Source organism: Ruegeria sp. AB7 (assembly GCF_056542625.1).
Window position 1 is genome coordinate 284344 of record NZ_JBQGAC010000003.1, and the last position, 54853, is coordinate 339196.

The 54853-nt window shown below is 56.8% G+C and carries 60 protein-coding genes (2 of these 60 running past the window's edge); 30 read left to right on the forward strand and 30 right to left on the reverse strand.

Going from position 1 to position 54853, the window contains the following annotated elements; all coding sequences use genetic code 11:
* Positions 1 to 469 carry the 5' portion of an IclR family transcriptional regulator gene (locus tag ACR0EN_RS11255; protein WP_170401678.1) on the reverse strand. It extends 353 nt beyond the left edge of the window, so only the first 469 of its 822 coding nucleotides appear in the window; its start codon is at positions 467 to 469; the stop codon falls past the left edge of the window.
* Between the two features lie 202 nt (positions 470 to 671).
* Here ACR0EN_RS11255 and bhcA point away from each other — a divergent pair, with 202 nt between their 5' ends.
* The 4 genes from bhcA to bhcD all read left to right on the forward strand — a co-directional run bounded on the left by bhcA (position 672) and on the right by bhcD (position 5058).
* A complete protein-coding gene (gene bhcA, locus ACR0EN_RS11260; protein WP_480586787.1) occupies positions 672 to 1862 on the forward strand; it encodes an L-aspartate--glyoxylate aminotransferase BhcA in 1191 nt (396 codons plus the stop codon).
* Between the two features lie 11 nt (positions 1863 to 1873).
* Complete coding sequence (bhcB, locus tag ACR0EN_RS11265; RefSeq protein WP_480586790.1) at positions 1874 to 2860, forward strand: beta-hydroxyaspartate dehydratase BhcB; 987 nt, start codon at positions 1874 to 1876, stop codon at positions 2858 to 2860.
* Positions 2857 to 4020: a 3-hydroxy-D-aspartate aldolase BhcC gene (bhcC, locus tag ACR0EN_RS11270; protein ID WP_170818806.1), complete on the forward strand. Its 1164-nt coding sequence runs from the start codon at positions 2857 to 2859 to the stop codon at positions 4018 to 4020. The genes bhcB and bhcC overlap by 4 nt, the downstream gene beginning before the upstream one ends.
* Before the next feature lie 72 nt (positions 4021 to 4092).
* Entirely contained in the window at positions 4093 to 5058 is a 966-nt protein-coding gene (gene bhcD, locus ACR0EN_RS11275; RefSeq protein WP_480586793.1) for an iminosuccinate reductase BhcD, read from the forward strand.
* 59 nt (positions 5059 to 5117) lie between these two features.
* Here the strand turns inward: bhcD and ACR0EN_RS11280 are convergent, their stop codons facing one another.
* On the reverse strand, positions 5118 to 5903 hold the full coding sequence (locus tag ACR0EN_RS11280; protein WP_170392295.1) for an inositol monophosphatase family protein: 786 nt from the start codon (positions 5901 to 5903) through the stop codon (positions 5118 to 5120).
* Between the two features lie 215 nt (positions 5904 to 6118).
* Between ACR0EN_RS11280 and ACR0EN_RS11285 the strand changes: the two genes are divergently transcribed.
* Positions 6119 to 6478, forward strand: a complete 360-nt coding sequence (locus ACR0EN_RS11285) for a hypothetical protein (protein WP_170512468.1) — start codon at positions 6119 to 6121, stop codon at positions 6476 to 6478.
* A gap of 71 nt (positions 6479 to 6549) precedes the next feature.
* On the opposite strand, the gene ACR0EN_RS11290 is transcribed toward ACR0EN_RS11285, so the two are convergent.
* Positions 6550 to 7455 (reverse strand): LysR family transcriptional regulator, encoded by a 906-nt coding sequence (locus ACR0EN_RS11290; protein WP_170420656.1) that lies wholly within the window; start codon positions 7453 to 7455, stop codon positions 6550 to 6552.
* Positions 7456 to 7549: 94 nt separating this feature from the next.
* Between ACR0EN_RS11290 and metF the strand changes: the two genes are divergently transcribed.
* Together metF and ACR0EN_RS11300 are read left to right on the forward strand one after the other, a co-directional pair.
* Complete coding sequence (gene metF / locus ACR0EN_RS11295; RefSeq protein WP_480586798.1) at positions 7550 to 8416, forward strand: methylenetetrahydrofolate reductase [NAD(P)H]; 867 nt, start codon at positions 7550 to 7552, stop codon at positions 8414 to 8416.
* A 203-nt stretch (positions 8417 to 8619) separates the two neighbouring features.
* Positions 8620 to 9282: a J domain-containing protein gene (locus ACR0EN_RS11300; protein ID WP_480586801.1), complete on the forward strand. Its 663-nt coding sequence runs from the start codon at positions 8620 to 8622 to the stop codon at positions 9280 to 9282.
* Between the two features lie 61 nt (positions 9283 to 9343).
* Here ACR0EN_RS11300 and ACR0EN_RS11305 read toward each other — a convergent pair whose 3' ends face one another.
* On the reverse strand, positions 9344 to 9862 hold the full coding sequence (locus ACR0EN_RS11305) for a YHS domain-containing (seleno)protein (protein WP_170392303.1): 519 nt from the start codon (positions 9860 to 9862) through the stop codon (positions 9344 to 9346).
* 242 nt (positions 9863 to 10104) lie between these two features.
* Here ACR0EN_RS11305 and yghU point away from each other — a divergent pair, with 242 nt between their 5' ends.
* Positions 10105 to 10980, forward strand: coding sequence for a glutathione-dependent disulfide-bond oxidoreductase (gene yghU / locus ACR0EN_RS11310; protein WP_170401711.1), 876 nt, complete (start codon positions 10105 to 10107; stop codon positions 10978 to 10980).
* A 9-nt stretch (positions 10981 to 10989) separates the two neighbouring features.
* On the opposite strand, the gene ACR0EN_RS11315 is transcribed toward yghU, so the two are convergent.
* Entirely contained in the window at positions 10990 to 11778 is a 789-nt protein-coding gene (locus ACR0EN_RS11315) for an SseB family protein (RefSeq protein ID WP_480586804.1), read from the reverse strand.
* Positions 11771 to 12358, reverse strand: a complete 588-nt coding sequence (locus ACR0EN_RS11320; protein ID WP_480586807.1) for a uracil-DNA glycosylase family protein — start codon at positions 12356 to 12358, stop codon at positions 11771 to 11773. Before ACR0EN_RS11320 ends, ACR0EN_RS11315 begins: the two co-directional genes overlap by 8 nt.
* Before the next feature lie 208 nt (positions 12359 to 12566).
* Between ACR0EN_RS11320 and ACR0EN_RS11325 the strand changes: the two genes are divergently transcribed.
* Genes ACR0EN_RS11325 through ACR0EN_RS11340 form a run of 4 tightly spaced genes read left to right on the forward strand, consistent with a single transcriptional unit; the run spans position 12567 to position 17141 of the window.
* Positions 12567 to 13226 (forward strand): ABC transporter ATP-binding protein, encoded by a 660-nt coding sequence (locus ACR0EN_RS11325; RefSeq protein ID WP_170392311.1) that lies wholly within the window; start codon positions 12567 to 12569, stop codon positions 13224 to 13226.
* A complete protein-coding gene (locus tag ACR0EN_RS11330) occupies positions 13204 to 14790 on the forward strand; it encodes a KpsE/RkpR family capsule polysaccharide export protein (RefSeq protein ID WP_480586811.1) in 1587 nt (528 codons plus the stop codon). The genes ACR0EN_RS11325 and ACR0EN_RS11330 overlap by 23 nt, the downstream gene beginning before the upstream one ends.
* Before the next feature lie 5 nt (positions 14791 to 14795).
* Positions 14796 to 15629, forward strand: a complete 834-nt coding sequence (gene kdsA, locus ACR0EN_RS11335) for a 3-deoxy-8-phosphooctulonate synthase (protein ID WP_170512445.1) — start codon at positions 14796 to 14798, stop codon at positions 15627 to 15629.
* Positions 15630 to 15644: 15 nt separating this feature from the next.
* A complete protein-coding gene (locus tag ACR0EN_RS11340) occupies positions 15645 to 17141 on the forward strand; it encodes a phosphomannomutase/phosphoglucomutase (RefSeq protein WP_480586813.1) in 1497 nt (498 codons plus the stop codon).
* Between the two features lie 51 nt (positions 17142 to 17192).
* Here the strand turns inward: ACR0EN_RS11340 and ACR0EN_RS11345 are convergent, their stop codons facing one another.
* The gene (locus ACR0EN_RS11345) at positions 17193 to 19121 is read right to left on the reverse strand and encodes an AsmA family protein (protein WP_480586815.1); all 1929 of its coding nucleotides are present in this window, start codon (positions 19119 to 19121) and stop codon (positions 17193 to 17195) included.
* A 93-nt stretch (positions 19122 to 19214) separates the two neighbouring features.
* On the opposite strand from ACR0EN_RS11345, the gene rimO reads away from it, so the two are divergent.
* Complete coding sequence (gene rimO / locus ACR0EN_RS11350; protein WP_170564063.1) at positions 19215 to 20612, forward strand: 30S ribosomal protein S12 methylthiotransferase RimO; 1398 nt, start codon at positions 19215 to 19217, stop codon at positions 20610 to 20612.
* Positions 20613 to 20628: 16 nt separating this feature from the next.
* On the opposite strand, the gene ACR0EN_RS11355 is transcribed toward rimO, so the two are convergent.
* Positions 20629 to 20985 carry a diacylglycerol kinase gene (locus ACR0EN_RS11355; protein WP_170401735.1) on the reverse strand — a complete coding sequence of 119 codons (357 nt, stop codon included), beginning with the start codon at positions 20983 to 20985 and terminating at the stop codon, positions 20629 to 20631.
* A gap of 135 nt (positions 20986 to 21120) precedes the next feature.
* On the reverse strand, positions 21121 to 21309 hold the full coding sequence (locus tag ACR0EN_RS11360) for a hypothetical protein (RefSeq protein ID WP_255611743.1): 189 nt from the start codon (positions 21307 to 21309) through the stop codon (positions 21121 to 21123).
* 215 nt (positions 21310 to 21524) lie between these two features.
* Here ACR0EN_RS11360 and ACR0EN_RS11365 point away from each other — a divergent pair, with 215 nt between their 5' ends.
* On the forward strand, positions 21525 to 21767 hold the full coding sequence (locus ACR0EN_RS11365; protein WP_010441831.1) for a CDGSH iron-sulfur domain-containing protein: 243 nt from the start codon (positions 21525 to 21527) through the stop codon (positions 21765 to 21767).
* Between the two features lie 3 nt (positions 21768 to 21770).
* Here ACR0EN_RS11365 and ACR0EN_RS11370 read toward each other — a convergent pair whose 3' ends face one another.
* The 5 genes from ACR0EN_RS11370 to ACR0EN_RS11390 form a co-directional block, all read right to left on the reverse strand.
* Positions 21771 to 22028, reverse strand: a complete 258-nt coding sequence (locus tag ACR0EN_RS11370; protein WP_480586818.1) for a DUF6455 family protein — start codon at positions 22026 to 22028, stop codon at positions 21771 to 21773.
* A 4-nt stretch (positions 22029 to 22032) separates the two neighbouring features.
* Positions 22033 to 22296, reverse strand: coding sequence for a DUF6455 family protein (locus ACR0EN_RS11375; RefSeq protein WP_480586821.1), 264 nt, complete (start codon positions 22294 to 22296; stop codon positions 22033 to 22035).
* Positions 22297 to 22314: 18 nt separating this feature from the next.
* Complete coding sequence (locus ACR0EN_RS11380; RefSeq protein ID WP_170420623.1) at positions 22315 to 22566, reverse strand: DUF6455 family protein; 252 nt, start codon at positions 22564 to 22566, stop codon at positions 22315 to 22317.
* A 68-nt stretch (positions 22567 to 22634) separates the two neighbouring features.
* Positions 22635 to 23003 (reverse strand): YigZ family protein, encoded by a 369-nt coding sequence (locus tag ACR0EN_RS11385; protein ID WP_170392333.1) that lies wholly within the window; start codon positions 23001 to 23003, stop codon positions 22635 to 22637.
* Entirely contained in the window at positions 23003 to 23704 is a 702-nt protein-coding gene (locus ACR0EN_RS11390; RefSeq protein WP_480586824.1) for a M48 family metallopeptidase, read from the reverse strand. Before ACR0EN_RS11390 ends, ACR0EN_RS11385 begins: the two co-directional genes overlap by 1 nt.
* A gap of 121 nt (positions 23705 to 23825) precedes the next feature.
* On the opposite strand from ACR0EN_RS11390, the gene ACR0EN_RS11395 reads away from it, so the two are divergent.
* From ACR0EN_RS11395 to ACR0EN_RS11405, 3 genes are all read left to right on the forward strand, one after another.
* The gene (locus tag ACR0EN_RS11395) at positions 23826 to 24074 is read left to right on the forward strand and encodes a hypothetical protein (RefSeq protein WP_170392337.1); all 249 of its coding nucleotides are present in this window, start codon (positions 23826 to 23828) and stop codon (positions 24072 to 24074) included.
* A gap of 136 nt (positions 24075 to 24210) precedes the next feature.
* Complete coding sequence (locus ACR0EN_RS11400; RefSeq protein WP_170625211.1) at positions 24211 to 24789, forward strand: nitroreductase family protein; 579 nt, start codon at positions 24211 to 24213, stop codon at positions 24787 to 24789.
* Positions 24786 to 25484, forward strand: a complete 699-nt coding sequence (locus ACR0EN_RS11405; protein WP_170401754.1) for an EI24 domain-containing protein — start codon at positions 24786 to 24788, stop codon at positions 25482 to 25484. The genes ACR0EN_RS11400 and ACR0EN_RS11405 overlap by 4 nt, the downstream gene beginning before the upstream one ends.
* A 1-nt stretch (position 25485) precedes the next feature.
* Here ACR0EN_RS11405 and ACR0EN_RS11410 read toward each other — a convergent pair whose 3' ends face one another.
* Positions 25486 to 25761: a DUF1467 family protein gene (locus tag ACR0EN_RS11410; RefSeq protein WP_170392343.1), complete on the reverse strand. Its 276-nt coding sequence runs from the start codon at positions 25759 to 25761 to the stop codon at positions 25486 to 25488.
* Between the two features lie 5 nt (positions 25762 to 25766).
* Entirely contained in the window at positions 25767 to 26171 is a 405-nt protein-coding gene (mce, locus tag ACR0EN_RS11415; protein WP_010441821.1) for a methylmalonyl-CoA epimerase, read from the reverse strand.
* Positions 26172 to 26305: 134 nt separating this feature from the next.
* Between mce and ACR0EN_RS11420 the strand changes: the two genes are divergently transcribed.
* Positions 26306 to 27022, forward strand: a complete 717-nt coding sequence (locus ACR0EN_RS11420) for a response regulator (RefSeq protein WP_170401760.1) — start codon at positions 26306 to 26308, stop codon at positions 27020 to 27022.
* Positions 27023 to 27254: 232 nt separating this feature from the next.
* Here the strand turns inward: ACR0EN_RS11420 and aspS are convergent, their stop codons facing one another.
* The 4 genes from aspS to ACR0EN_RS11440 form a co-directional block, all read right to left on the reverse strand.
* Positions 27255 to 29030 (reverse strand): aspartate--tRNA ligase, encoded by a 1776-nt coding sequence (aspS, locus tag ACR0EN_RS11425; protein ID WP_170818820.1) that lies wholly within the window; start codon positions 29028 to 29030, stop codon positions 27255 to 27257.
* Between the two features lie 79 nt (positions 29031 to 29109).
* Positions 29110 to 29718 (reverse strand): CPBP family intramembrane glutamic endopeptidase, encoded by a 609-nt coding sequence (locus ACR0EN_RS11430; RefSeq protein WP_480586827.1) that lies wholly within the window; start codon positions 29716 to 29718, stop codon positions 29110 to 29112.
* A 59-nt stretch (positions 29719 to 29777) separates the two neighbouring features.
* Positions 29778 to 30425: an aminotransferase class IV family protein gene (locus ACR0EN_RS11435; RefSeq protein ID WP_170392351.1), complete on the reverse strand. Its 648-nt coding sequence runs from the start codon at positions 30423 to 30425 to the stop codon at positions 29778 to 29780.
* Positions 30380 to 31507, reverse strand: coding sequence for an aminodeoxychorismate synthase component I (locus ACR0EN_RS11440; protein WP_170818852.1), 1128 nt, complete (start codon positions 31505 to 31507; stop codon positions 30380 to 30382). Before ACR0EN_RS11440 ends, ACR0EN_RS11435 begins: the two co-directional genes overlap by 46 nt.
* 177 nt (positions 31508 to 31684) lie before the next feature.
* Between ACR0EN_RS11440 and carB the strand changes: the two genes are divergently transcribed.
* Both carB and ACR0EN_RS11450 read left to right on the forward strand, forming a co-directional pair.
* Positions 31685 to 35029, forward strand: a complete 3345-nt coding sequence (carB, locus tag ACR0EN_RS11445) for a carbamoyl-phosphate synthase large subunit (protein ID WP_480586830.1) — start codon at positions 31685 to 31687, stop codon at positions 35027 to 35029.
* 102 nt (positions 35030 to 35131) lie between these two features.
* Positions 35132 to 35542, forward strand: a complete 411-nt coding sequence (locus ACR0EN_RS11450) for a VOC family protein (RefSeq protein ID WP_170636053.1) — start codon at positions 35132 to 35134, stop codon at positions 35540 to 35542.
* Here the strand turns inward: ACR0EN_RS11450 and ACR0EN_RS11455 are convergent, their stop codons facing one another.
* From ACR0EN_RS11455 to ACR0EN_RS11465, 3 genes are read right to left on the reverse strand one after another with little or no spacing between them, the layout of a single operon-like run.
* Positions 35543 to 38584 carry an efflux RND transporter permease subunit gene (locus ACR0EN_RS11455; RefSeq protein ID WP_170392357.1) on the reverse strand — a complete coding sequence of 1014 codons (3042 nt, stop codon included), beginning with the start codon at positions 38582 to 38584 and terminating at the stop codon, positions 35543 to 35545.
* Between the two features lie 10 nt (positions 38585 to 38594).
* Positions 38595 to 39632 (reverse strand): efflux RND transporter periplasmic adaptor subunit, encoded by a 1038-nt coding sequence (locus ACR0EN_RS11460; RefSeq protein WP_170392359.1) that lies wholly within the window; start codon positions 39630 to 39632, stop codon positions 38595 to 38597.
* Positions 39629 to 40096 (reverse strand): MarR family winged helix-turn-helix transcriptional regulator, encoded by a 468-nt coding sequence (locus ACR0EN_RS11465; RefSeq protein ID WP_170420601.1) that lies wholly within the window; start codon positions 40094 to 40096, stop codon positions 39629 to 39631. The genes ACR0EN_RS11460 and ACR0EN_RS11465 overlap by 4 nt, the downstream gene beginning before the upstream one ends.
* A 154-nt stretch (positions 40097 to 40250) precedes the next feature.
* Between ACR0EN_RS11465 and ACR0EN_RS11470 the strand changes: the two genes are divergently transcribed.
* Together ACR0EN_RS11470 and ACR0EN_RS11475 are read left to right on the forward strand one after the other, a co-directional pair.
* Positions 40251 to 41375, forward strand: coding sequence for a beta-ketoacyl-ACP synthase III (locus tag ACR0EN_RS11470; RefSeq protein WP_480586833.1), 1125 nt, complete (start codon positions 40251 to 40253; stop codon positions 41373 to 41375).
* A gap of 157 nt (positions 41376 to 41532) precedes the next feature.
* The gene (locus tag ACR0EN_RS11475) at positions 41533 to 42177 is read left to right on the forward strand and encodes a hypothetical protein (protein ID WP_170420597.1); all 645 of its coding nucleotides are present in this window, start codon (positions 41533 to 41535) and stop codon (positions 42175 to 42177) included.
* A 121-nt stretch (positions 42178 to 42298) separates the two neighbouring features.
* Here the strand turns inward: ACR0EN_RS11475 and ACR0EN_RS11480 are convergent, their stop codons facing one another.
* Positions 42299 to 42760 (reverse strand): hypothetical protein, encoded by a 462-nt coding sequence (locus ACR0EN_RS11480; protein ID WP_170564099.1) that lies wholly within the window; start codon positions 42758 to 42760, stop codon positions 42299 to 42301.
* A 355-nt stretch (positions 42761 to 43115) separates the two neighbouring features.
* Between ACR0EN_RS11480 and ACR0EN_RS11485 the strand changes: the two genes are divergently transcribed.
* Entirely contained in the window at positions 43116 to 43694 is a 579-nt protein-coding gene (locus tag ACR0EN_RS11485) for a thymidine kinase (RefSeq protein WP_170818825.1), read from the forward strand.
* Here the strand turns inward: ACR0EN_RS11485 and ACR0EN_RS11490 are convergent.
* The 5 genes from ACR0EN_RS11490 to ACR0EN_RS11510 all read right to left on the reverse strand — a co-directional run bounded on the left by ACR0EN_RS11490 (position 43691) and on the right by ACR0EN_RS11510 (position 46884).
* Positions 43691 to 44641, reverse strand: coding sequence for a 2-hydroxyacid dehydrogenase (locus ACR0EN_RS11490; RefSeq protein ID WP_480586837.1), 951 nt, complete (start codon positions 44639 to 44641; stop codon positions 43691 to 43693). The two genes, ACR0EN_RS11485 and ACR0EN_RS11490, sit on opposite strands and share 4 nt — an antisense overlap.
* Positions 44641 to 44979 (reverse strand): tRNA-binding protein, encoded by a 339-nt coding sequence (locus ACR0EN_RS11495; protein WP_170392371.1) that lies wholly within the window; start codon positions 44977 to 44979, stop codon positions 44641 to 44643. Before ACR0EN_RS11495 ends, ACR0EN_RS11490 begins: the two co-directional genes overlap by 1 nt.
* Positions 44972 to 45787, reverse strand: coding sequence for a pyrroline-5-carboxylate reductase (gene proC / locus ACR0EN_RS11500; RefSeq protein ID WP_170818827.1), 816 nt, complete (start codon positions 45785 to 45787; stop codon positions 44972 to 44974). Before proC ends, ACR0EN_RS11495 begins: the two co-directional genes overlap by 8 nt.
* Before the next feature lie 33 nt (positions 45788 to 45820).
* Complete coding sequence (locus tag ACR0EN_RS11505; RefSeq protein ID WP_010441802.1) at positions 45821 to 46321, reverse strand: type III secretion system chaperone family protein; 501 nt, start codon at positions 46319 to 46321, stop codon at positions 45821 to 45823.
* A 314-nt stretch (positions 46322 to 46635) separates the two neighbouring features.
* On the reverse strand, positions 46636 to 46884 hold the full coding sequence (locus tag ACR0EN_RS11510) for an accessory factor UbiK family protein (protein ID WP_170512483.1): 249 nt from the start codon (positions 46882 to 46884) through the stop codon (positions 46636 to 46638).
* 97 nt (positions 46885 to 46981) lie between these two features.
* Between ACR0EN_RS11510 and lgt the strand changes: the two genes are divergently transcribed.
* From lgt to ACR0EN_RS11530, 4 genes are all read left to right on the forward strand, one after another.
* Complete coding sequence (gene lgt, locus ACR0EN_RS11515) at positions 46982 to 47869, forward strand: prolipoprotein diacylglyceryl transferase (protein ID WP_480586840.1); 888 nt, start codon at positions 46982 to 46984, stop codon at positions 47867 to 47869.
* Positions 47866 to 48933, forward strand: a complete 1068-nt coding sequence (locus tag ACR0EN_RS11520; protein WP_170512487.1) for an SAM-dependent methyltransferase — start codon at positions 47866 to 47868, stop codon at positions 48931 to 48933. Before lgt ends, ACR0EN_RS11520 begins: the two co-directional genes overlap by 4 nt.
* On the forward strand, positions 48930 to 49688 hold the full coding sequence (gene pgeF, locus ACR0EN_RS11525) for a peptidoglycan editing factor PgeF (protein WP_480586843.1): 759 nt from the start codon (positions 48930 to 48932) through the stop codon (positions 49686 to 49688). Before ACR0EN_RS11520 ends, pgeF begins: the two co-directional genes overlap by 4 nt.
* A gap of 723 nt (positions 49689 to 50411) precedes the next feature.
* The gene (locus ACR0EN_RS11530) at positions 50412 to 51194 is read left to right on the forward strand and encodes a Hint domain-containing protein (RefSeq protein WP_170392383.1); all 783 of its coding nucleotides are present in this window, start codon (positions 50412 to 50414) and stop codon (positions 51192 to 51194) included.
* Between the two features lie 118 nt (positions 51195 to 51312).
* Here the strand turns inward: ACR0EN_RS11530 and ACR0EN_RS11535 are convergent, their stop codons facing one another.
* Complete coding sequence (locus tag ACR0EN_RS11535) at positions 51313 to 51813, reverse strand: Lrp/AsnC family transcriptional regulator (protein ID WP_170392385.1); 501 nt, start codon at positions 51811 to 51813, stop codon at positions 51313 to 51315.
* 227 nt (positions 51814 to 52040) lie between these two features.
* Between ACR0EN_RS11535 and trxB the strand changes: the two genes are divergently transcribed.
* From trxB to ACR0EN_RS11550, 3 genes are all read left to right on the forward strand, one after another.
* The gene (trxB, locus tag ACR0EN_RS11540; protein WP_480586846.1) at positions 52041 to 52982 is read left to right on the forward strand and encodes a thioredoxin-disulfide reductase; all 942 of its coding nucleotides are present in this window, start codon (positions 52041 to 52043) and stop codon (positions 52980 to 52982) included.
* Between the two features lies 1 nt (position 52983).
* On the forward strand, positions 52984 to 53442 hold the full coding sequence (locus ACR0EN_RS11545) for an RES family NAD+ phosphorylase (RefSeq protein WP_170420582.1): 459 nt from the start codon (positions 52984 to 52986) through the stop codon (positions 53440 to 53442).
* Positions 53443 to 53544: 102 nt separating this feature from the next.
* Positions 53545 to 54853: the 5' portion of an adenylate/guanylate cyclase domain-containing protein gene (locus ACR0EN_RS11550; RefSeq protein WP_480586849.1), read on the forward strand. The gene runs 347 nt beyond the window's last position; only the first 1309 of its 1656 coding nucleotides appear in the window; it begins with the start codon at positions 53545 to 53547; its stop codon lies off the right edge, out of view.

Genomic DNA, 54853 nt, shown 5'->3' on the forward strand with positions numbered 1-54853 from the left:
TACCGGACGCATACATGGGCGTCCGCGCACCGGGTGGAAAGAAGGCCCGGATGGGGTTCTGAGTTTCGACCTGCCCGACAAAGACCACCTCTGCACCATCGGGTACGGCGAGATTTGCGGTCTCACCACTGTCTTGCATCAGACGCCGCAGGATCGGCCTGCCGATTTCCAGAACGCTGTTGCGCCGCAGGAAAGACGCACCGGTCCGATAGGCTTCGATCCCGACCAGCCATTCCTGCCGTTCCTCATCAAAGGATACGAACCCGTGTTTTTGCAGCGTCACAAGAATGCGATGCGTGGTGGCCGTCGGTACATCGACCTCGCGGGCAAGATCGCTCAGCGCGACGCGCTCTAGCCGGGCAACGGTGGTCAGTACGCCCAGCGCCCGATCCAATGATTGCATGGTCCCGGCCGAACTTTCTTTAAACAGCGATTTGGGTCTGCCGCGCGGCCGCTTTTGCGTTTCCATTTCTCACCTGACCTTCGGATTCCCCCCGGAAACTCGAACCATTTTTTTTGGCCCGGAATTCTCCGAGATCATTTTGATAAACTGAATTCCTATCCGTTTCAGCACCTTATCAATTTAACGGGTAAAATGAAAATATTTTTCAAGAAAATTGCAACACACAACCGTTCAAGCGACACTTGGGTCCAAAGCAGAGGATTGAGTTATGTCGCATCAAAACCCGGTCTTTATCCCAGGCCCAACCAACATTCCTGATCGTTTGCGCCTTGCCATGCAGGTTCAGACGCAAGACCACCGCGCCCCGGACTTCGTTGAAACCTTCGCCCCGGTACTGGAGGATACAAAACAGGTCTTTGGCACCACCGAAGGCCAGATCGTCACTTTTCCAGCCAGCGGAACGGGCGGTTGGGAGGCAGCTATTACAAATACGCTCAGCCCCGGTGACAAGGTTCTTGTCGCCCGCTACGGCGTCTTCAGCCATCGCTGGATCGATCTGTGCGAAAGACACGGGTTGGACGTTCAGATTGTTGAATGTCCATGGGGAACAGGCGCGCCTGCAGACAGGTTCGAGGCGATCCTGTCCGCGGATAAAGCGCATGAAATCAAGGCCGTATTGGTGACGCATAACGAAACCGCGACAGGTGTGCGTTCCGATATCAGCGCTGTACGCGGTGCGATCGATGCGGCGCATCACCCGGCCATGATGTATGTGGATTGCGTGAGCTCTTTGGCCTCAATGCCGTTCGAGTTTGACCGGTGGGGCGTGGATATTGCGGTCTCGGGGTCGCAAAAGGGGTTCATGCTGGCCACCGGCATGGCGATCCTGTGCGTCAGCCCCAAGGCTCTGGCAGCAATGGATACCGCCCAACTGCCCCGCACCTTCTTTGATTTCCGTGATATGATGTCGGCAAATGCGTCTGGCGGCTTTCCCTATACTCCGCCTTTGCAGCTGATCTACGGCATGCGCGAAAGCCTGAAGATGCTGTTCGAGGAAGGGTTGGACAATGTCTATGCCCGCCACACCCGTCTGGCCGAAGGTGTGCGCCGCGCGACTGCGGCCTGGGGCCTGAAGTTGGTCGCACAATCTCCTGACCTCTACTCGGATACCGTCAGCGCCATTTTTGTGCCCGAAGGTTTCGACAGCAACGAACTGACTGACCATGCCTTCAACACCTATGAGGTATCCTTCGGCATTGGTCTGGGTGAGTTGAATGGCAAAGCGTTCCGTATTGGCCACTTAGGCAGCCTGACCGATGTTATGGTCCTGTCGGGGCTGGCCACGGTCGAGATGGCCATGGCCGATCTGAACTACCCGGTGAAGCTTGGCAGCGGGGTTGCTGCGGCGCAGGAATTCTATCGCGCCAGCTCAACCAGCCACGCAAAAGCCGCAGCTTAGGGAGGGCAGTCATGTTGGATCAAATCCCCGTCGCCGAACTGACCTATGCTGACGTGCAGGCTGCGCACGAAAGGATCAGGCCGCACATCCGGCGCACACCGGTAATGACCTCGGACTATCTGAATGAACTGACCGGCGCGCAGCTGTTCTTCAAGTGCGAGAACTTTCAAGAAGCAGGTGCATTCAAAGTGCGCGGTGCCAGTAATGCGGTCTTCGGCCTAAGCGATGAAATGGCGACCAAGGGTGTTTGCACCCACTCAAGCGGGAACCACGCCCTGTCGCTGTCATATGCGGCTGGTCGCCGGGGCATTCCATGCAATGTGGTGATGCCGCGCACCGCGCCGCAGGCCAAGAAAGACGCGGTACGACGCTTTGGTGGTACGATCACTGAATGTGAGCCATCCACCTCTTCCCGCGAGGCAACGTTTGCCGAGGTGCAGGCCCGAACAGGCGGAGAGTTCGTGCACCCGTACAACGACCCTCGGGTTATCACTGGTCAGGCCACATGTTCGGCTGAATTGCTTGAGCAGACCGATGGCCTGGATGCAGTGATCGCGCCAATCGGCGGTGGCGGGATGGTCTCAGGCACCTGTCTGACGGTCTCGAACCTTGCACCAGGAACCGCGATCTATGCGGCTGAGCCTGAGCAGGCGGACGATGCGTACCGTTCCTTCAAAGCGGGTCATATCATTGCGGACGATGCCCCCAAAACGGTGGCGGACGGGCTGTTGGTCCCGCTCAAGGAAAACACTTGGCACTTTGTGTCGAACAATGTGACCGACATCTTCACCGCGTCCGAGCAGCAGATCATCGACGCAATGAAACTCACCTGGAAATACTTGCGCGTGGTGATGGAGCCGTCTTCGGCCGTTCCGCTGGCCACCATTCTCAAGAACCCCGACACCTTTCGGGGCAAGCGCGTCGGCGTCATCATCACCGGCGGCAACGTGGATCTGGACAAGCTGCCCTGGCTGAAAGGGCAAGGAGAAACAGGATGAACAAACCGATGAACAGTGATCAATTCGAAGTTGGCTATGACATTCCTGCCGCGATCGGCATGGATGAATCCGAAATCCAGACTCCTTGCCTGATCCTTGATCTGGACGCGCTCGAGCGTAACATCAAGAAGATGGGCGACTATGCCAAGGCACATGGGATGCGGCACCGGGTGCATGGCAAGATGCACAAATCCGTAGACGTCGCGAAGCTGCAGGAACAATTGGGCGGCGCAGTCGGCGTCTGCTGCCAAAAGGTTTCCGAGGCCGAGGTGTTTGCGCGCGGAGGCATCAAAGACATTCTGGTCTCGAATCAAGTGCGGGACCCGGCCAAGATTGACCGTCTGGCGCGCCTGCCGAAGCTTGGTGTACGCACAATCGTTTGCGTCGACGATGTGGACAACGTCGCTGACCTTTCTGCTGCTGCCGCTAAGCATGGCACTGAATTGGAAGTTTTTGTCGAGATCGACTGCGGCGCGGGCCGCTGTGGTGTCACCACGACCCCCGCCGTGATCGAAATCGCCAAGGCGGTTGAGGCCGCCCCTAACCTGAAATTTACCGGCATTCAGGCCTATCAAGGCGCGATGCAGCATCTGGATACGTATGAGGCACGCAAAGAAAAACTGGATACCGCAATCGCCATGGTCAAGGATGCCGTCGACGGATTGAAGGCTGAAGGGATCGACTGCGAGCTGGTTTCGGGCGGCGGTACGGGGTCTTATTACTTCGAAAGCAACTCGGGCGTTTATAACGAGCTGCAGTGTGGCTCTTATGCCTTCATGGATGCTGATTACGGTCGGATTCTGGACAAGGACGGTCAACGGATCGATCAGGGTGAATGGGAAAACGCCTTGTTCATTCTGACCAGCGTGATGAGCCACGCCAAAGCGGACAAGGCAATCTGCGATGCGGGCCTGAAGGCGCAATCCGTCGATAGCGGCCTGCCCTTCATCTTTGGGCGGGACGATGTGGAATACCTAAAGTGTTCGGACGAACACGGCGTGATTGGTGACCCGGATGGGGTGTTGAAGGTTAACGACAAGCTGCGGCTGGTGCCCGGCCACTGTGACCCGACCTGCAACGTTCATGACTGGTACGTCGGTGTGCGCGGCGGCAAGGTTGAAGCGCTTTGGCCGGTCTCTGCCCGTGGCAAGGCCTATTGAATTACAGATGAATGCAAGGGCGGACGTTTAGCACCGCCCTTACTAATGCCATCAAAAAGAAAGACAAACGCGATGATCATCGTTCCTGAAAAGGAAATCGGCGCTCTGTTAGGCCGACAGGAAAGCTATACTGCGGTTGAGCAGGTGTTTGCCGCGATGGCGGCTGGGGACGCCTACAACTTCCCGGTCGTGCGCGAGGCCATAGGTCATGCGGATGCGCTCTATGGGTTCAAGGGCGGGTTTGATCGCACAGGCATGAGCCTTGGCCTGAAAGCAGGCGGGTATTGGCCAAACAATCTGGAAACGCACGGGCTGATCAATCACCAATCCACCGTGTTTTTGTTTGATCCAGATACGGGTCGCGTTCGGGCCATCGTTGGGGGCAACCTGCTGACCGCACTGCGCACGGCTGCAGCCTCGTCGGTTTCGATCAACCATTTGGCACGCAAGGATGCCAAGGTGATCGGAATGGTTGGCGCCGGGCATCAGGCGACATTCCAATTGCGCGCGGCATTGGAACAGCGGGACTTTGAGAAAGTCATAGGCTGGAACTTGCATCCAGAAATGCTGCCAAATCTCGAAAAGGCCGCGGCTGAATCGGGGCTGCCTTTTGAGGCTGTGGATCTGCCCGGCATGGTGCAGGCGGACGTGATTGTCACCATCACCTCCTCCTTCGCGCCAACACTGATGTCCGAGCACGTCTCCGACGGCACACACATCGCCTGCATGGGCACCGATACCGTCGGCAAGCAAGAGGTCGCCACAGACCTGATCGCGCGGGCAAGCGTCTTTACCGACGAGGTCGCGCAGGCCGTGACATTGGGTGAAAGCCAGCATGCCGTGGCTGCCGGAATGAAAGCCGAAGGCGATATCCGGCAGATCGGAGAGGTCATCAACGGTACCCATTCCGGGCGCGTGTCCGAGGCTGAGGTGACCGTGTTCGACGGTACTGGCGTTGGGCTGCAAGATCTTGCGGTGGCCAGCGCCGCAGTTGATCTGGCGGTCCAGCAAGGGATCGCGATCGAGGTCGACTTCTAAACCAAAACGCGCGCCCGGACCGGACGCGCGTACCATGATCAAATGACCGGGGTTGAATATCAGCCCCGGATTACCTTTGCGAAATTGTCAAAGATCGGTTCGTTGGCGCAGATCACTTCGCCATCCTCAAGCACGCTGCCTTCGGGGTTCAGCGCCTGAACAAAGCCGCCCGCCTCTTTCACGATGATAATGCCTGCGGCCAGATCCCAGGCGTTTAGGCGACGCTCCCAAAAGCCTTCGTAACGACCGGCGGCCACATAGGCCATGTCCAGCGCGGCAGCACCCCAGCGACGAACACCTGCACAGGCAGGCATCAGACGGGCCAGGTCCTGCAAGGTCGCAGGCAGGTCCGAACGGCCACCGAATGGCAGACCTGTCGCGAAGATCGACTCGATCATGCGATGGCGGCCCGACACACGGATGCGCATGTCGTTCATCCACGCACCTTCGCCTTTTTCGGCAAAGAACATCTCATCCTTGGCAGGGTCATAGATCACACCCGAAACGATCTTGCCCTTATGTTCCAACGCGATTGAAACGGCCCAGTGCGGCAGCCCGTGCAGGAAGTTGGTGGTCCCATCCAGCGGGTCGACGATCCAGCGACGAGTCGGATCTTCGCCGTCAATCGCGCCGCCCTCTTCAGCCAGCCAACCATAGGTCGGACGGGCACCCAGCAATTCCTCTTTCAGGATGGCTTCGGCCGCGATATCGGCCTTCGACACAAAGTCGCCCGCACCTTTCATCGACACCTGCAGGTTCTCGACTTCACGAAAATCCTTGACCAGAGAACGCCCCGCCTTGCGCGCGGCCTTGATCATGATGTTGAGATTTGCACTGCCAACCATTTTCCAAAGGCTCCTGTCCGGTCAAGCCGCGCGTATACTGGGGCAACGCGCCCTTGCCAAGAGGAATGATGTTCAATGTGAAATTGGACACTGACAGCCATTCGTCGTTAGGCAATTGTTGATCCGCGCTGGAGGTCGAATCGCTCTGGTCCGTCTGCCAGCCCGCACATTGAACTCGCACAAATCACTGTGATGCAATTCTAAGGAGATCTCATATGGCTACGTATCACGAGTTTCCCCAAAGAGAAATTGACCAACTTATCGAAACTGGGCGCGCCAATTTTGATGAACAAAACATAGCAGCGCGTTCATCAAAGGACGCAGTGCTTGGTGCTTCTCCGCTCGTTGTAGGTGAAGTCTGCATTTCGGTAACCGTCGAAGATGGAAAAGTTTGTCTGAAAATTCCAATTGTGGACATTGAGGAATGCTTCAAAGTGCCGGGCTGGATTCCCGATGGGACGGTAGCGAAAGCTTGTTTAAAGATTTGCTTTATTGGCCCTGTACCCAGCGGAGTATGCGTTGTGGTAACCGCGCTTGACAAGGAGGTCTTTCGACGGTGCTACGGAGCTTGCTAGTAAAATTGAAGCCGTGTCGTTGAAGAGTTTTCTGGCTTGGTTTAACAAGTTAATTCCATGCATGCTGCAGGCTACTGTGCCTGCAGCTTGTGTGCTTCGGCTCGTGCGAGTTCTACCAACTCTTGTACAAAGGGCTTTTCAAGGTCGTCGCAACGCACTGCAGCGTATAATCCGCGGGTAACGCCCTGCTTGGTCAGCGGACGTGTGACATAATCAGAGTTGTACTTCACTTCGCGCACCACCCAATCGGGCAGAACTGAGATGCCCCGGTTCGAGGCGACCAACAACAATATTACTGCGGTCAGTTCGACCTGCCGGACCGAGGCCGGCTCGACCCGGGCCGGGATCAGCAACTGACTGAAAACATCCAACCGGGTTCGTTCGACCGGGTAGGTAATCAGTGTCTGACCTCGGAAATCTTCAGCTTCGATATAGGGCTTTTCAGCCAATGGATGCGAAGACGCCGCGACAAATACGGCCTGGTAGTCAAAGAGTTCGACAAATTCGACACCCGGCAGATCTTCGGGGTCAGAGGACACCACCAGATCAACCTCTTCTTTCTGCAAGGCGGGCAACGCGTCGAATGCAAGGCCCGGGCGGATATCCACATCAACGTCTGACCAGGATTTACGGAAAGCTTCAAGCACCGGAAACAGCCACTCGAAACAAGCGTGACATTCGATCGCAATGTGCATCCGACCGGTGCGACCGTCGCGCAGCGATGAAAACTCATCCTGCATCGCCTCGACCTGAGGCAGAATTTGTTCAGCGAGACGCAGCAGCCGCAAACCAGCTGCCGACAACTTCATCGGCTTGGATCGACGTAAAAACAGCTCGACCCCGGCCTGATCTTCCAACCCCTTGATCTGGTGACTTAGTGCGGATTGCGTGATGTTTAGCTGATCAGCTGCACGCGCAAGCCCACCGCATTCGTGGATAGCTTTGATCGTCCGTAAGTGGCGAAATTCGATATGCATTACTCACGCAACTCATGTTGTTGTTGAACAATATGAGTTTGTCTCACAATGCATCTGATGGCACAAGGGCATAAATGACAGCTACGAGGCCAACATGACCAAGCCTGAGATTTCATTCGAGTTCTTCCCGCCGCAGACTCTGGAGGCCTCGTTTCGCCTTTGGGATACGGTTCAGACCTTGGCGCCGCTGAACCCACGGTTTGTATCGGTGACCTATGGTGCTGGTGGTACAACACGTGAGCTGACGCGTGATGCAGTTGCAACCTTGCACAAATCCTCGGGGCTGCCTGTTGCTGCGCATCTGACCTGTGTCGATGCTTCGCGTCAGGAGACGCTTGAGATCGCAGACACATTCGCGCGCGCAGGCGTTCAGGATATCGTTGCCCTGCGTGGCGACCCCCCTAAAGGTCAAGACCAGTTCGCCCCCCACCCTGATGGTTTCACCAACTCAGTAGAACTGATTTCTGCACTGGCCGAGACCGAGATGTTCAGCATCCGTGTCGGCGCCTATCCGGACAAACATCCCGAAGCAAGCAATGCCCGCGCTGATGTGGATTGGTTAAAGGCCAAGCTGGATGCGGGCGCGGACGAGGCGTTGACCCAATTCTTCTTCGAGGCTGAAACCTTCTTCCGGTTTCGCGATGCCTGCGAAAAAGCGGGGATCGACAAGCCTATCGTACCGGGCATTCTTCCTATCGAGAACTGGAAGGGTGCGCGTAACTTTGCAAAACGCTGTGGCGCCCACATTCCCGACTGGATCGAGAACGCATTTGACAAAGCAATCCGGGACGATCGCGAAGATCTTCTGGCGACGGCGCTATGCACCGAACTCTGCTCGGACCTGATAGAAGGCGGCGTGGACAAACTGCATTTCTATACGCTCAACCGACCTGAGCTTACTCGGGATGTCTGCTTTGCCCTGGGCATTACACCCCAGACCGAATTGCAGAACGTCGCCTGATCCCACAGTTTTTGCGTTCGCCCTGTATCGCCGGGCATGGCAGTCGTCTGCCATGCTCATTTGCGACAACCGCTGCGCAGGCGACAATCTCGATATGCACCCGTCAACTGTTGCCCTACCTCAGTCTAATTCCCGAAAAAATTTGACAAAAATGTGATCAATGGCAATCTGACCCCGTTGTAGTTTTTATGAGTGTTTTGAGTATGAAGCCAGTGAGCAAGGTACAGGCTCGGGCCGAAGCGTTGCAGATTCTTGGTCTGCCCCCAAATGCAAACGCAAACGAGATTCGTGAAGCCTGGCGCAAAATCGCGTTCCACGATCATCCTGATCATACCGACGGTGATTATTCCGGTTTTTCGGATGCTAAATCAGCCTATGATTTTTTGCGTAAAGAAGGGATGACACGCAAAAACGGTTTAGATTCTTCTACACCGCGTCGTCCTCGTTTGAAGAAACGCGTAATCGAACTGGCCGCAGATGAAATCAAAGCTTGTCACGATCTGTTAAAACCTGAACGCGCGCTGAAGGATTTATCGGAACTGGGTGAACCGGACGCCGCCAAAAGCGCCCGCGAATCTTCGGACCATGTTCCTGATGCAATCGGATGCTTCGGGCGCGATCTTACCTACTTCGTCGCATCGTCAGTCTGCGAAGGGTCTAACCGCGTTGCATTGCCAACCTCGGTCCTTTCCGGCTACCGCAAGTCAGAAACAGAGATTCTGACCTTTCGGTCCAAAGGCTCGGGCTCCGGTGAGATTGTCATTCCTGACCCGATACGCGAGAGAAAATTTCCCGGTGCCAAGAGTGTAACAATACGGTTCGAAGCGGATCAACACATGCGGGATATGTTCGAGTTGGCGGGGTGAGAGAACCCGCCAGCGAAAAAAGCCCGGCCTTAGTGGCCGGGCTTTCTTTCATTAATCGGAATCAGTTGGAAATTGGGCCTTCTGATGTGAATTTCGGGATCACGCTGGTCGAAGCGGCATCCCCTTCGATTCCGGGCCAGTTGCCTTCCGCCAGGTCGATGTTGGCCGGAACATCCTCTTCCCAGAAACCAACAACAACATCAGTGATGTTCAGATAGAGCTTGTCATCGACAATACGCCACAGATTTGGGTTGCCCGGAACCTTGCCGCCTTTCGACACGCCGTATGCACAATGGCCATCATATTGCGGAGCGTAAAAGGCCGGGTTCTCCAAAAACTTGTCACGGTTTTCTTCGGTCGCAAACGCCCAGGTTACACCATTATAGTCTGCGGTGATGTCGGCCCGACCGCGAACGGCCTCGGGTTGCGACTGGCCTACAGGAACCTGATCCAGGCTGCGGTAAGCAACAACGTCGTATCCCGATACTGCAAATCCGGTGCCATCAACATATTGTTCTCCGGCGAACGCGGGCACGGCAAAAGCCATCGTCGCGGCAAGGGTCAGCGCAAAGCGTTTCATGTGATTGGTCCTCATGTCCTTACGGTTTCTGGTCACCCGAACTGCGGGTCTGGTCAAACAATAGGTAATTTTGGCCCGGCGCGAAGACCCCCTCGCGCCGCTGTGAAAACCAGAGGGGTTTTGTGAGGTGAACGAGGTGCAATGTTACAAGTATCTCGCCACATCCGGGGTTGGACTTTGAGTTTTGCAATATTAGCTGTGAAGGCGGCGCGTTTTGGCCAAATGATGCAGAAAGGCAAAAGATGAGCGAACAATCCACTTACACACCCCCAAAGGTCTGGACTTGGGACAGCGAAAGCGGAGGACGCTTTGCCAATATAAACCGGCCCATAGCCGGTGCGACCCACGAAAAGGATCTTCCGGTCGGGAAGCACCCGCTTCAACTGTATTCGCTCGCCACCCCGAACGGCGTCAAGGTTACGGTCATGCTGGAGGAGCTTTTGGCATTGGGCCATTCCGGGGCCGAATACAATGCGTGGCTGATCAACATCGGTGAAGGTGATCAGTTCAGCTCGGGCTTTGTCGGGGCCAATCCTAACTCTAAGATACCGGCGCTGTGGGATCATTCAGGTGAAACACCTGTGCGCGTTTTCGAGAGCGCCTCCATCTTGCTGCATCTCGCTGAGAAATTCGGTGAGTTTCTGCCCGCCAGCGGTGCCGAGCGGACAGAAGTGATGAACTGGCTGTTCTGGCAAATGGGCAGCGCGCCATATCTGGGCGGTGGCTTTGGCCACTTCTACGCTTATGCGCCTGAGAAATGGCAATATCCGATCGACCGTTTCGCGATGGAGGCCAAACGCCAGTTGCATGTGCTGGAACTGGAACTTGCCGATAAGCCTTATATTGCAGGTCAGGACTATACCATCGCCGACATGGCGATCTGGCCGTGGTACGGGCAGCTTGTTCTGGGCCGTCTATATGATGCGGCAGAATTCCTGGATGTCGAAAGCTATGAAAACGTGATGCGTTGGGCCAAAACCATCGATGCTCGCCCCGCCGTTCAGCGCGGCCGGATGGTCAATCGTGCGTTTGGAGAGCCGCATACGCAGTTGCACGAACGCCATGACGCCAGCGATTTTGAGACGCGCACGCAGGATAAACTGGAAGCGGCAGACTAACGCCCTGCGCTACTTCAATATTGGGGGCCGCTCGGGATCACTGCCCGGCGCGGCCCTTTCCATTTTGGGCGCTTGAGGCTGGGGCAAATCGAACCGCAGCCCAACCTTTGCCAAGGCAGAAGTAGCCGGATCCTGCACTTCAAAAAAGCCAACATCCAGCGCTCCGGCCTCGATCCCCGAAAAGGTCAATGCCTCGGATACGGCGCGTGCAAGCGCTGGCTGCGCACCTTCGACCGCTGAAACAAAACCCAATAAATGGCCCTGCCCCCCATCTTCAGTCTTTGTCCCAACCAGAAACGCCGCCGCAGCCAGACCTGCAGCCGTCGCCAGCTTTGCATCAAGCGCGGTCAACAGAACATCAGGCAAACCGGAGGGCGGATGGAATTCGGCAAGTCGCTGCTGCACCTCCTTAGGACCATGCTGCAGCGTGTCAGACAACCAACCGAGCGCTTCAGCGGGGATCAACATCGACGACGGTGCAACATCAAGGTTCAGACCCAGCCCGACCCCCTGCCCCGACAACATCCCTGAAAGAACACGACCCGACAGAGCGACATAGGGGACCGGTCGACCCGCAAATGCCGCCATTCGTTCCTCGAGATCAAACACCAGAACAAAACGACCATCCGCCACATCGAACAGCTCGGGCGAAATGCTTTCATCCTTCGCTTCTTCGGTGAGCATCAGGAAAAGCTCGCTATCGGCCAGTCTTTCAAAAAAGCGTAGTCGAGCGTTGTCGTCTTCCGGGGCCGCCTGCATGGCGGCATGTGCAGCATCCAAAGCTGTGGCTTTAGTCATTCAGAACCTCGTGCACCCGTTTCTGTAGCACCGGCAACAGCTCGGCCTCGAACCAGGGGTTTTTCTTCAGCCAAGCCGTATTGCGCCAGGACGGGTGAGGCAAGGCAAAGACGCGCGGCGCATGGTCTCGCCAAAGACTAACAGTCTCGGTGACCGGTGTGTTCACGCCAAGATGATATTTATGGGCATGACCCCCGACGAGGATCGTCAACGGTACTTCTCCCAACGCAGCCATCACCTTGTCATGCCAGGTGCGCCCGCATATCGGCGGCGGAGGCAGGTCGGCCTTGCGCTCATCGTATCCGGGGAAGCAAAACGCCATCGGCACGATGGATACGCGCGAACGGTCATAAAATGCGTTCTCATCCAGTCCCAGCCAATCCCGCAGCCGGTCACCCGAAGGGTCGGTGAAAGGCTTCCCTGAAGCATGGACGCGCGCGCCCGGTGCCTGACCTGCGATCAAAATGCGCGCACCGGGGCGAAACCAGACCACCGGGCGCGGCTGGTGCGCAGTCGTGGTCTGCGCGAACCTGTCCGCACACACACGGCAGGCTTTGATGTCCTCAATCAGCGAATTCATCGGATCAACAGGCTTTTGCAATGTTCATCGATGAAGATAGGCATCATCTACCCTCGAGCCAATGAAACCGTCCTTGCAACACATCAATGTCATGAACGCGGATGCGCATTGATCATTTGTTTCATATTTCGACATAATGTGGCCAACATGGATCGGTAGCACACCGATCCTCAAACCGTCAAAACCCCGAGCGATCTGCAGGCCGCACATGCTGGAATTCGAAAATGTCAGCAAGTCTTTCTGGACCGGAACCCGCCGCAAGGTGATTCTGGATCGGGTCTCGTTCCGGGTTGAGCTTGGAACATCTCTTGGCGTGCTGGCCCCGAACGGAACCGGCAAGACCACGTTGATCAACATGATGGCAGGGCTGGAAAAGCCCGACGAAGGCGTGATTCGGCGCGACTGCCGCGTATCCTTCCCCATGGGCTTTGCAGGAGGTGTGGCCAAGCGCCTGTCCGCGCTGGAGAACGCACGCTATATCGCGAAGATCTACGGCATGGATCCCGACTATGTCGAAGCCTATTGCAAATGGCTGTGCAACTTGGGTGAGTATTTCGACCAGCCGCTCGGAACCTATTCGTCCGGAATGCGGGCCCGGTTTACATTTGCACTGATGCTGGCCCTGGATTTCGATATGTATCTGATCGATGAGGGGATGCCCTCGACAACCGATGTCGAGTTCAACAAGAAAGCGGGCGACATTCTGAAAGAGAAGCTGCGCACGACAACCTTGGTGATCGTATCGCACAACCCTTCGCTTCTTGAAAAATTCGCGCGGCAGGCTGCGGTATTGGTAGACGGCCAGCTTTACATGTTTGAAACCTTGGAAGAGGCAAAGCAGCTCTATGACTACCAAACCCAAGGCTAGGAAATACAATCCCGACCGCACGGCACGCGGTTCTGGCACTGCCGAGGCACGCTCGGACGCCATTTCGCGCATCCGAAAGGCGACCCAAGGCACAAACTCGGCTGACGACACTCAGCAACCGGGCAACGAGTTGGATGCGATCAAACGCGAAGGTCTGACAGGGCGGCAATTGCGCGTCGCGCGGCGTTTGGCGCACAAGAACGGGCTGGCGGCGACGTCAGACTACGATGCGGTCCGGCTGTTACGAAAGAAAGGAATTGATCCGTTTCAGCGCACAAACCTGCTTGATCTGGCAGCTCCTGACCAAGGTAAGCCAACTGGTGATGACGCCGCGCAAGACAATATAAAGATTCACCTGCCGCAAACGACCAGGGACTCGCAGAAGAACCTGCCAGGACCCGAACTCAGCCCGGCCGAACGTCGTGAATATGAAATCGGGCAGATCCAGAAAGACATCGCCCGCCGCCGCCGCCGCAAGCTTGCCGGGTTATTCGCACGATTGACGGTGTTCGTATTCATTCCAACATTCATCGTGGGCTACTATTTCTATCGCGTGGCGACACCGATGTATGCCAGCGACTCGGTGTTTTCGATCCTGCAAGCGGATGGCGGCGGTGCCTCATTCGGTGGATTTCTGGCGGGCACGCAGTTTGCGACGGCGCAGGATTCCGTGTCCACTCAGGAATTTCTGGAATCCAAGGATGCATTGGAACGGCTTGAACGTGATGTCGGATTTACTGAGTTTTTTCGGCAGGATTGGATAGACCCGATCCAACGATTGCCGGCTGATGCGACGCTTGAAGAAACCTACAAGCTTTATAAACGTATGATCACAATCGGATATGATCCTAGTGACGGCGTCATCCGAATGGAGGTCGCAGCGCCGAGCCCCGAGATAGCGGTCGATTTGTCCAGACGGCTTATCTCTTACGCGGAAGAGACCATCAATGGTCTGACTGAATTGAAACGCGAAGACCAGATGCGCGATGCCTTGGCGAGTTTTGAGGCTGCGCAAGAGGCACGCAGACAGGCTCAGGAAGACCTGATCGAACTGCAGCTACAAGGTGCGATACTGGACCCGCAAAGTGTGATCGCCAGCCTGCGAGGAAGGATCGATCAGTTCGAATTCGAGCTGCAGGACAAAGAACTACAATTGGCCGCGCTTCTCGATAATACGCGCCCCAACCAGGCCAAGGTGGATGGTACACGGGCGGATATCGCGCGGCTGCAAGCGGTCCTTGATGAGTTGAATGCCGAAATGCTGGACGTGTCGGCGGGCGAAAATTCGCTGGCGCGTTTGAGCGTGCGAATCCAGATGGCTCAGGCCGATCTGGCGGCGCGTGACATGATGCTGCAAACGGCAATGCAGCAAATGGAAGCCACGCGGACCGAGGCCAATCGGAAAGTGCGGTATCTGACCGTCTCGGTGAACCCGGTCGCCAGCCAGGAACCCAGCTATCCGCGCAAGTTCGAAAATACGATTTTGGCATTCCTGTTATTTGCTGGTATCTACCTGATGATCTCGCTTACCGCGTCGGTCCTTCGTGAACAGGTATCCTCGTAAGACTCATGAAACATGTAAAAATAGCCGACCTGACGGTTGGCAACGACCTTCCGCTGACCATCATTGCCGGCCCTTGCCAGCTTGAAACCGCCGATCACGCCCAAATGATCGCCGGCACCATGAAAGAGGCATGCGACGCCGTAGGTGCGCAATATGTGTTCAAGGCCTCGTATGACAAAGCCAACCGGACCTCGCTGTCCGGCAAGCGCGGCATGGGCATTGAGTCCGGGCTGCAGGTGCTGGAAGATATCCGCAAAACCATGGGCATACCGGTACTGACCGATGTCCATACCGAAGCGCAATGCGCGATTGCGGCTGAGGCCGTCGATATTCTGCAAATCCCTGCGTTTCTGTGTCGTCAGACGGACATGCTGCTGGCGGCGGGCAATACCGGCAAAGCGGTCAACGTAAAAAAAGGGCAGTTTCTTGCCCCGTGGGAAATGCCGAATATCGTCACTAAGATCGAAAGCACCGGCAATCAGAACATCCTGCTGACCGAGCGTGGAACTTCGTTTGGCTACAATACGCTGGTCGCGGACCTGCGATCGCTGCCGCAGATGGCGCAAACCGGATATCCGGTCGTCATGGATGCGACACACTCGGTGCAACAGCCCGGCGGCCAAGGTGGTTCCTCGGGTGGACAGCGTGAGTTTGCGCCGGTGATGGCGCGAGCCGCTGTATCTCTGGGCGTCGGAGCCGTTTTCATAGAAACCCATCAGGATCCCGACACCGCCCCCTCAGATGGGCCGAACATGATCCCTCTGGATCAAATGGGCCATCTGGTTGACACATTGATGCGATTTGATGCGCTGGCCAAAGAAAACCCAATTCAGATTTAACGATTGAGATTTGTGATGACCAAGCCTTTGCCTGAGGTGACCCCAAACACCTGGAGCTTTCTACGCGATCCGATGATCAAGCCCACGGGCTTTCGCGAATATGACGCGCGTTGGAAATACCCCGATGAGATCAATCTGCCAGGCATGACGGCCCTGGGTTTGGGTCTGGGCACACAGATGCTCAAACGCGGGATCGAACCCGTGATTGCAGTGGGAAATGACTATCGCGATTATTCCCTGTCGATCAAAAACGCTCTGATCGTTGGACTTATGCAGGCGGGTATTCAGGTGAAAGATATCGGCCCAGCGCTCAGCCCGATGGCGTATTTCGCGCAATTCCATCTGGACGTACCGGCGGTTGCGATGGTCACGGCAAGCCATAACCCGAACGGTTGGACCGGCGTCAAAATGGGCTTTGACCGCCCACTGACCCACGGCCCTGACGAAATGTCGGAACTGCGCGACATCGTCTTGAATGGGGAAGGCGTCGCGCGCCCGGGCGGGTCATATGAATTCGTCGACGGTGTGAAAGAAGCCTATATCGACGATCTGGTCGGTGACTTCAGAATGTCACGTCCGCTGAAAGTGGTCTGCGCCACCGGAAACGGCACCGCCGCCGCCTTCGCGCCCGAGATTTTCGAAAGGATCGGGGTTGAGGTTGTGCCCAGCCACACACGGCTGGATTACACATTCCCAAATTACAACCCGAACCCGGAAGCCATGGAAATGCTGCATGACATGGCCGACACGGTCAAATCCAGCGGCGCGGACCTGGCGCTAGGATTTGATGGGGATGGCGATCGTTGCGGTGTTGTGGATGACGAAGGCGAAGAGATATTTGCCGATAAGGTCGGCGTCATCATGGCCCGTGATCTGGCCAAGCTGCATCCAGGTTCGACCTTTGTAGCCGATGTGAAATCCACTGGGCTGTTCGCCAGCGATCCCGAGTTGCAAGCGCTTGGGGTCAAAGCCGACTACTGGAAAACCGGCCATAGCCATATGAAGCGCCGGGTCAAGGAAATCGGTGCGCTGGCTGGGTTTGAGAAATCGGGACACTATTTCTTGGCGGAACCGGTCGGGCGCGGATACGACTGCGGAATGCGCGTGGCGGTGGAAATTTGCAAACTGATGGACCGCAACCCGGACAAAAGCATGTCAGACCTTCGGAAAGCACTACCAAGGACATGGTCGACGCCCACCATGTCTCCGTACGCAGCGGATACGGAGAAATACGATATCCTGCAGCGCCTGGTCGGCAAATTGGTTGCCAAAGCCGACACCTGCGAACGCTTCGCAGGGCGGGCTATCAAAGAGGTCGTGACCGTCAATGGAGCCCGGGTCATTCTGGACAATGGCAGTTGGGGCCTCGTTCGCGCGTCATCCAATACACCCAATCTGGTCGTCGTCTGCGAAAGTAGCGAAAGCGAGGATGAAATGCGCGCGATCTTCGCAGATATCGACGCCGTCATTCGAACTGAACCCGGCGTGGGCGAATACGATCAGACAATCTAAATGACACTATGAAGGGCGCCCATTTCGGCGCCCTTTGTTATCGCGTTTAGATCAATCCCCGCCAAACAGCTTGAGCAGGCCTTTCTTGGCCTCATCCTCAAGCTTGTTCTTCAGCGCGTCTTCGATGTGATCGGAATCCGTCACCGTGGTATCCAGTTCTTTACCAACCTTTTCAAAAACCTTCTTCTTTGCGTCGTCTTCCAGTTCTTTAACTTTGCCTTCGGCTGCTGCCTCTATGACTTTGGTAAGGTCCGGCTTGATCGACGGGTCGCTCCACGGGCCTTTGATCCGAACAGGCACCGATATCCCCTGCCCTGAGTTGGCGCGCAGGGCGACTGGTGTGAACAGATAATCGATATCGCGAGCTCCTAAGCCAATGCGGCCCGTACCGTCCGCCCGGAAATTATCCAGCTGCATCAACAGGTCCTTGTTGGTCAAGTCGCCATTCTTCATCGTAAAGCTGGCCGTAAGGCTGTTGAATACGGTCGTACCACCCGATCCCTTTCCCCGCCCCATAAGGCGGTCAAGATCCAGCCCCGAGATAACGCCCCGCCCGACCTCGATATCTCCTTTACCGCTGAGCGATCGCATGATCTGATCTTCGCTCTGTCCGACGCCCAGAAATTCAAGATTGCCTGAACCGGTGCCCGAAAGCCGTTTGATATCCCCCAGCGTTTCGAGCGCTTCGTTGATATCGATATTGGCGGCTTTCAGATTTCCACCAACCGACAGACCGTTGCGATTATTGGCGACCACCTGGCCGTTCAATTGCCCCGAGAACAGCGAGGCCGGGTGCATCTGCAATACAGCCCGCGACCGATCAAGGCTGAGTGTCAGATCACTTTTCCCAAAGGTCATACCCGGAACCGCAATCGAGGTGGCTTGCAAACGGATCTTGCCATTTGCCAGCGCCAGAAACGACGCATCAATTGGGGCTTTTGACCACCCTTCCGTATCTGAGGTGCCGTTAGAAGCGTTGCCTCCGCTTACTTTCGATAAGTCGAGATCGCCTGCGTTCAGACGCGCAGTCATCTGGGGCGGATTTGAAATCTGGATGTCAGCTTCGCCCTCAAGCCGGTTTTGATCCAGAACCGCGATCATGTTGCGCAATGAAATCCGCCCGTCCCGGGTATAGGTCATCTGCCCGGATACGCTCGCGACCTGTCCTAGTCCCTCCGGAACGGTGACTCCTCCCTGACCAAACGCGGCCAGCATCTTTTGAGTGTCCTTGGCCGTGACCGTCGTCTTGCCATCCATTTCGCCGGCCAGATTCACCCGGCCCGAGAACTGAATATCTCCGCCAGGCGCGGTTAGGCTCAGCTGCAACGGCGTGACAGCGCCGCTGGAAAATGCGGGCAAGTCGGGGATGGTAAGGTCCACTGCGACGCTGCCTCCGGGGACGGACATACTGGCTTGCATTTCCATTGGGGCCGTTACGTCAGGCCAGCGGGCCGAAAGATCGACATCGGCAAAATCCATACTAACCGCGCCATTCTCAAGATAGATTAGGCGCGCATTGGTCAGTTCCAACCGCTCGAGCGTGATGGGTCGGCTTTCAACGGCTTGCGCCGTAGCGCCCGTTTGCGAGGAGTTACCTGGCTGATGCAGCTCCCAGTTTCCGCGCCCATCGGCGCGTTCAAGGCGTAGAACCGGGCTATCGGCCAACACCCGTTTGATCCGGATATTCCCAGACAATAACGCCGAGGCATCGACCCCAACCGCGAGGCTTTGGGCGCTAAGCATCGGTTCCGGCCCGGCCCAAGGCGCATTGCCAAATGTCACAGGGCCGGTTTCCATCCCCAATACCGGCCAAAATGACAGTTTGACGTCACCGGTCAACGCGAGATCGCGGCCTGTTTGCGCCTTGACTTGTTCAGCAAGTATTGTCGCCAGTTTTTCGCCTGGCATCAGCAGCAAGGCACCAATGACCAGCCCGAAGGCTGCAACGATGAGAAATAGAAAACGAATGAGCCACTTCATGGGTCTGCCTTTCCGGCCTTTCTGCTCTGTTTCAAGTCAGCCCCGAGCGGGCGGGATTTGCAAGGGGAAGCTTTCCCCTCTATATGCCCGGCCATGAGCACGAACCCACCGAACCTTCGCCCCGATCTAGCCCCAGAGGCCCGGATCGCCGAGACACCCCGCCGTGGCCAACCGACCCTTGGAATGGTGTCGCTGGGTTGTCCAAAAGCGCTGGTTGACAGCGAACGTATCCTGACCCGGTTGCGGGCCGAGGGGTACGGTATTTCGCCGGACTACACGGGTGCTGATGCCGTTATTGTGAATACCTGCGGGTTTCTGGACAGCGCCAAGGCCGAGTCGCTGGACGCAATTGGCGAGGCATTGGTTGAAAACGGCAAGGTCATTGTGACCGGCTGTTTGGGGGCTGAGCCTGACTATATCCGGGAACACCATCCGCGCATTCTGGCGGTTACAGGACCGCATCAGTACGAACAGGTGCTGGACGCAGTACATGCAGCCGTACCACCCGACCCAAACCCTTATGTCGATCTGCTGCCCGCATCGGGCGTCAAACTTACCCCGCGCCACTATAGCTATCTCAAGATTTCCGAGGGCTGTAATCATAAGTGCAAGTTTTGCATCATCCCCGACATGCGCGGTAAACTCGCAAGCCGCCCGGCCCATGCAGTGCTGCGCGAGGCTGAGAAACTTGTCGACAGCGGTGTGCGCGAACTGCTTGTGATCTCACAGGATACCTCGGCCTATGGGCTGGATCGTAAGTATGACGTGAACCCATGGAAAGATCGGGAGGTGCGCAGCCATATCACCGATCTGGCACGGGAACTCGGCCAATTCGATGCGTGGGTCAGGCTTCATTACGTCTATCCCTACCCCCATGTGCGCGATTTGATCCCGCTGATGGCAGATGCGGGTAGCAATGTGCTGCCGTATCTCGACATTCCATTCCAACATGCGCATCCCGATGTTCTGAAACGCATGGCCCGCCCTGCCGCAGGGGCAAAAACTCTGGACGAGATTGCCAACTGGCGCGCTATTTGTCCGGATATCACTTTGCGGTCCACGTTCATCGTCGGCTACCCCGGCGAAACCGAGGCAGAGTTCCAGACGCTCCTGGACTGGATGGACGAAGCGCAGTTGGATCGTGTCGGCTGTTTCCAGTACGAAAATGTCGATGGCGCCCGCTCGAACGACCTGCCGGATCATGTCCCGGCCGAGGTCAAGCAAGAGCGATGGGAGCGTTTCATGGAGAAAGCTCAGGCCATTTCTGAGGCCAAGCTGGCAGCAAAGGTTGGCCAAAAACTCGATGTCATCGTAGACGAGGTGGATGAAGAGGCCGCGACCTGCCGCACCAAGGCCGATGCTCCAGAAATCGATGGTAACTTGTTTATCGACGAAGGCTTCGAAGGCCTGAAACCCGGGGATATCGTCACGGTCGAGGTAGATGAAGCCGGAGAATACGACTTGTGGGGGCGTTTGCACCCCTCGGCGTAACGAAAGGCGTCTGTCCCTAGAGCAAGCCGATCAAAATCACGATCCACGCCACTCCGGCAGCGACTGCAGACAACGCCACCGCTGCACTTGCTGCATCCTTGGCTTGCCCCGCCAACGCGTGGTGCTCGGTCGAGGTGTGATCGACGGCACGCTCGATGGCCGTATTAAATAGCTCGGCCACCAAGACCAGAATGCCCAGAGCAAGGATCAGCGCCCGTTCTGCCGTACCTAGGGGGAGTGCAAGCGCCAATAAAGCAGAAATCAGGTTGGCCCAAACCCACCCACGAAACGAATACTCTTGCCGCCAGGTTGCAGCCAGGCCCTGCCAGCTCCAGCGGGTACGATCCTTTAGGTGGTCAAAGAACTTGCGCATGGGGTTTCCGATCAGTCGTCCTGCAAGAAGACGTCCGCGACCCACAGCAGAAAGGCAAGAAAAAACCGCCTCGAGGGCGGTGTTCTTTTTAGAGGTGTGCAGGCGGCCCTGCGATCAGAACCGCCTGCTTAATACTTATTGGGTGACCGGGTTACATACGGTCTGGCCTGCTTCGGTTGTGGCCAGTTCATAGCCTGCAGAGCAACTGGGTGTACCAAACTTGTCATAGTCGGGCTGGATGTAAACCGGGGTCGGTTCCTCTTGCTGCGAGCACGCAGTCAATACAACGGCCGTGGCGCAGATAGCAGCAAATTTCAGTTTCATGTCCATCAATCCTCTATTACTTTTCTGATATTGCCCAGTTTTTCGGGGCCGGTATCAGAATAGGACCAAGAATTTCATATGGCAACCGAATCGATAACGCATTCGTGAATAAAGGCGAAACCACGCTGGAAGGCGGGTTTTCATTCGCAGTCTACCTTTTTTGACAAAGAGCCCTAAACTTTGACTTCGACATCAGCCAAAGACGGAGTAGCCACATGTCAGACGCCCCGATCATCGCCCAGAAATCGCCCTATCCGGTCGAAGTGACCGAAGGAAAAACCTATTTCTGGTGCGCCTGTGGCAAGTCCAAGCGGCAACCATTTTGCGACGGTTCGCACAAAGATACGTCGTTCGAACCCGTAAAATATACGGCTGAGGCCAGCAAAAAGGTGTTTTTTTGTGGCTGTAAGCACTGCGCCAATCCTCCGTTGTGCGACGGAACGCACAATAAGCTCTGAAAGTCAGGTCAAGTCGTTCAAAACCTGAGCATTGACACAAAAATCAGGTGCTTTCTCAGCCATTCCTTGTTGTGCGGCAAGCCATATCTGACAACGTTCGTCGCATATTGCGCCCCGGCATCGGGTCACCATCTGAGCGTAGTCGGCAGGTGTCAGTTTCCCTTCGGCCATTGCTTCGGTCAGAGAAATCCCTAAGGATCGCGCGACCGAGCGTGTCAGCCAAAAGTGTTTTTCGATCTCGCCCAGTGATGTTCGATCCATTTGATCACCTTTGCTTGCTGACCCTCAAGGTGGCGAACCTGTGCCGGTTTGGGCAGGTGCAGGGCGCGCTTTCCGCCGTTTCGTTCTCGTTCAACCAGTCTGGGCATGCCCGCGCCCATTCGCACCCGCGGCAGAGCTGAACCATATCTGCCCATTCCTGTTGGCTCAGGTGCCCGTCGCGATGTGCGGTGGCAAGGTCGGCTCCCGTCGCCTGTGCCATTCGCAATACAAGGCGAAAATGGGTCATGATCCGTCCAAGTCGTGGCACGGTACCCCCCTTTTGGCGTTACGGCTTGAGCCTGTTCAGCAACTCGTGATTGCGGCAGTATTCAGGTGTGTCGGGCGCTGTCAGGTTCTTGGCCAGAAACGCCTTGCAATGGCCCGGATTCGGGCATTCCGTGCACCGCAATACCGCGTCCGAGATTTCGTCGAACTGTAAGGCCCCTTCGATGGCAACTTCTTGCAAATCTACGCCCAGCGTCGTGGCCATCCGATCTACAAGGTCGGCGTGACGTCGCAGCGTTTCACGATCAGACATGCGGTTTCCTTTTCCATTCACTCTATGGAAAGGGTAACGCATGCCCCGCACAGTGCCCTTGACTCAGGTCAATGCCCGGTTGCCAGCTGGTCCAGATAGGCCCGCGTGGCGTCCTGCACGCGGCGAAAGCGGTCCCCGCCCAGCTTCTTGCCACCGTACCAGCGTGTCACGATGATTACGTGATCCGTCAGCTCCGCCCGCTCCATCATCCGCAATATGACCATCGCCGCGCCAGACTCTCCGTCATCGGCCTTGAGCGCACCGTTTGGCAAGATGGCCGCCCACGTGTTGTGAGTTGCCTTCGCATATGCCTTGTCGGATTTCAGTTCCGCCAGCACCGCATCGACATCAGCACGACTGGTGACCCCCGCGCCGGTTACAGCATATTTCGACCCGCGATCACTGAGAACGACACCCAATCGGGTTAAGTTGACCATTACCGTAATCCCAGTTCCCGCGCCGTTTGCAACACAACTTCGACCCGCTGGGCATTGGGAGGGTGCGTGGCAAGGAAACGATCACCCGGATCAGGAATGCGTTGGAAGAAAGCCATCCCGGCCAGCGGGTTATACCCCGCCGAGTAAGTGATCTGTGTCCCCAGACGATCCGCTTCCAATTCGAACTCACGCGTGTAGTTCTGCACCCCGACCTCAGCGCCCAGCGCCTGTGCGCGCTCAATACCTGCATCGTCCGCGCCCTGATTGCGCGCGAGTTCACCGAATATCCGCGCGCTCTCTTTGGCGTTCTGCGCCTGCCGGGCGATGTGACCCAAAATATGGTGGGCGGCCTCATGGCTCATGACAAAGGCCATCTCGTCCGCGTTCTGCGTTGCATCGATCATCGGCTGTGTAAAAACGACCAGCGGCCGCCCATCCTTGTCCAAGGTCTGAAACGCGTTCGCTGGGGCATTTGACGAGAGATCAACCAAAATCACGAAATCACAATTGGCAGTCCTCGATTGGCGGCGGCATTCCCGGCTTGCGGTCGTTCCGACAGCCCGGCTGACCTGCTCGAATACGCGCGCCCTGTCCTTTTGTTCGGATGACGATGGCTGCCATTGATCGGCCGGGATCGCGATAACAGGCGACATATCGCAAGCCGCCAACAGCATCACCAGCAACAGGGCAAGACGGCGCATTCACATTCCTTTCGGTCACTCTGTCGGCAGACAAGCATAGCGCGGCATTTAAGGCCGGGCCACAGCCGATTACAGCTTGCAACGGGTTGCATTGCGATCTTATGCCCTGCACTCTGCACACATGTTTTCAATTGAACACGAATTCGACTCGACGGTGATTACGCTGGTGGACGAAGGCGCAAAGCCTTTGCAAGAGGATGTCGTCATCAACAACTTCGCTGAATGCGTCACGCTCGAGCAGTTGGACCCGCGGACCGATCAGATTCAGAAGATTACCCTGTCACCAGAGCAGGTACGCGATCTGGCCGCTGCGCTGGATTTGCCCGAGGGCGTTTATCAGATACGTGAGTCCGAGAGCACCAAAGACTAGTGGTTCCTTTTGGATCTTGCGTCTGATCACAAGCAGCAATTCAGATTGAATTTGTCGCCTTTTGATGAGCAGTTTGCCCTTGAAAGAGAACAGTATGCCTCCGACATACAGACTGCCATGTGAAGGAAGTTAACATATGACCCTGAAGAACCAAGCTGCGCTGGATTTTCTGCACGCGCGCCGGTCTCGTCCGGCCAAAACGCTCGTATCCCCGGCCCCGACCCGGGAAGAGCTGAGGCCGCTGCTGACTGCTGCAGCGCGCAGCCCGGACCATGGAAAGCTGGAACCCTGGCGTTTTGTTGTTGTCGAGCATGGGGCCATGCAACGCCTTGCAGATCTTACAGAAACTTGTGGTCTCGCCTTGGGAAAATCGCCCGAAGATATCGCCAAGGCGCGCAGCCAATTCGAAATGGGCCATTTGGCGGTTGCTGTTATTGAGGTGCAGAAACCTTCTGACAAGATACCGGCAATTGAACAGACCTATTCAGCGGGTGCGGTATGTCTGGCTCTGCTGAACGCAGCGCTGGCCGCAGGTTGGGGGGCCAATTGGTTGTCCGGCTGGCAATCGCATGATCGCGAGTTTTGCGAACAGGGGCTTGGCTTGGCCGAAAACGAGAAGATTGCAGGCTTTATCCATATCGCAACCGAAGGTACGACCCCTCCCGAACGACCGCGCCCCAATGTGGAGGCACTAACCCAATGGGTTTCCGAATGATCATCATCCAGTCGTTTCTACAGGCGCTGGGACAGATCGGCGACCCAAGATTCCGCAAGGTACTTCTGTTGGGTGTTGGCCTGACATTCGCGTTGTTGGTGGCTGCCTATGCCGGATTTTTGTGGCTGATCAACGCGCTGGTCGGCGATCAGGCCACCTTGCCAATACTGGGTGAGGTGACATGGTTGAACGACCTGCTCAGCGTGTCATCATTCCTGCTGATGATGGTGCTGTCGGTGTTTCTGATGGTCCCCGTTGCGTCAGCCATCACCTCGATGTTTCTGGATGAGGTCGCACAGGCGGTTGAGGATAAGCATTACCCCGGTTTGCCGCCGGCTCAGCGCATCCCCTTTGGCGATGCGCTACGGGATACGCTCAGTTTTCTGGGAGTACTGATCGTTGCCAACCTGTTGGCATTGATCCTCTATGCACTCTTCACGCCATTCGCGTTGTTTATCTTTTGGGGTATGAACGGGTTTCTTTTGGGGAGAGAATATTTCACCCTGGCTGCGATGCGCCGACTGGGGCGCGAGGGGGCGCGAAAGCTGCGCGCGAAGCACGCGACAACCATTTGGGTCGCCGGTATTCTTATGGCGGTCCCGCTCTCTGTTCCATTGGTCAACCTGTTGATCCCGATCCTAGGAGCGGCGACCTTCACGCATATTTATCACGGTCTGTCGGGTAGCCGAACCTGAGCTACTCGCGCGGTTCCAGTTGGTTCAGCCAATCGAAATCGCGCACGCTGATTACGCCGGAGATAATGATGCCTGCAATGATCGCCCACAGCACCACCGATATCCCGGTGGTAATCCACAGCTTCTTCTTCATGTGATGGACTTCCGGCGCACCCGCATGAGTACCCGGAACAATATCCCCCAGATCCCCCTGCGTTTTGATGCGCACAGGCAGAACAATCAGCAAGGTCAGAAACCAAATTACAGCGAAAAGAACCAAGGCGGCGGTAATGGTCATCGACTTCAGACCTGCTCCAGCTCAACGAGGCATCCGTTGAAATCCTTCGGGTGCAGGAACAACACCGGTTTGCCATGCGCTCCGATCTTGGGTTCACCCGATCCCAGAACGCGCGCACCGGTCTCTTTCAGATGATCGCGGGCCGCGATGATATCCTCGACCTCATAGCAGACATGGTGGATGCCGCCTGATGGGTTCTTTTCCAGAAATCCGTTGATCGGGCTGTTCTCACCCAGCGGATACAGCAATTCGATCTTGGTGTTGGGTAGTTCAATAAAGACCACGGTGACCCCATGATCCGGCTCATCCTGTGGAGCGCCGACTTTGGCGCCAAGCGCATTGCGATACTGGGCCGATGCGGCCTCTAGGTCGGGAACAGCAATGGCTACGTGGTTCAGGCGACCAATCATGGGACTCTCCTTCCTTCTGCGTTGCAGCGGTTATGGGGGCAGTATACCCAAAGGACAAGTGCGCCAAATCGTCGTTAACCCTGTATTAGCCAGAAGTTCCTAGCGTGAGGCATCTGCTAAACAGGAGTTCTGCCATGGACGATTCGGGACCTTTCGCCTCTCCAGCGCTGGCCACCAAGATGCGACCGCTGCTGGGCCAAACAATCCTTGTGGTCGAAGACAGCCGCTATGCGTGCGATGCAATACGATTGATGTGCTTGCATAGCGGTGCGCGTATCCGTCGTGCGGATTGTCTGAAATCAGCGCGGCGCCATCTGCAAATCTATCGTCCCTCGGTCCTGATCGTCGATATGGGTCTTCCTGACGGGTCCGGCGCTGACCTGATAGCCGAAATGACCCACGCTGTACCCCGCATCGGTGTCATTCTCGGGCTGTCTGGCGATGACAGCATGCAGGTTATCGCCAGACGCGCAGGTGCAGATGGGTTTCTGGCCAAACCCCTGACCTCGGTCGCTTATTTCCAGACCTCCATACTTGAACTTCTGCCCGAAGATCGCCGCCCAGGAGGTCTGGATTCCGTCAGGGATAATATCGTTCAGCCCGATCCGCTGGCCTATCGGGACGACATGGCCCATATCGCCGACGTGCTTACCGGCCCCACTGATCAGCGCACGTTGGATTATGCGGTACAATTCCTGCAAAGCGTTGCGCGAGACGCCGAAGATACTGTGCTTGCCGAAGCAGCCCGGGACCTTGCCCAATCTCGTGCGCAGGGGACACCGGTCACCGCCCAGGCTGCACGGATTGCGGGTCTGGTTCAGGATCGGCTCGAACGGCAAGAGGCGATCTGAGATGCTGACCGCTTACTTTATTACCGCATCGATCCTTTGCATCTGGGTCTACCGCCTGACACGACAGACGGCCAAGAGCATCCGCAATCGTCGGGATGCCGCAAATCCACTGGATTGAGTTGAGCCTGTTTTGAGACCACCACGCAACTCCGATTTGCGTGGCGCGGCGAATACACCGATTGTATTGCACTGCCCCAAACGTAAACCGCCCGCTCAGGGCGGGCGGCTAGATTTAGTCTTGCGGGATGATCCTGAGACCCAGTTCCATCAACTGATCCGAGGTCGGATCGGATGGCGCATCCATCATCAGGTCTTCGGCGCGCTGGTTCATCGGGAACATCATGACCTCGCGGATGTTGGCCTCATCCGCCAGCAGCATCACGATCCGGTCGATACCTGCGGCACAGCCGCCGTGCGGCGGGGCGCCGTAGTGGAAGGCATTGAACAGTGCGCCAAAGCGGGACTTCACTTCGTCTTCACCATAGCCCGCCAGTTCAAAGGCTTTCAGCATGATCTCGGGTTTGTGGTTCCGGATGGCACCCGAAACCAATTCGTAGCCGTTACAGGCCAGATCATATTGGTACCCGCGTACGTCCAGAGGGTTGCCCTGCAAAGCTTTCATCCCGCCCTGCGGCATCGAGAAGGGGTTGTGTTCGAAATCAATCGCACCGGTTTCTTCGTCCTGCTCGTAGATCGGGAAATCGACGATCCAGGCAAAGGCAAAGCGGTCTTTCTCGGTGAGATTCAGTTCATCTCCGATCACGTCACGGGCCTTACCGGCCACCTTCTCAAAGGCTTTTGGCTTACCACCCAGGAAGAACGCGGCATCACCGACGCCCAGACCCAATTGCTGACGGATCGCCTCGGTTCGTTCGGGGCCGATGTTCTTGGCCAGTGGACCTGCGGCCTCCATACCCTCGCCCTGATCACGCCAGAAAATGTAACCCATACCGGGCAGACCTTCTTTCTGGGCAAATGCGTTCATACGGTCACAGAATTTGCGGCTGCCACCGCTCGGCGCTGGGATAGCGCGGATTTCGGTGCCTTCCTGCTCCAACAGCTTCGCGAAAATCGCGAAGCCAGAACCCCGGAAGTGGTCAGAGACCACTTGCATCTTAATGGGGTTCCGCAGGTCAGGCTTGTCGGTGCCGTACCACAGGGCTGAGTCCTTGTAGGAAATCTGCGGCCACTCCTGATCGACCTTGCGCCCGCCCCCGAACTCTTCGAACACACCGGTCAGCACGGGCTGGATGGTGTCGAACACATCCTGCTGCTCGACGAACGACATCTCTAGGTCGAGTTGATAGAAATCGGTGGGCGATCGGTCTGCACGCGGGTCTTCATCGCGGAAGCAGGGTGCAATCTGGAAATACTTGTCGAAGCCCGACACCATGATCAGCTGTTTGAATTGCTGCGGGGCCTGCGGTAGGGCGTAGAACTTGCCCGGATGTAGTCGCGAGGGGACCAGAAAGTCGCGTGCGCCTTCGGGCGACGATGCGGTAATGATCGGTGTCTGATATTCACGGAATCCCTGGTCCCACATCCGGCGGCGCATGGATGCGACAACGTCCGAGCGAAGGGTCATGTTTTGCTGCATCGCCTCGCGTCTTAGGTCGAGGTAGCGATAGCGCAGGCGTGTTTCCTCGGGGTATTCCTGATCGCCGAACACCATCAACGGCAATTCGTCGGCAGCACCAAGGACCTCCAGCTCACGCACATAAACCTCGATCTCGCCTGTCGGCAATTTCGGGTTAATGAGATCAGCGTCGCGGGCTTTGACAGTGCCGTCGATGCGGATGCACCACTCGGACCGTACCTTTTCCAGTTCAGCAAATGCCGCACTATCGCCGTCGCACAAAACCTGGGTCACACCGAAATGGTCGCGCAGGTCGATGAACAGTACGCCGCCGTGATCTCGGACACGATGCACCCAACCGGACAGGCGGACGGTTTCACCGACATTGGCGGCGGTCAGAGCGGCGCAGGTTTGGCTGCGATAGGCGTGCATGGATCATATCCCTTCGGGCGCAGAATTCGTCGCGCCGATACACCCCGTCAGGCATGGAAAGTCAAGGCGGGTCGCGCCGTCAAAACGGCCTTTGCACGTTGCCCGAGTAGAAATAGACGCCCAGCCCTGCCGCAAAGATAATATTACCAGCAATTGCGTGCAGAAGAACTGCATAAAAGAATGATCCGCGCTTGCGGTAGGCCCAGGTGAACAGGAGGCCTCCGAAGAAAGTCATGATGGCTACGACCCAGCTCCAGTACATGAGGTGCGCAAGCGAAAACAGGCCAGCGTTCAAAAGGTATGCGGCCCGCCCTTCAGGTAGGATCGCGTGATAGCGTCGGAAAAAGAGAGAGCGGAAAAGCAGCTCTTGTGGCAGAGCGGACAGCAACGGGTAGCCGATACAGATGAATATCAACATCTCTGGCCGATGCAGCAGCAAAACAAAGGCTGCATCCGGTCGCGCCCACAGCACCAGGGCGGAACAGAAGGTAGCCATGAACAGGGTAAATGCAAAGACTTCGGTCCACGACCAGTTTCGCCAGCCATACCAAAGCTCCGCCCAGGAAAAACCGGGCGTATCCTGCAGCAGCAGTATCCCCAGTCCGGTAAACGCAAAAAGCGAGGGGAACATCCAGTTTGGCGGGAACAATGTCGCGATGGCTATGGGAACCGCCACAAAAAAGAGCACAAACTCAATCCTGAGGCGTGAGTTGGTAACAGGGGTCTCCACCCATTCGGTATTTTTGCTCAAGGTGCCACAAGCTCCGCACGGATCAGCCCCCGAAGGGAATTTCCACAGTGGATAGATTGCGCGTTTTTTAGATCGGTCAAGGTCAGAACGGATTCGGTAACTTCTTTATTATCCAACAATTCCTCGCGCAAAACCCCGGGAAGCAATCCGCATCGCAGTGAGGGCGTAAGTCGTCTGCCGTCGGGCATGGTCAGGAACAGGTTCGTGATAGTGCCCTCGCAAAGCTCATCCCGTTCGTTCAAAAACAAAAGCTCATCAACTCTTAGCGGCAAGCCCGCCCGCGCCATGTCATAGACGGCCCGTCGGGTCGTTTTGTAACCCAGCCAGATATCCGATGATGATAGTCTCTGTTTGGCCAAATCCACACGCCAGACCGACGGATTGGCAGCCAATTCTCCGGACGTCAGTTCAAATTTGCCATCCGCGTCCAAGGTCAAACGGCAGCGCAATGCAATCTCACCCAAACTCGCATCCAAAATCGTCCAAGCGGCGGTTCGGTCAAAATCAATGCCGAACTTCTGTGCTGTGCGCGCCATGCGGGCCAAATGACGATCAAGCCTGACGAACCCCTGCCCCGGCCTGTAGGCCAAAGTTTCGATCAGACGGAAATCAGGCTCAGTTGGTGGGCGAAGCGGGCTTTCCATAGCGCCTCCTCATATTCCGATGGCGCGGTGCTGTCCCAGACCAGCCCGCCGCCTACGTTAAGGGTCGCCTTGCCGCCTTCAACCATGAGGGTCCGGATGGCCACGTTGAATTCCGACCGACCGTCCGGGGCCGCCCAACCGATGGTTCCGCAGTAAACATCGCGAGGCCAAGGTTCCAGTTCGGACAGGATCTCCATCGCGCGAATCTTTGGCGCTCCGGTGATTGATCCGCACGGGAACAAGGCGGTCAGAACATCAGAAAGGCCTACGCCAAGGTGTAACTGCGCCTGCACAAGCGAGACCATCTGATGGACAGTCGCATAGGTCTCAACCTTGAACAGCTCGGGTACTTTCACCGATCCGGCCAGCGCGACCCGGCTAATATCGTTGCGCAGCAGATCGACGATCATCAGATTTTCGGCCCGGTTCTTTTCATCCGAAGACAGGAAAGCGCGTCGACGCTCGTCTTCGACTGGGTCCTCGCTGCGCGGTTGAGTTCCCTTCATCGGGCGCGTTTCGATCCGGCCCTCGGCGTCGGTTCGGAAAAACAGTTCGGGCGAGCGGCTCAGCAGATCAGGCAGCCCCTCCTGCTCAACCAAGGCGCCGTGGCCGACGGGTTGACCAGCCGCAAGCGCCGCATAAAGCGCGACGCTGTCTCCGGTTACATCGAGATCAATTGGGAAGGTCAGATTTGCCTGATAAATGTCACCCGCACCAATCGCCTCATGCACTGTACGAAAGGCCTGCGTATATCGCGCCTCGTCCCAGCGGGGCTGAAACGCAGTGACACTGCCCGACGCCTTTGGCAGTCCAACGCGATCCGGTGCGTCAAACACACCGAAACACAGTAGTGGCAGGCGTCGTCCTTCTGGCAGCCGGTCTGCCAGACGGGGTTCCAGCACGTAGCCCAGTTCATAACTTGCGTATCCTGCCAGCCAGGCCCCATCCGCGCGCGCCTGATCCAGCGCCGCCAGAGCCTGGGGCACCTCTGCCGCGTTATCCGCGCGGATAATCCGGAACGGACGCTCAAACCGGGTTCCGCGACCGGCAGGTCCTTGATCGAAACGAATACGCAATTGCATCCTCATTTGCCGTGCTGCGCGGTATAGAGAATAGCGCGCCAAGGGAAAGAGGGGAAAGCGGCAATTTCAAACCCGTTTCCGATACCTCTTGCACCTTTTCGCGCGGTCCCTATAACGCAGGACAATTTGGGCGCTGGGGCGGTGCCCTGACTCGCGGACAATTGAAGGGGCCAAGCCATGCCGAGAAGAACCGACATCCAGTCGATCATGATCATCGGGGCAGGCCCCATTGTTATCGGTCAGGCCTGCGAGTTCGACTATTCCGGCGCTCAGGCGTGTAAGGCGCTGCGCGAGGAAGGCTATCGGGTCATTCTGGTGAACTCGAACCCTGCAACGATCATGACCGACCCGGGGCTAGCCGATGCGACCTATATCGAGCCGATCACGCCCGAGGTTGTCGCCAAGATCATCGAAAAAGAACGCCCCGATGCCCTTCTGCCCACTATGGGCGGACAGACCGGCCTGAACACCTCGCTGGCGCTGGAAGAGATGGGCGTGCTGGATAAGTTCAACGTCGAGATGATCGGCGCCAAGCGCGACGCGATCGAAATGGCCGAAGACCGCGCCCTGTTCCGCGAGGCGATGGATAGGTTGGGCATCGAAAACCCCAAGGCCGAGATCGTGACGGCCCCCAAGGATGAGAACGGCAAGAAAGATCTCGACGCCGGTGTGGCACTGGCGCTTGAAACCCTCGAAACAGTTGGTCTGCCCGCCATCATCCGCCCCGCCTTTACGCTGGGCGGCACCGGCGGCGGTGTCGCATATAACCGCGAGGATTATATCCATATTTGCCGCTCGGGTATGGATGCGTCCCCCGTCGGTCAGATCCTGATCGATGAAAGTCTTCTGGGGTGGAAAGAATACGAGATGGAGGTGGTGCGCGACACCGCTGACAACGCCATCATCGTGTGTTCCATCGAAAACGTCGACCCGATGGGCGTGCATACCGGTGACTCGATCACTGTGGCCCCTGCCCTGACGCTGACCGACAAAGAATACCAGATCATGCGCAATCACTCGATTGCCGTGCTGCGCGAAATCGGCGTCGAAACCGGCGGCTCGAACGTGCAATGGGCGATCAACCCGGTTGATGGCCGCATGGTCGTGATCGAGATGAATCCGCGTGTATCGCGCTCTTCTGCGCTGGCCTCGAAGGCGACCGGTTTCCCGATTGCCAAGATCGCCGCAAAACTGGCCGTTGGGTACACGCTGGACGAGCTAGACAATGACATCACCAAGGTCACCCCGGCCTCGTTCGAGCCGACCATCGACTATGTTGTCACCAAGATCCCGAAATTTGCCTTTGAGAAATTCCCCGGTTCCGAACCCTACCTGACCACCGCGATGAAGTCGGTGGGTGAGGCCATGTCCATCGGCCGCACCATTCACGAATCGATGCAAAAGGCTCTGGCCTCGATGGAGTCGGGTCTGACAGGCTTTGATGAGATCGAAATCCCCGGTCTGAACGTCGGAGTCTGGGAAGGAGCCGACGACAAGGCCGCCGTGATCAAGGCGATCAGCCAGCAGACCCCCGATCGTCTGCGCACAATCGCGCAGGCTATGCGTCACGGTCTGACCGACGATGAGATTTTCGGCGTCACCAAGTTCGACCCATGGTTTCTGTCCCGCATCCGCGAGATTATCGAGGCCGAGCGCACCGTGCGTAAAGACGGCTTGCCGGTAACCGAAGACGGTATCCGCAAACTGAAAATGCTGGGCTTCACCGACGCGCGTCTGGGCAATCTGACCGGCCGTGACGAAGACAACGTCCGCCGCGCCCGCCGCAATCTGGGTGTGAACGCCGTCTTCAAACGCATCGACACCTGTGCGGCTGAGTTCGAGGCGCAGACCCCCTATATGTACTCGACCTACGAAGCCCCGATGATGGGTGAGGTCGAATGCGAGGCGCGTCCAAGCGACCGCAAAAAGGTCGTCATCCTGGGCGGTGGCCCGAACCGGATCGGTCAAGGCATCGAATTCGACTACTGCTGCTGTCACGCCTGTTTCGCGCTGACCGAGGCGGGCTATGAAACGATCATGGTCAACTGCAACCCCGAGACGGTCTCGACCGACTATGACACCTCGGACCGTTTGTATTTCGAGCCGCTGACCTTCGAACACGTCATGGAAATCCTTACGAAGGAACAGGAAGCCGGCACGCTGCATGGAGTGATCGTTCAGTTTGGCGGGCAGACCCCGCTGAAACTGGCCAATGCGTTGGAGGCTGAAGGTATCCCGATCCTCGGTACCACGCCCGACGCGATCGACCTCGCCGAAGATCGTGAGCGTTTCCAGGCGCTGGTCAATGAACTGCGCCTGAAGCAGCCCAAGAACGGCATCGCCTCGACCGACGAAAAGGCGCTGGAGATTGCCGAAGAAATCGGCTTCCCGCTGGTCATCCGCCCCTCCTATGTTCTGGGCGGCCGCGCGATGGAAATCGTGCGCGACATGGATCAATTGCGGCGCTACATCAACGAGGCCGTGGTGGTCTCGGGCGACAGCCCGGTTCTTCTGGACAGCTATCTGGCCGGTGCGGTCGAACTGGACGTGGACGCGCTGTGCGACGGTAACGACGTGCATGTTGCAGGCATCATGCAGCACATCGAAGAGGCCGGCGTGCACTCGGGCGACTCGGCCTGTTCGCTGCCGCCTTATTCGCTGTCGAAAGAGATCATCGAACAGATTAAGGATCAGGCGTTCAAGCTGGCCAAGGCGCTGAATGTCGTCGGCCTGATGAACGTGCAGTTCGCCATCAAGGATGACGAGATTTACCTGATTGAGGTCAACCCTCGTGCCAGCCGCACCGTGCCTTTTGTGGCTAAAGCCACTGACAGCGCCATTGCCTCTATCGCTGCGCGTGTAATGGCCGGTGAGAAACTGGCGAACTTCCCGAAACGCCCTCCGTACAAAACGGTCGATGACACCAAAATCGCCGACCAGATGACGCTGGCCGACCCGAACATGCCGTGGTTCTCGGTGAAAGAAGCCGTTTTGCCTTTCGCCCGCTTCCCCGGCGTTGACACCATCCTGGGCCCTGAAATGCGTTCGACCGGAGAGGTCATGGGCTGGGATCGCGACTTCCCGCGCGCTTTCCTGAAAGCACAAATGGGGGCCGGTATGGTGCTGCCCAGCGCAGGTCGTGCGTTTATCTCGATCAAGGATGCTGACAAAGGGCCGGATATGCTCGAAGCAGCGCGTGTTCTGGTTGAGCAAGGCTTTGAGCTTGTTGCGACCCGCGGCACACAAGCCTGGCTGACTGAAGAAAGTGTGCCGTGCGGCGTGGTCAACAAAGTGTACGAAGGCCGCCCGGATGTGACCGACCTGATGAAGGACGGCGGCGTGCAGCTGGTCATGAACTCGACCGAAGGCGCACAGGCGGTGGAAGACAGCCGATCAATCCGGTCGATCGCGCTGTATGACAAGATCCCCTATTACACCACAGCCGCAGCAAGCTATGCCGCCGCGCTGGCGATCAAGGCGCAGGCCGAAGGCGATGTTGAGGTGAAATCGCTGCAGGGCTAAGCCCCGGCAACGATATGAATGAATGGACCCCGGCCTCGGCCGGGGTCTTTTTTCTTCCCCTCCTTGCCCATCGCCCACATGATGGGCGGGGAAGGAGTGCTCATGGACCTCTACACCACATACGGAAGCAACGACCTGCCTCGGGCCATCCGCTTTTATGATGCGATCTTCGCGGTTCTTGGCCAGCCGCGCCTGCCCGGTTGGATTGATGGCTGGGCCGGATGGGGTTCCGACCCCGACAGCGGCACCGGGTTTTGGATCTGCAAACCTTTTGATGGAGCCCCCGCCAGTACCGGCAATGGCACGATGATCGCCTTTCCCGCCAGAAGTGCCGATCAGGTCCGGCGTTTCCATGCCACGGGTTTGAAAAACGGCGGTGCAGATGAAGGCAAACCTGGTGTCCGCCCCCATTACGAGCCCGGATTCTATGTGGCCTATCTGCGTGATCCTGATGGCAACAAGCTATCCTGTTTTTACTACCATTATGATCCAAAGGAGGATGCGGGCGGTTGATCAACCAGCAGCCAGACGTCGCTTTTCCTCACGGTTGAAAAACAACATGTAGAAGACAGGTGCGGCAACCATGGTCAGGATCGTGGCAAAGGCCAGACCGCCCATGATCGTGACTGCCATGGACACAAAGAACGCATCCGTCAGAAGCGGTGCCATCCCCAGAATCGTCGTAATCGCCGCCAACATTACCGGGCGCAGACGCGAGACAGAGGCTTCAACAATCGCAGGACGCAGGGCTTTGCCAGTAGCGCGGACCAGATCGATTTCTTCGACCAGTACAATGCCGTTCTTGATCAGCATGCCTGAGAGACTTAACAGCCCCAATAGCGCTGTGAAGGTGAAGGGCAGACCTGTTCCAAGCAGACCGATAACCACGCCATTTACGGACATCGGGACCAGTAGCCAGATAATGACCGGTTGCCGGATTGCATTGAACAGCAATACGGAAATCAACACCATAATCAGCAAGCTCAGCGGCAACTGCCGCCCAAGGCTGGCCTGCGCGTCGCCTGAATCCTCGAACTCGCCCCCCCATTCCATACGATAGCCGATCGGCAGTTCCATCGCTTCAATGGCACTGCGTACTTCGGAGTGGACCTGCGCGGCGGTCATGTCAGGGGGGATGTCTGCTCCAACAGTTATGGTCAACACCCGGTCACGGCGATGAACCAGCGTATTGAGCGCCTTGTAGTCGAAGCCGTCCACCATCTGCTCGATTGGAACGAACCGTTCCGACTGATCGGAGTAAACTACCTGATCGACGATCGAATAGTCTCCATCCGCCGGGCGGCGCAAGATGATCGGGATCTGGCGGTCACGCTCGCGCAAAACGCCGCCCGTGATGCCATCGGTCGAAAATTGCAACGTAGCTGCAATGTCTTCGCGCGATACGCCTGCTGTTTGGGCGCGCTCCGTGGCATAGATCGGCTGCACGGCCAATTCCTGCTCACGCCAGTCGTGATGCACATGTAGCGCATTCGGAGATGCGGCTGACATGCGCTGTACCGCTTCTTCGGCCAGTTGACGCAGGACAACCGGATCACTACCCGAGAACCGAGCCTGGATTGGATCGCCGCCACCGGGACCAAAAATCAGGCGTTTGGTGCGGAACTCGCCTTCGGGGAACTGGGCTGAACCGAACTCCTCAAGATCGGCTTGCAAGGCAGGAATGTCGTCCAAAGCCTCGGTGCGGATGATCATATGTCCATAGCTTGGGTTTGGCTTCTCGGCAGCGTAGGTCAACATGAACCGCGTGGCACCCTGCCCGACGAATGTGGCAACCGAGACGACGTCATCACGTTCGGCCAGCCAGTCCTCGAATACGGCCATATCTTCCGCCGTGCGGGCGATCGGCGTGCCTTGTGGCAGCTTGTAGTGCACGAAGAACAACGGCGTGTTCGAGTTTGGGAAGAATTGCTGTTTCATCAGTCCAAAGCCCGCAAAACAGACGACTGTGACCCCGATCAACCCGGCCACTACCAGCCATCGGAACCGAAGCGCCCAGTTCAGGATTGCACCGTAGACGCGGAACAGGATGCCGCCATAGGCATCCACCTCACCCTCTTTGCCCTGCTTGAAGAAATAGTGCCCAAGCAAAGGTGTCACCGTGATGGCCAGAACCCAGCTCAGCAGTAGTGAAATGCCGATCACGGCAAATAACGAGAACAGGAATTCCCCGGTCGCGTCAGGACTGAGCCCGATCCCGGCGAAAGCCATGATCCCGATCACCGTCGCGCCCAGAAGTGGGATCTGCGTTTTTGACGCAACCTCTTCCGCAGCATCGCGCGAGGATTTTCCCCGCAACATCGAAATCTGCATTCCTTCGGCCACCACGATGGCGTTGTCGACCAGCATCCCCATGGCGATGATCAGAGCGCCCAGCGAGATCCGTTCCATCTCGATCGAGAACATCGACATGAAGAGCAAAGTACCCACAACGGTCAGCAACAGTGTGGAACCCACGACGATGGCCGCGCGCCAGCCCATGAAAATGCCCAGAACCGCGACCACGATGCTGACTGACATGGCGAGGTTCAGCAGGAAGGCGTTCGAGGCCTCATCGACAACAACATGCTGCTGATAGATGGGCAGGATTTCGACACCAAAGGGGATTTCGGAATCCAGTTCGGCCAGTTTGGCATCTGCACGCTGCCCGACTTCGACGATGTTTTCAGTGGCCAGCCCAGCGATACCCAGCGTGAAAGCTTCAGCGCCGTTGAATCGGATCATGATATCGGGATCATTCTGCCGCCCGCGATAGACATCTGACATATCAAACAGATTGATCACCTGCCCCTGCGATCCAACCGACAGGCCGGCGATCGCCGACACGCTGTCCGAGCCCTCGGCCGTCAAGATCGTGGTGCGGTCACTATTGGATCTCAGCGAACCCGAAGCGTTGACCGAGTCCGCGTTTGCGATAGCTTCGTTGATCGCCTGCAGCGGAACGTTCTGATTGACCGAGATCGACAGGTCCGGCTCAATAAAGATCGCCTCATCCGGCAAGCCCTGAACCTCGACATCTGCAACACCGCTTACCGTCAGCAATTCGCGGCGAAGGAAGGTCGCCAGTTCGTGCTTCTCGGCGTCAGAAAACCCTTCTGCCGTAACGGCATAGAACAGGCCGAACACATCCCCGAACCCGTCATTCACATAAGGCGCACCCACGCCCGAAGGCAGACCGCGTGCTGCATCGCGCACCTTGGCGCGCAGACGGGTCCAGATGTCGGGCAACTCACTGCCGTCATAGGTGGATTTAATCTCAACCTCGATCAGCGACTGTCCCGGCTGGTTGACCGAGGTGATGACATCCACCTCGCCCATCTGCTGAATGGCAGATTCCAACGGTTCTGACACCTCCAGCGCCACCTGTTCGGCAGTCGCACCGGGATATTGCGTGGCGATCACCGCCTGTTTGATGGTGAAGGCCGGGTCTTCAAGGCGACCTAGCGACGTGAAACCCCAAATGCCGCCGAACAGGGCAATCAGGATGAACAGCCACGTATAGAGAGGCCGGTCGATCGAAGCGCGTGCGATGCTCATGAAACCGCCCTCAGTTCGAGAAGCCGACAAAGCGGCGGACAGTTTGACCATCGGACAATGCACCCCCACCGGCGACGACGATTTCGTCTCCATCCATCAGGCCGGTGAGCACGCGGACATCGCCGCTCTGCGTAGGTTCAACAGTCACGGGAACCCGGCGGACGGTGCCTTCGTCGGCGCCAGCAGGCGAGAAGACCAGAACGCCCAGCGCGCCGCTGGCATCAGCAACTACAGCCGTTGGCGGGATGATGATACCGGTGCGTTCATCCTGCACCTGCACCGTGACGGTCACGGAGGAACCGGGAAGAATCTGCAATCCCTCGGGCGGTGTCAAACCGAACTGGATGCGAAAGGTCTGGCCCACGCTTGAGGATTCAGCATCGAATTCCCTTATTTCCAGCGGAAAGATCTCATCGCTGACAGGGAACTTGGCAGTAATCGTGATGTCGTCCTGCTGTCCGGACCGCTGAAATAGGATTTCGGGCACATCCACCTCAATACGCAGTTCAGACATATCGTGAATCCGCACGATCGGAGTACCCGCAGAAACAGTTGTAAACGCCTCAACTGCACGGCTTGAAACCAGCGCGTCGAACGGAGCGGTCAGCGTCGCATGTTCCAACTCATATTCTGCATCTCGAACCGCAATCGCAGCCAGTTGCGCAGCTGTTTCGGCATCATCGACGGCAACCTGGCTGGCTGCGGTTCCACGCAGACGCGACAGGCGGGCGAGTGTTCGATCCGCCTGATCTTTTTGCAAGCGCGTCCGGTCGCGCTGCAGTTCGAACGGTTCCTGATCGAGGCGGGCAATCAACTCACCCTTTGGGATTACAAAGCCTTCGGTCACAGGCATCTCAACGATCTGCCCTGCGACCTGAAACGCCAGATCAACGGTCTGACGAGCGGCGATCCGACCAAAGAATTGGCGCGAAAAGCCGGGAGAGGTTTCGCTTACCTGCATCAGTTTCACAGGCTTGGCAGGCTCTTGCGCCATGGCAGGCGCAGTCAACAAGGACAGTGCGAGGCATACAGAGGTTAGGAGTTTCATTTCGTCAATCCCTCGGGAATTCCGGTTTTCAGAATGTTGTCACGGATTTTGTGAGCCAGCCGTGCGAACTCGGCGGTTTCTTCGGTGTTCAGACCCGATGCGCTGTGGAAAAGCTCACCCGCCACGGCCACCAGCATATTGCGGGCCTCTTCGCCCTGTTCGGTCAGCACCAAAAGCCAGGCGCGACGGTCTTCGGGATCACGCTGTCGGGTCAGGTGCCCCGCCAGTTCAAGTGCATCGGCGGTCGCCGTAATCGTTGACGGCACTGTCAACATATCTGCGGCCAGCACTCCCATACGTTTGGGCACATCGAGCTTGATTAGCATGTGGCATTCCTGATGGCTCAGGTCTGTTTCGATGCTGTCAAAGCTCTCTTCCAGTTTCCAATAAAGCGCGTAGACCCCCATCATCGCCTGAATCTCAGGGCTGAGGCGTCCTAACCGCATGCTGATATCGTCTGACATGAATCTTTTCCGTGCGAGTCGCGGCGAAATATACTTCGAATTTTGAACTATTCAAGTTATGAAGCGAGAGGCGATACATTCCCTTGGGTCAACACATCTTGATCAATACTAATAGGGACTGCATTTTGTGCAGATCATGAACTCAGGGCCAGCCATGTACACTCCTGCCATCACCGGGACCGGTGTCTATACACCAGAAAACATCATCACCAACGCTGAACTGGTGGAAGCGTTCAATGCCTATGCCGACCGGATGAACGTCGAAAACGCGGATGCGATTGCAGCGGGCGACATAGAACCGATGCAGCATTCCTCGGAAGAGTTCATCCTGAAGGCATCAGGCATCGAAAACCGGTATGTGATGGACAAGACCGGTGTTTTGAACCCCGAGATCATGCATCCCGCGCTGCGCCAGCGTAGCGACGACGAGCCTGGGATCATGACCGAGATGGCGGTGGATGCGTGCCTTAAGGCGCTAGCACAAGCGGGGCGCAGCGCCGAGGATGTCGATTTGGTGATCTGCGCCGCTTCGAACCATGAACGTGCTTATCCTGCAATTGCGATCGAGACTCAGCAGGCATTGGGGATCAGCGGATTCGGGTTTGACATGAACGTGGCCTGTTCCTCGGCCACATTCGGCATTCAGGCGGCGGCGGATATGGTGCGCTCGGGCTCGGTCCGGGCGGCGCTGGTCGTCAACCCCGAGATCTGCTCGGGTCATCTTGAGTGGCGCGACCGGGATTGCCATTTCATATTTGGCGATGTCGCGACCGCTACTCTGATCGAGCGGATCGAAGACGCCCAAGGCCCACATTTCGAGATTGTCTCGACCCGGTGCGCAACTGCGTTTTCCAACAATATCCGCAACAACAACGGCTTCCTCCGCCGTTCGCGCCCCGATGGTCTGGTGGATCGCCGCGACATGCAGTTCATGCAGAATGGTCGCAAGGTGTTCAAAGAGGTCCTGCCCATGGTCAGCAAACATATCAGCGACCACATGGAGACAGAGGGCATCAGTAGTGATGATCTAAAACGCCTCTGGCTGCATCAGGCCAACAAGACGATGAACGACTTCATCGGTAAGAAGGTTCTAGGGCGCGAACCTGAACCGGGTGAGCAACCCAACATTCTGCAGGACTACGCCAATACCTCATCCGCCGGGTCGATTATCGCCTTCTCGAAACACTCAGACGATCTGGATGCGGGCGATGTGGGCCTGATTTGCTCGTTCGGGGCCGGGTATTCGGTGGGTTCTGTGATCGTCAAACGGCATCAATAAGCGCGCGCCTTAACTGCGCTGCTGGAATCGCTGCAAGACCAAACCGCTTTCTCAAGAATTATTCAGACGGGCTCAACCGCTCCTTCATCTCTGACCGACACATCGAAACCCGGATGCCCTGTGCATCCGAGTGATGTAGTTATGGGAGCCCGCTGTTATGGGAAATAATACTCGCGTTGGACTGGCCGCCTTGGTCGCCGCACCTTTCATTGGGGTCATGGCGACCGGCGCGGCAATCGCAGAACCGCAAACCTGTACAGTCAACACCGCGCGTGTTGCCGCCAATGAAGGCGATTTTGACACGCTCTGCGGCTGTTCGCACGTGACGCGAGGGTTTGTATCTCATCTGCAAAATCGTTCCGATTTCGCTTCGATTCTGCAGAACACTTCGGCGCAATGTCCCGGGCTGACCCAGCTATTGAGCGATCTGCCCACAGCATCGATCTCTAACACGAATGCCGGGGAAGATCGCAGCAGCGATCCATCCTCCAACTCGGGTGACGCAAACGGAAGCGGAAGTTCGGACAACAGTGGAGGTAGCCCAGGCAACAGCGGAGGAAACTCTGGCGGCAGTAGTGATCCGGGTGATGGCGGAAACAGTCCAGGCGACGGTGGAGGCAAAGGTGGCCACGGCGGCGGCGACAAACCTGGCAAAGGGGGCGGCAAAGGCGGTCACGGCGGAGGTGACAAACCCGGTAAAGGCGGTGGCAAAGGTGGTCACCACGGGGGTGACAAGCCCGGAAAAGGCGGTGGCAAGGGAGGTGACAAGCCCGGCAAAGGCGGGGGAAAGGGTAAAAAGTAACCCGAAACCAAGACAGAAATGAAAGGATCTGTGCCGCGCGAGTGGCTCAGGCCCCATTATTGGTCACGAATGGGGACGACGTACCGAGATAGCGCTCACCTATTTGCCCTGTGCGGGACAGTCAGCTAACGCTTTCTTCTTCCAGATGTAGCTTCATCTCAATCAGCACCTGCTGCAGCATACTGGTTTCTTTCAACAGTCGCTTCGCCTCGTTCACCGTGATGATGCCATCTTCTATCGCCGACTGATATTCCGTCATCAGCATGGCAAACCGCTGGCTCAGCGCAATGACATCGGAATTTACCCCGCCCGTACGTGGGCTGTCCGAGTTTCGTCCATCGTAAGAAAGCGTGATATTCTTCAAATCCGCCAATGCCGCAGTCACGTGCGGATAGGCAGCCGCGTTTTCCAACCGGGCAACAGCATCCACCGGCATGAACCGGTCAGCATGTTCTGCGTTGTCTGAATAGTACCTGCCCAGCGTGGCTTTGGATTTCCCGGTAATCTCGCACGCGGCTTCGATTCCGACATCCTTAACCAATGCCTCGGTATGCTTTTTCAGATAGGCCCCGATATCTGCCATTTTGCTACCCTTGTTACCTGCGCCCTGCCCCCTCTGCCTGTCCATGCTGGGGGAAAGGGTAGGGAAATTTCCCATATTCGATTCATAATTGAAATGGCAATAATTGACTATCCCTCAGATATGCAGGGATTTTGTGAGTGAGTGGCGGCCGTTCGAGCCGGTAAAGAGTGTATGCGGGGCAGGATTTTAGCCTTGCATTGTATAGGCCACTTGTAGGCCGACGACGCCACTGTCGCGAAGGCGAGGTAATCCATCCCCAAGAGCATTTGCTCAACCTCAGCTGTAGCGATGGTGGCGTCGATTTACCCCCATGAGACGTCTTGCCCAGGCAGCACATGCGAATTAGACCCACGGCATGGCAAAGCTCTATTTCAACTATTCGACTATGAACGCGGGCAAATCGACCGTGTTGCTACAGGCCTCGCATAACTATCGCGAACGCGGCATGGATACCTACCTGATGACAGCCGCCATTGACGGACGCGCCGGTGAGGGGCGGATCGCATCAAGAATCGGAATCTCGGAACGAGCGGACAGGTTTCGTCCCGACGACAATGTGTTTGCCATGATCGAAAACCGCCTGACACAAGGGAGCATCGCCTGCGTATTCATTGATGAAGCCCAGTTTCTTTCGGAAGAGCAGGTCTGGCAACTTGCGCGCGCCGTAGATGATCTGAAGGTCCCAGTGTTGACCTACGGGTTGCGGGTGGATTTTCAGGGTAAACTATTCCCCGGGTCGGCAGCATTGTTGGCTCTGGCCGATGAGATGCGCGAAGTACGCACCATCTGCGAATGCGGGCGCAAGGCGACGATGGTGATTCGTCAGGATGAAAACGGAAACACCATCACCGAAGGGGCGCAGGTCCAGATTGGCGGGAACGAGACTTATGTCTCGCTCTGCCGCAAACACTGGCGCGAGGCGGTGGGTTCCTAAACCGGGTTGGGTAACGTTCGCCCGGCCACGAACGCCGCGACATTGTCCAACGCCATGTGACCCATATCGGTGCGTACCTCTTCGGTCGCGGTGCCGAGGTGGGGCAGCAGAGTCACATTTTCCATGTCACACAAGGCCTGCGGCACCTTGGGCTCGAACTCGTAGACATCCAGCCCAGCGCCAGCAATCTGACAGGCATGAAGCGCTTGGATTAAGGCGGCTTCATCCACAACTTCACCGCGCGCAATGTTTATCACAATGCCCGAGGGCTTCATCGAGGCCAAAATCTGCGCGTTGACCAAGTGTCGTGTTTCAGCTCCTCCGGGGACGGCTATGACAAGAAAATCCACTGCCGCAGCTAATGCACTGAGATCCGGAATATACTCTGCTTGGAGGTCCAGCTGCTTTGGATTGCGTGATTGATAGGCAACGGTCATGTCGAATCCGAAATGACACCTCCGGGCAATGGCCTGACCTATGCGGCCCATTCCGATGATGCCCACCTTTTTGCCGGTCACATGTTGGCCTAGCATCTGTGTAGGATGCCACCCCTGCCACTGGCCTGACCTGACCAACCTTTCCCCCTCACCTGAACGGCGGGCCGTCGTGAGCAAAAGTGTCATGGCAACATCGGCGGTGGCATCGGTGACGGCACCCGGCGTGTTGGTTACCGCTACCCCGGCAGCGTGCGCGGCGTCCACGTCGATATGATTGTACCCAACTCCGAAATTTGCCAGCAGTTTACAGCGAGGCTCTGGCACCTTAGCAAAGATCTCTGCCGAAAACTGATCGCCCAACGTTGGGACCACAACGTCAAACTCAGTCAGCGCCCGCAACATTTCTTCATGCGTCATAGGCGTGGTTTCACTGCGGAATTCCACATCGAATTCGGCACGGGCGCGCACTTGCACAGCCGAAGTCATCGGTCGGGCAATCAGCAGTTTCATCAATGCATCCTTCCACCGATGGGCACAGCGCCATCGGGGCCTATCAACACGATCTCACCGTTTTCGTCGGGAAGACCCAACACCAAAACCTCGGACATGAATTTACCGATTTGGCGCGGGGGAAAGTTGACCACGGCCATCACCTGCTTGCCCACCAGCGTCGCCGGATCGTAGTGCGCGGTGATCTGGGCCGAAGTTTTGCGCTCACCGATCTCATCGCCAAAATCGACCCACAGCTTGATCGCGGGCTTGCGGGCTTCCGGGTACGGCTCGGCGCGTATCACCTCACCTACACGAATGTCGACTTTGAGAAATTCGTCGAATGAAATCTCACTCACGAGACAACTCCTTAGATCGGTCGGTTGCAGCTTTGACGGCACGATGTAGCAGGTCTGGGAAACCCTCTTCTTCATGCATCAACACCTCCAGTGCGGCCTGAGTGGTGCCGTTGGGAGAGGTGACGTTGACCCGCAATTGAGACGGATGCTCGTCAGCGGCCATCGCCAACGCCCCTGCCCCAGCGACGGTTGATTTGGCTAGCTTCATCGCCAGTTCCGGCGGTAAGCCGTGCGCTTCGCCAGCTTGCGCCAGTGTTTCGATTAGGTGGAATACATAGGCCGGGCCCGAACCGCTGACCCCGGTGACGGCATCCATCTGCGTCTCATCATCCAATCGAACCGTCTCACCAATGGCCGAAAGCAGGTCTTCAGCCATTAGGATATCCGCGTCCGAGGTGTTGGCATTCCCAATCAGCGCCGTGATCCCCTGCCGAACCGCCGCAGGCGTATTTGGCATCGCACGGATGATCGGCGTATCTGCCCCAATGACGTTCTCGAAAGTGGCCAGCGATGTACCCGCTGCGACCGATATGAAAAGACTGTCACCATTGCCCAGCGCTTGAATGGCTGGCAGGGCTTCGCCCATCATCTGTGGTTTGACCGCTACGAGTACAACTGCGGGTGCCTCGGGGAGAGGAGTGTTGATGTTGACGCCCTGCGCCTTCAGCCAATCCGAGGGAAATGGATCGATCACCCAGACCGATGCGGCAGGAAGGCCATGTTCCAACCAGCCTGCAAGCATCGCTGAGCCCATCTTGCCGCATCCCAGAAGCACAAGCCCCTGTTCCGCAACTCGCGAGATATCCATGATTGCCCCTCCCCTATGGTTCGGGGCAAAGCTTTACGCGCGGCCGTAGGCCTCTGCAATGGCGACTTGCATCGCCTCTTCGGGGTCTCGGTTTCCCCAGGTCACCAGTTGGATCGCGGGGTAATAGCGCTCGGCGCTCAGTACCGCTGCGGTGATCATGGTATCGATCTGTTCCGGGCTGGCCGTCTGACCACCGGCCAGCACCAAGCCATAGCGATAGACCATCAATTTCTGATTGGCCCAGTAGGTAAACGCCCCGGCCCAACACTGATCATTCATCTTGTTCAGTAGCTCATAAAGCTCGGTTTCGCGCTCGGCCGGAGGCTCCATCTCAAAGGAACACACCATGCGGAGCGTTTCATCGTAATTCGACCAGGCCAAAGTTATCGAATATGTGCGCCACTGTCCTTCGACAGCCATGGCAATCTGATCATCCCCGATCCGGTCAAAATCCCAGTCGTGATGTTCTGCAAGATGTTCAACAATGTCGATCGGATGAAGGTCTTCTTCGAGATACTGCTCGGAAAGGGCCATAATGCCACCTCACTAATCTCTAGCATTTTGGGGCTGGCAGCGCCCCAGCGCTAGTTGCCTGCTCTACAAGCCGGGCTTCCCCAGTCTGCCTGTACTAAATATGGTGCGATGTGAGCACAGCTCTGGCAACCCTATTTATTGGGGATAACAGCAATAAGTTGTGGACAGTTGGCAACGCCGATCAAAATATTGGCATTGGATGCAGCTTTGTCTTGATAAATTTCTGCAGAGCGGCAAAATGCACAACACCGCACAATCCAAGTTCGGATTGCGCGGCGGATGCTTTTACCCAAAATCTTAAATTCCTGCGGACGTTATTTGTCCAGCTTCGCCTCGAGCGCGGCAATTCGCTGTTCAAGTGCACCGTTCTCTTCGCGCGCTTTCTGCGCCATGGCACGCACAGCATCAAATTCTTCACGGGTTACGAAATCCCGGTCGGCCAGCCAGCGATCCATCATTGATTTCATCGCATTTTCGGCCTCTTCTCGTGCCCCCTGCGCCACACCCATGGCATTGGTCATCAGTTGAGACATATCGTCCAGAATCTTGTTACGGGTTTGCATGGGCTTTCTCCGATTTCGCGATTGCTCTCTATATGGGTAAAGATTGGCCCGGGCTCAAGGTTGACTTGCCACGCAAACCCCGGGCAATGAGACGCACATGCAGGCTGTTTTGAATTTCCCCGATCTGTCACCCGAAATTTTCTCGATCTCTCTGTTCGGGATGGAGTTTGCGCTCAGGTGGTATGCGCTGGCCTATATCGTCGGCATCCTGATTGCTTGGCGCATGGCGCTGATGGCGCTTAGGCGGCCTGTGCTTTGGGCTGATGACACACCACCGATGCAACCCGATCAGCTTGAGGATTTGGTCACCTGGATCATACTGGGTGTAATTCTTGGTGGTCGATTGGGGTTCGTCCTTTTCTATCAACCCGCATATTATTTTGCGTATCCACTGGAAATTCTGATGGTTTGGCAGGGTGGCATGGCCTTCCATGGCGGCCTGTTGGGCGTGGTGATCGCCACTTATCTGTTCGGCAGGCGCCACGCTATACCCATTCTTTCGCTGGGAGATCTGGTTGCCTACACAGTGCCGCCCGGGTTGTTGCTGGGACGATTGGCGAATTTCACTAATGCCGAGCTTTGGGGTCGACCCAGTGAATTGCCATGGGCGGTGATCTTTCCCGGAACTGCGGCCCAGGATTGTCCCGGCGTTGTTGCGGGGATGTGCGCCCGCCACCCGTCGCAACTGTATGAGGCAGCACTCGAGGGTCTGATCCTCGGGGCGATTCTGATATGGCTGGCCTACCGGCGCGGCGCGTTTCAAAAACCAGGTCTGGTTATGGGCGTATTTCTGGCTGGCTACGGTGCATCGCGGTTTTTTGTCGAATTCTTCCGTCAACCCGATGCGCAATTTGTATCGCCCGGTAATCCGCTAGGGCTGGCGTGGCATGTTGGCGGATATGGATTGACGATGGGGCAACTCTTGTCGCTACCAATGATTGCACTTGGCCTTTGGTTCGCATTTCGGGCACAACGCAGATCATGAACCTGAAGGATCGTCTGCTCCTGCGCATCCAGAATGATGGCCCTATGACCATCGCTGACTACATGACCGAGTGTCTGATGCATCCGGAACATGGATACTACATAACCCGCGATCCGCTGGGCGCTCAGGGCGATTTCATTACAGCGCCTGAAATCAGTCAGATGTTCGGAGAGCTAATAGGACTGTGTCTGGCGCAATGCTGGCTGGTACAAGGCAAACCCGAAAAGTTTGTTCTGGCCGAGCTTGGCCCTGGTCGTGGCACCCTGATGGCAGACATCCTGCGCGCCACTCAAAGTGTTCCTGGCTTTCACAAAGCGGCCGAGATCGCGTTACTCGAAGCTTCACCTGTTTTGCGCGACGTACAAGCCAAGGCACTGCAAGGGTATGAACTTCAGTGGATCGAGGCAATTTCTGATCTTGAAGACCTTCCTCTGTTTCTGGTGGCAAACGAGTTCTTTGATGCCCTGCCCATCCGCCAGTTCCTGCGCGAAGGCGAAGGTTGGCGCGAGAGGTTAGTTGGCAAAAATGGTGCATCGCTTGCGTTCGGTCTTGGTGCGCAATCGGCACAAGCTGCGCTCAGCGGACGTGTCGAGGATACGCAGGACGGAGATCTGGTAGAACTGTGCGCTGCTGCCAGTTCCATTATGTACTCTGTTGCCGGGCAGATCGCTCGTAACGGCGGAGCCGCGCTGATCATCGATTATGGTGACTGGCGCTCGCTTGGCGACACTTTGCAGGCGTTGCAAGCGCATGAACGTGTCGATCCCCTGGATCAGCCCGGTCAGGCGGATCTGACCACACATGTCGACTTTGAGGTCTTGGCGAAGGCGTCTCATGCTTCGGGCTGCGCATATACAAAACTGACCCCGCAGGGGGTGTTTCTTGAACGGCTCGGGATCACTGCGCGCGCGCAATCGCTTGCCGCCCCTCTCAGCGGGTCACAGCTTGAGGCGCTCGTCTCTGCACATCGACGGTTGACGCACCCCGACGAAATGGGAAACCTGTTCAAAGTACTGGGCCTTTATCCGCCAAACGCCACGCCGCCACCGGGACTGGAACCATGACACTGGAAATCATTACCTCAGACATGCTGTCCCCCGTACGACACGGGTTCTTCAGCCGCCGCGGTGGCGCATCTTCTGGTATCTTCGAAGGACTCAACTGCGGAACCGGGTCGACAGATTTGACTGAGGCCGTAGCTTTGAACCGTCGGCGCGTCGCCGACGCGATGGAAGTGGCACCTGAGGCGATGATCGGTGTGCATCAAGTGCATTCGCCGACCGTGATTGCAGTCGATGGTCCGATGATTGGTGACAAACCCAAAGCTGACGCGGTTGTCACATCAACGCCGGGTTTGGCGCTTACAATATTAACCGCTGATTGTCAGCCGGTGCTGTTCGCGGATCCTGACGCAAATGTGATCGGGGCCGCACATGCAGGTTGGCGCGGCGCGTTGGATGGTGTGCTGGAATCAACACTGGACGCGATGGAAGCGCTGGGAGCCAGCCGGGATAACACAATTGCCGTAATCGGCCCCACGATTTCACAACGCGCTTACGAGGTCGGCTCAGAGTTTCTGGACGACTTCCTTGCTGACACGCCAGAGAACGCGCGTTTTTTTGCAAATGGCAAAGGTGACCGGATGCATTTCGACCTGCCCGCCTTTGGCCTGCATCGTCTGCGCGAAGCTGGTATCGGCCAGGCCGAGTGGGTCCGTCACTGCACCTATTCCGACCCCGACAGGTTTTATTCCTACCGGCGCTCGACCCATGCCAAAGAGGCCGACTACGGCAGATTGATTTCCGCTATCAGGTTGTAAATCTGGCCCAGATTAAGGCAGCTTTGCCCAGTTTCTGCCACATTTCTTGTGTTTATCAGAGTCAGAATCGTCTCAAATTTTCGCCAATGCACAGACGGTTACCCCAAGTGGGGTCGTCATGGCATGGGCGGAAGCAACTAAGAGGTACCTGAAACCTTCAATTTGTCCTCAATTCAACCCGGATCAGCCTTATAGGCGCCGCAAATCAGCGTCACATTGGCTTCATAAACGGGAACAGGGCGACCGCCCTATCGAAGCAGGACAATGGATATGAAATCGAAATCACGCTTTCTCAGCGCCGTTTTTGCGGCTGTCAGGGATCAAGAACCAGAAATGCCCTGGAAGCGGGTTTCAAGTCACTCAGTCAGAGTTGCACGCCGTCTGGCGGCGCGACGCTGACACAGCAACCCCAAGAGACCAGCTGCCGGTCTCGGAGGGCAAACGCATACCGGATGAAGCTCCGGTCCGGTGTGTGGGGTCGCAATCAGGACTGCGACCAGGGTTCGGAGCGTGTGTGTGCAGGCAATTGCAGCCTGCGGTTTACGAGTTTGTCTGGGGGGTCAAGAACTTGACCAAAACACTGGTGTTTTCTGATGCGGCGCTGTGCATTCGCGGCGACTGGCCTGTGTTTACCCATCTGATTACAGACAAAGAACAAGGTCGTCCGGCGATATTGCACGGGGGTTCAAGCCGTCGGACGGAATTTAGAGGGGACGGAATACCATGACTATTCCAAATTCTCTGGCCCGCGCTGCCAGAAACGCGGTCGAGACGTCAGCGCTATTGCGCGATGCGCCTCGTCCCGCGACAAAACAAAAAGCACAGCTTCGACGTTATGAAGTGTGCAGTCTGTTGAAAAACGGGGATATTTCACAGACGCGCCATATCGCGCCAGCTTTGCCGATGTTTGAAGATGCATTTTGTGCGTTCACGCGCGGATCGTTGGTCGAGACGCCGCAAGGCCAGATGGCGATCGAAGATCTGCTGCCGGGTGATGATGTCCTCACTCAGGACGGATCATCGGAAACCGTGCTTTGGAAAGGGTCTGTCACACTGATTCCCGGACGCGAGGATACGCGCGGGCGAACCCGGCCACTGACGCGGATCATGGCCGACACGTTCGGGATGCAAAAACCGATGTCGGGCGTCATCACGGGCCCCGCCGCACGTCTGCTGGGTACGCCTACGCACATGCGTCATTTGAACGGCGGGCAGCCCATGCTGACACCCGTCAGTGAGTTTCAGGATGGAATGGGTATCATTGAAACGCTGCCGCCGACTCCGGTCGAGCTGTTTCATATCTGTGTGGCCCGACATTCCGTGATTCGGGTCGATGGCCTGCAATTCGAGACCTATCATCCGGGCATCAACGCAGTCCGAATGATCAGTCACTCTTTGCGTTCGATCTATTTGAATCTATTCTCACATATCGAATCGTTGAATGATTTTGGGCCGTTGCTCTTGCCAAGAGCCGGAGATGGTGAAATTGACGCTATGACAGCGTGAACTGGTTAACTAGTACTGCAAGCGTGGGGCATTATGCAGATTTTACTGAGTTGGGTTTTAACCCTTGCACTGGCAGCGATGCTGCCACCCTGTCCTGTGGATCAAACAAGAGGTAGGTTCAGGCCGTCCGGTTCATCCGGTCTTCCAGTACGTCAAATGGTACGCCTGGCTCGTCTTTTGCGCCTCGGATAACAAGCGAAGTCTTGACGCTGGCCACGTTTGGCGTGGTCAGCAACTCGCCTGTCAGAAATTGCTGAAAACTGCTGAGATCCGGTGCGACGCATTTCAGGATGAAATCAACCTCGCCATTCAGCATGTGGCATTCGCGAACCAATGGCCATTCCCGACACCGGTCTTCAAAAGCGCTAAGTTCGGATTCGGCCTGACTTTCAAGTCCGACCATGGCAAAGACCTGCACTTCAAACCCAAGCTCGCGGGCGTTCACCTCGGCATGATAGCCCCGAATGTACCCCGAATCTTCCAGCGTCCGCACCCGTCGCAGGCAAGGAGGAGCGGATATTCCTACGCGCTTAGCAAGCTCAACATTGGTCATACGGCCATCGGCCTGCAGTTCCGCAAGAATTTTGCGGTCGATTTCATCCAACCGGGTCGTGACCATCGAATGCTCCTGAGTTTTTCAGTTGTTATATCAGCAGCCCCGGGAGGCGCAATAATATTTCACAGCCACGCAATTTTCGTTATTTCAGATACATAATTGGCCGCAAAGCCAATCATTAGGCACATCACGGACCTGCAATATGAAGGGGCTTTAAGCCCTGCCCTGCGGTCGCTATATCGATCCGCACCGGACAACACGTCCGCCGAGGCAGTTTGAGTGAGGATACCATGGCCGAAACACGACACACCAAGGTTCTGATCATCGGGTCGGGACCTGCAGGATACACCGCGGGCGTTTATGCAAGCCGGGCCATGTTGGAACCGATCCTGGTGCAGGGTATCGAACCCGGTGGACAACTGACCACCACAACCGAGGTGGAAAACTGGCCGGGTGACACCGAGGTTCAGGGGCCAGACCTGATGGTTCGGATGCAGGATCACGCCAAGGCAATGGGATGCGAAGTGATCGGCGATATCATCAGCGATCTCGATCTAAGCCAGCGTCCCTTCACAGCCAAAGGCGACAGTGGCACCATCTACACCGCCGACGCGGTGATTCTGGCAACGGGCGCACGAGCCAAGTGGTTAGGCATTCCCTCGGAAGAGAAATTCAAAGGGTTTGGCGTGTCAGCCTGTGCCACCTGTGACGGCTTCTTCTATCGCGGTCAGGAAATCGTTGTGATCGGCGGCGGAAATACTGCCGTCGAAGAAGCGCTGTTCCTGACCAACTTCGCAAGCAAAGTCACTCTGATCCACCGCCGCGATGAGTTGCGAGCTGAAAAGATCCTTCAGGATCGGCTGTTCAAGAACGAAAAGATCGAGCCGCTTTGGTTTCACGAACTGGATGAGGTGATCGGAACCGATGCCCCACTGGGTGTGGAAGGCGTCAAGGTCAAGAATGTAAAGACCGGCGAAATCACGGAGATTCCGTGCAAAGGCGTATTTGTCGCTATCGGCCACGCCCCGGCAAATGAGCTGGTCAATGATACGCTGGAAACCCACATGGGTGGCTACGTCGTGACCAAGCCGGGCACGACGCAAACTTCGGTTCCGGGAGTTTTCGCTGCCGGAGACCTGACCGACCACGTATACCGTCAGGCTGTGACAAGCGCCGGTATGGGCTGCATGGCCGCGCTGGATGCAGAACGATTCTTGGCGGAGAACGACTAAGATGATCACAGATTTCTCCGGCCTCGTCTGGAGAATTCTGTTCCGCACCCAATCGGGTGACCCGCTCTCATCGGCCCGTGCCCCCGAAGGACGGTTTCATCATTCTGGCCAATTCGCGCTTTATGCGTCGCTTAGCGCTGAAGGGGCCGGGATCGCCATTCGGCGCTATGTCTCGCAGTGCGACCCTCCACGGACGATCCATCGCTTGAAGATATCCAAGGCGCAAGTATTGGATTTGCGAGGGCAACCTTCTGCCTCGATCGTCTGGCAAGACATGCGGGCAACCGGCATACTCTCTCCAACATGGCGATTTTCGGACAAGGCCCGCACATACGGCGCGGATGGGCTGCTATATAGTTCGCGCTCGCGCCCTGAACTGAGCCATCTGGTATTGTTCAACGCAGAACACCAGATAATACAAACCGCAGGCGCCCCCTGCGACTGGTTCCCCGAAAGGTGACCGCGCCTATCTTGACCGGCACCCGGCACCGTATCAGGATCAACCGCAGTAACGCGAAGAACAGGTGAGCTTTTGGAAAACGTTCTTTGGCGCGGCGGATGGATGAGCCGGCTCAGAATCGCAAGCGGCCTCGTGCTGTTTGTCTTTGCGTTCTTTCATTTCATCAATATCGGCCTTGGTCTGTTTCACACTGATTTGCTGCACGGGATGCAGGGCGGACGTAAAGCTGTCAGCCGTAATGAGATCGGCAGCGTCGTGATATATGGCGCATTGCTGCTGCACATGGGACTGGCGCTTGTCTCACTCGCGCAGCGCCGCACGCTCAGAATGCCTTCCAGCGTCGCGCTTCAGGTTATTCTTGGATTGTTGATCCCGCTGCAGCTTATCTCACATCTGGTTCAGACCCGATACGCGCATGAGATTTTCGGGGTGAATGATGAAATGGGTTACATCATCATTCTGATGTGGCCCAGCACCGCGATCTGGTTTCAAAGTCTATTGCTTCTGTTGGTGTGGGTCCACGGATGTATAGGGCTACATATGTGGTTACGGTTGACCACATGGTGGCGCGCGATGGTTCCATATCTGATCGGTCTCGCCGTCTTTGTACCGGGCTTCGCCTTCGCGGGCCTTCTGACCGAGGGGCGGCGTATCTGGGCCGATTTTGCCGACCCCGATCTACGAGAACAGTATGTCGAATACTATAACTGGCCTTCGCAAGAAGAGTTTCAGTCTTTGTTTTCCGTCACAGACTATACGCAGTGGGTATTCTGGGCCGCGCTTGCACTAACAGGCTTGGTCTATCTCGGGCGCAAGCTTTGGCGGCGGCGGCATTCGGTGCGGGTGCGCTATGTCAACGGTCCAGAAGTTGTGTCGGAGAAAGGCATGACCCTTTTGGAGATGTCACGCGCAAATGGCATCCCACATACCGCGCTGTGTGGTGGCAAGGGGCGCTGCACGACCTGTCGCGTAGTGGTTGAAGATGGTGCCGATCAGTTGCACCCGCCTACCGAAGTTGAAGCCCGCAGTCTGAAAGCGATCAGCGCGCCAGAAGGAACCCGCCTGGCCTGCCAGATGCGGCCGTCCGACCCGCTCACGGTGTTTCGTGTTTTCCGCCCCGACGGCGCGCGTGATCGTGCGCATGCGAGCCAAGGGCAAGAACGGCAGCTGGCGGTTCTGTTTCTGGACATGCGTGGGTTCACTGCCCGCACAACGGGGCAATTGCCGTATGATGTCGTGTTTCTGTTGAATCGTTTCTTCGACGCAATTGTCCCAGCAATCACGGCGCAAGGCGGAGTTGTCGACAAATACATGGGCGATGGGTTGCTGGCGATGTTCGAAACAGCCAACGCCGCAAGTTCGGCAAGTGCCGGTCTGAGGGCGGCGGCTGGGATCGGACACGCATTGGAGC

What these genes read in the sequence shown, in the direction of transcription:
- ACR0EN_RS11400 (WP_170625211.1), top strand. Translation starts at nt 24,211, where the DNA reads ATGACCCTGAAGAACCAAGCTGCGCTGGATTTTCTGCACGCGCGCCGG.
- ACR0EN_RS11300 (WP_480586801.1), top strand. Translation starts at nt 8,620, where the DNA reads ATGAAGCCAGTGAGCAAGGTACAGGCTCGGGCCGAAGCGTTGCAGATT.
- ACR0EN_RS11435 (WP_170392351.1), bottom strand. Translation starts at nt 30,425, where the DNA reads ATGGAAAGCCCGCTTCGCCCACCAACTGAGCCTGATTTCCGTCTGATC.
- ACR0EN_RS11505 (WP_010441802.1), bottom strand. Translation starts at nt 46,321, where the DNA reads ATGGCCCTTTCCGAGCAGTATCTCGAAGAAGACCTTCATCCGATCGAC.
- bhcC (WP_170818806.1), top strand. Translation starts at nt 2,857, where the DNA reads ATGAACAAACCGATGAACAGTGATCAATTCGAAGTTGGCTATGACATT.
- ACR0EN_RS11420 (WP_170401760.1), top strand. Translation starts at nt 26,306, where the DNA reads ATGGACGATTCGGGACCTTTCGCCTCTCCAGCGCTGGCCACCAAGATG.
- ACR0EN_RS11305 (WP_170392303.1), bottom strand. Translation starts at nt 9,862, where the DNA reads ATGAAACGCTTTGCGCTGACCCTTGCCGCGACGATGGCTTTTGCCGTG.
- yghU (WP_170401711.1), top strand. Translation starts at nt 10,105, where the DNA reads ATGAGCGAACAATCCACTTACACACCCCCAAAGGTCTGGACTTGGGAC.
- ACR0EN_RS11535 (WP_170392385.1), bottom strand. Translation starts at nt 51,813, where the DNA reads ATGGTCACGACCCGGTTGGATGAAATCGACCGCAAAATTCTTGCGGAA.
- ACR0EN_RS11280 (WP_170392295.1), bottom strand. Translation starts at nt 5,903, where the DNA reads ATGGTTGGCAGTGCAAATCTCAACATCATGATCAAGGCCGCGCGCAAG.
- pgeF (WP_480586843.1), top strand. Translation starts at nt 48,930, where the DNA reads ATGACACTGGAAATCATTACCTCAGACATGCTGTCCCCCGTACGACAC.
- ACR0EN_RS11530 (WP_170392383.1), top strand. Translation starts at nt 50,412, where the DNA reads ATGACTATTCCAAATTCTCTGGCCCGCGCTGCCAGAAACGCGGTCGAG.
- ACR0EN_RS11410 (WP_170392343.1), bottom strand. Translation starts at nt 25,761, where the DNA reads ATGACCATTACCGCCGCCTTGGTTCTTTTCGCTGTAATTTGGTTTCTG.
- ACR0EN_RS11405 (WP_170401754.1), top strand. Translation starts at nt 24,786, where the DNA reads ATGATCATCATCCAGTCGTTTCTACAGGCGCTGGGACAGATCGGCGAC.
- aspS (WP_170818820.1), bottom strand. Translation starts at nt 29,030, where the DNA reads ATGCACGCCTATCGCAGCCAAACCTGCGCCGCTCTGACCGCCGCCAAT.
- proC (WP_170818827.1), bottom strand. Translation starts at nt 45,787, where the DNA reads ATGGATATCTCGCGAGTTGCGGAACAGGGGCTTGTGCTTCTGGGATGC.
- ACR0EN_RS11510 (WP_170512483.1), bottom strand. Translation starts at nt 46,884, where the DNA reads ATGCAAACCCGTAACAAGATTCTGGACGATATGTCTCAACTGATGACC.
- trxB (WP_480586846.1), top strand. Translation starts at nt 52,041, where the DNA reads ATGGCCGAAACACGACACACCAAGGTTCTGATCATCGGGTCGGGACCT.
- ACR0EN_RS11320 (WP_480586807.1), bottom strand. Translation starts at nt 12,358, where the DNA reads ATGAATTCGCTGATTGAGGACATCAAAGCCTGCCGTGTGTGTGCGGAC.
- ACR0EN_RS11545 (WP_170420582.1), top strand. Translation starts at nt 52,984, where the DNA reads ATGATCACAGATTTCTCCGGCCTCGTCTGGAGAATTCTGTTCCGCACC.
- ACR0EN_RS11465 (WP_170420601.1), bottom strand. Translation starts at nt 40,096, where the DNA reads ATGTCAGACGATATCAGCATGCGGTTAGGACGCCTCAGCCCTGAGATT.
- kdsA (WP_170512445.1), top strand. Translation starts at nt 14,796, where the DNA reads ATGAAACATGTAAAAATAGCCGACCTGACGGTTGGCAACGACCTTCCG.
- ACR0EN_RS11380 (WP_170420623.1), bottom strand. Translation starts at nt 22,566, where the DNA reads ATGTCTGATCGTGAAACGCTGCGACGTCACGCCGACCTTGTAGATCGG.
- bhcA (WP_480586787.1), top strand. Translation starts at nt 672, where the DNA reads ATGTCGCATCAAAACCCGGTCTTTATCCCAGGCCCAACCAACATTCCT.
- bhcB (WP_480586790.1), top strand. Translation starts at nt 1,874, where the DNA reads ATGTTGGATCAAATCCCCGTCGCCGAACTGACCTATGCTGACGTGCAG.
- ACR0EN_RS11395 (WP_170392337.1), top strand. Translation starts at nt 23,826, where the DNA reads ATGTTTTCAATTGAACACGAATTCGACTCGACGGTGATTACGCTGGTG.
- ACR0EN_RS11370 (WP_480586818.1), bottom strand. Translation starts at nt 22,028, where the DNA reads ATGGATCGAACATCACTGGGCGAGATCGAAAAACACTTTTGGCTGACA.
- ACR0EN_RS11385 (WP_170392333.1), bottom strand. Translation starts at nt 23,003, where the DNA reads ATGGTCAACTTAACCCGATTGGGTGTCGTTCTCAGTGATCGCGGGTCG.
- ACR0EN_RS11340 (WP_480586813.1), top strand. Translation starts at nt 15,645, where the DNA reads ATGACCAAGCCTTTGCCTGAGGTGACCCCAAACACCTGGAGCTTTCTA.
- ACR0EN_RS11290 (WP_170420656.1), bottom strand. Translation starts at nt 7,455, where the DNA reads ATGCATATCGAATTTCGCCACTTACGGACGATCAAAGCTATCCACGAA.
- ACR0EN_RS11440 (WP_170818852.1), bottom strand. Translation starts at nt 31,507, where the DNA reads ATGCAATTGCGTATTCGTTTCGATCAAGGACCTGCCGGTCGCGGAACC.
- ACR0EN_RS11490 (WP_480586837.1), bottom strand. Translation starts at nt 44,641, where the DNA reads ATGAAACTGCTGATTGCCCGACCGATGACTTCGGCTGTGCAAGTGCGC.
- ACR0EN_RS11450 (WP_170636053.1), top strand. Translation starts at nt 35,132, where the DNA reads ATGGACCTCTACACCACATACGGAAGCAACGACCTGCCTCGGGCCATC.
- ACR0EN_RS11520 (WP_170512487.1), top strand. Translation starts at nt 47,866, where the DNA reads ATGAACCTGAAGGATCGTCTGCTCCTGCGCATCCAGAATGATGGCCCT.
- metF (WP_480586798.1), top strand. Translation starts at nt 7,550, where the DNA reads ATGACCAAGCCTGAGATTTCATTCGAGTTCTTCCCGCCGCAGACTCTG.
- ACR0EN_RS11315 (WP_480586804.1), bottom strand. Translation starts at nt 11,778, where the DNA reads ATGACTAAAGCCACAGCTTTGGATGCTGCACATGCCGCCATGCAGGCG.
- ACR0EN_RS11485 (WP_170818825.1), top strand. Translation starts at nt 43,116, where the DNA reads ATGGCAAAGCTCTATTTCAACTATTCGACTATGAACGCGGGCAAATCG.
- ACR0EN_RS11325 (WP_170392311.1), top strand. Translation starts at nt 12,567, where the DNA reads ATGCTGGAATTCGAAAATGTCAGCAAGTCTTTCTGGACCGGAACCCGC.
- lgt (WP_480586840.1), top strand. Translation starts at nt 46,982, where the DNA reads ATGCAGGCTGTTTTGAATTTCCCCGATCTGTCACCCGAAATTTTCTCG.
- ACR0EN_RS11355 (WP_170401735.1), bottom strand. Translation starts at nt 20,985, where the DNA reads ATGCGCAAGTTCTTTGACCACCTAAAGGATCGTACCCGCTGGAGCTGG.
- ACR0EN_RS11345 (WP_480586815.1), bottom strand. Translation starts at nt 19,121, where the DNA reads ATGAAGTGGCTCATTCGTTTTCTATTTCTCATCGTTGCAGCCTTCGGG.
- ACR0EN_RS11365 (WP_010441831.1), top strand. Translation starts at nt 21,525, where the DNA reads ATGTCAGACGCCCCGATCATCGCCCAGAAATCGCCCTATCCGGTCGAA.
- ACR0EN_RS11285 (WP_170512468.1), top strand. Translation starts at nt 6,119, where the DNA reads ATGGCTACGTATCACGAGTTTCCCCAAAGAGAAATTGACCAACTTATC.
- ACR0EN_RS11390 (WP_480586824.1), bottom strand. Translation starts at nt 23,704, where the DNA reads ATGCGCCGTCTTGCCCTGTTGCTGGTGATGCTGTTGGCGGCTTGCGAT.
- ACR0EN_RS11475 (WP_170420597.1), top strand. Translation starts at nt 41,533, where the DNA reads ATGGGAAATAATACTCGCGTTGGACTGGCCGCCTTGGTCGCCGCACCT.
- mce (WP_010441821.1), bottom strand. Translation starts at nt 26,171, where the DNA reads ATGATTGGTCGCCTGAACCACGTAGCCATTGCTGTTCCCGACCTAGAG.
- ACR0EN_RS11360 (WP_255611743.1), bottom strand. Translation starts at nt 21,309, where the DNA reads ATGAAACTGAAATTTGCTGCTATCTGCGCCACGGCCGTTGTATTGACT.
- carB (WP_480586830.1), top strand. Translation starts at nt 31,685, where the DNA reads ATGCCGAGAAGAACCGACATCCAGTCGATCATGATCATCGGGGCAGGC.
- ACR0EN_RS11455 (WP_170392357.1), bottom strand. Translation starts at nt 38,584, where the DNA reads ATGAGCATCGCACGCGCTTCGATCGACCGGCCTCTCTATACGTGGCTG.
- ACR0EN_RS11480 (WP_170564099.1), bottom strand. Translation starts at nt 42,760, where the DNA reads ATGGCAGATATCGGGGCCTATCTGAAAAAGCATACCGAGGCATTGGTT.
- ACR0EN_RS11460 (WP_170392359.1), bottom strand. Translation starts at nt 39,632, where the DNA reads ATGAAACTCCTAACCTCTGTATGCCTCGCACTGTCCTTGTTGACTGCG.
- rimO (WP_170564063.1), top strand. Translation starts at nt 19,215, where the DNA reads ATGAGCACGAACCCACCGAACCTTCGCCCCGATCTAGCCCCAGAGGCC.
- ACR0EN_RS11330 (WP_480586811.1), top strand. Translation starts at nt 13,204, where the DNA reads ATGACTACCAAACCCAAGGCTAGGAAATACAATCCCGACCGCACGGCA.
- ACR0EN_RS11470 (WP_480586833.1), top strand. Translation starts at nt 40,251, where the DNA reads ATGTACACTCCTGCCATCACCGGGACCGGTGTCTATACACCAGAAAAC.
- bhcD (WP_480586793.1), top strand. Translation starts at nt 4,093, where the DNA reads ATGATCATCGTTCCTGAAAAGGAAATCGGCGCTCTGTTAGGCCGACAG.